This window comes from Duganella sp. BJB1802 (assembly GCF_013369445.1).
GTDB classification, from domain to species: domain Bacteria; phylum Pseudomonadota; class Gammaproteobacteria; order Burkholderiales; family Burkholderiaceae_D; genus Rugamonas; species Rugamonas vulcania_A.
Genome location: NZ_JABWEF010000005.1, coordinates 224,100 through 280,511, shown reverse-complemented (window position 1 = coordinate 280,511; position 56,412 = coordinate 224,100). Strand labels below are relative to the sequence as shown.

General features: G+C 65.1%; 53 protein-coding genes (2 of these 53 running past the window's edge). 21 read left to right on the top strand and 32 right to left on the bottom strand.

Going from position 1 to position 56,412, the window contains the following annotated elements:
• A protein-coding gene (locus tag HUX88_RS10865; RefSeq protein ID WP_176361781.1) for an ATP-binding protein crosses the window boundary here: on the bottom strand, positions 1 to 1,063 show its 5' portion. The gene continues 449 nt to the left of window position 1, outside the view; the window shows 1,063 of its 1,512 coding nt (coding positions 1-1,063); its start codon is at positions 1,061 to 1,063; the stop codon falls past the left edge of the window.
• A gap of 153 nt (positions 1,064 to 1,216) precedes the next feature.
• Between HUX88_RS10865 and HUX88_RS10860 the strand changes: the two genes are divergently transcribed.
• Positions 1,217 to 2,797, top strand: a complete 1,581-nt coding sequence (locus HUX88_RS10860; protein WP_176361780.1) for a cytochrome C — start codon at positions 1,217 to 1,219, stop codon at positions 2,795 to 2,797.
• A 3-nt stretch (positions 2,798 to 2,800) separates the two neighbouring features.
• Here the strand turns inward: HUX88_RS10860 and egtB are convergent, their stop codons facing one another.
• Both egtB and egtD read right to left on the bottom strand, forming a co-directional pair.
• Positions 2,801 to 4,054: an ergothioneine biosynthesis protein EgtB gene (egtB, locus tag HUX88_RS10855; RefSeq protein ID WP_176361779.1), complete on the bottom strand. Its 1,254-nt coding sequence runs from the start codon at positions 4,052 to 4,054 to the stop codon at positions 2,801 to 2,803.
• A 15-nt stretch (positions 4,055 to 4,069) separates the two neighbouring features.
• Positions 4,070 to 5,083, bottom strand: coding sequence for an L-histidine N(alpha)-methyltransferase (gene egtD, locus HUX88_RS10850; protein ID WP_217916287.1), 1,014 nt, complete (start codon positions 5,081 to 5,083; stop codon positions 4,070 to 4,072).
• Between the two features lie 160 nt (positions 5,084 to 5,243).
• On the opposite strand from egtD, the gene HUX88_RS10845 reads away from it, so the two are divergent.
• The 7 genes from HUX88_RS10845 (at position 5,244) to HUX88_RS10815 (ending at position 11,581) form a co-directional block, all read left to right on the top strand.
• Positions 5,244 to 6,119 (top strand): putative selenate ABC transporter substrate-binding protein, encoded by an 876-nt coding sequence (locus tag HUX88_RS10845; RefSeq protein WP_117009795.1) that lies wholly within the window; start codon positions 5,244 to 5,246, stop codon positions 6,117 to 6,119.
• 3 nt (positions 6,120 to 6,122) lie between these two features.
• Positions 6,123 to 6,944: a phosphonate ABC transporter ATP-binding protein gene (locus tag HUX88_RS10840; RefSeq protein ID WP_176361778.1), complete on the top strand. Its 822-nt coding sequence runs from the start codon at positions 6,123 to 6,125 to the stop codon at positions 6,942 to 6,944.
• A complete protein-coding gene (locus tag HUX88_RS10835) occupies positions 6,944 to 7,771 on the top strand; it encodes an ABC transporter permease (RefSeq protein ID WP_176361777.1) in 828 nt (275 codons plus the stop codon). Before HUX88_RS10840 ends, HUX88_RS10835 begins: the two co-directional genes overlap by 1 nt.
• Positions 7,768 to 8,559 carry a phosphonate ABC transporter, permease protein PhnE gene (gene phnE / locus HUX88_RS10830; RefSeq protein WP_176361776.1) on the top strand — a complete coding sequence of 264 codons (792 nt, stop codon included), beginning with the start codon at positions 7,768 to 7,770 and terminating at the stop codon, positions 8,557 to 8,559. Before HUX88_RS10835 ends, phnE begins: the two co-directional genes overlap by 4 nt.
• Before the next feature lie 17 nt (positions 8,560 to 8,576).
• Positions 8,577 to 9,260, top strand: a complete 684-nt coding sequence (locus tag HUX88_RS10825) for an ABC transporter ATP-binding protein (protein ID WP_117009791.1) — start codon at positions 8,577 to 8,579, stop codon at positions 9,258 to 9,260.
• Positions 9,261 to 9,440: 180 nt separating this feature from the next.
• Positions 9,441 to 9,728, top strand: coding sequence for a hypothetical protein (locus HUX88_RS10820; protein ID WP_008447145.1), 288 nt, complete (start codon positions 9,441 to 9,443; stop codon positions 9,726 to 9,728).
• Positions 9,729 to 9,964: 236 nt separating this feature from the next.
• Positions 9,965 to 11,581, top strand: coding sequence for a methyl-accepting chemotaxis protein (locus HUX88_RS10815; RefSeq protein WP_176361775.1), 1,617 nt, complete (start codon positions 9,965 to 9,967; stop codon positions 11,579 to 11,581).
• A gap of 10 nt (positions 11,582 to 11,591) precedes the next feature.
• Here the strand turns inward: HUX88_RS10815 and HUX88_RS10810 are convergent, their stop codons facing one another.
• Positions 11,592 to 12,191, bottom strand: a complete 600-nt coding sequence (locus HUX88_RS10810; protein WP_176361774.1) for a YdeI family protein — start codon at positions 12,189 to 12,191, stop codon at positions 11,592 to 11,594.
• Positions 12,192 to 12,219: 28 nt separating this feature from the next.
• Positions 12,220 to 13,554, bottom strand: a complete 1,335-nt coding sequence (locus HUX88_RS10805) for a hypothetical protein (RefSeq protein ID WP_176361773.1) — start codon at positions 13,552 to 13,554, stop codon at positions 12,220 to 12,222.
• Between the two features lie 112 nt (positions 13,555 to 13,666).
• Between HUX88_RS10805 and HUX88_RS10800 the strand changes: the two genes are divergently transcribed.
• Genes HUX88_RS10800 through HUX88_RS10790 form a run of 3 tightly spaced genes read left to right on the top strand, consistent with a single transcriptional unit; the run spans position 13,667 to position 17,972 of the window.
• On the top strand, positions 13,667 to 15,196 hold the full coding sequence (locus HUX88_RS10800; RefSeq protein ID WP_176361772.1) for a DUF1800 domain-containing protein: 1,530 nt from the start codon (positions 13,667 to 13,669) through the stop codon (positions 15,194 to 15,196).
• 11 nt (positions 15,197 to 15,207) lie between these two features.
• Positions 15,208 to 16,395 (top strand): DUF1501 domain-containing protein, encoded by a 1,188-nt coding sequence (locus HUX88_RS10795; RefSeq protein ID WP_117009786.1) that lies wholly within the window; start codon positions 15,208 to 15,210, stop codon positions 16,393 to 16,395.
• Positions 16,396 to 16,436: 41 nt separating this feature from the next.
• On the top strand, positions 16,437 to 17,972 hold the full coding sequence (locus HUX88_RS10790; protein WP_176361771.1) for a hypothetical protein: 1,536 nt from the start codon (positions 16,437 to 16,439) through the stop codon (positions 17,970 to 17,972).
• Here HUX88_RS10790 and HUX88_RS10785 read toward each other — a convergent pair.
• From HUX88_RS10785 to HUX88_RS10775, 3 genes are all read right to left on the bottom strand, one after another.
• Positions 17,959 to 18,522: a TetR/AcrR family transcriptional regulator gene (locus HUX88_RS10785; protein WP_176361770.1), complete on the bottom strand. Its 564-nt coding sequence runs from the start codon at positions 18,520 to 18,522 to the stop codon at positions 17,959 to 17,961. The two genes, HUX88_RS10790 and HUX88_RS10785, sit on opposite strands and share 14 nt — an antisense overlap.
• Positions 18,523 to 18,536: 14 nt before the next feature.
• Positions 18,537 to 19,004 carry a nuclear transport factor 2 family protein gene (locus HUX88_RS10780; RefSeq protein WP_176361769.1) on the bottom strand — a complete coding sequence of 156 codons (468 nt, stop codon included), beginning with the start codon at positions 19,002 to 19,004 and terminating at the stop codon, positions 18,537 to 18,539.
• 94 nt (positions 19,005 to 19,098) lie between these two features.
• Positions 19,099 to 20,655: a carboxylesterase/lipase family protein gene (locus HUX88_RS10775; protein ID WP_176361768.1), complete on the bottom strand. Its 1,557-nt coding sequence runs from the start codon at positions 20,653 to 20,655 to the stop codon at positions 19,099 to 19,101.
• Positions 20,656 to 20,784: 129 nt separating this feature from the next.
• Between HUX88_RS10775 and HUX88_RS10770 the strand changes: the two genes are divergently transcribed.
• Together HUX88_RS10770 and HUX88_RS10765 are read left to right on the top strand one after the other, a co-directional pair.
• Entirely contained in the window at positions 20,785 to 21,675 is an 891-nt protein-coding gene (locus HUX88_RS10770; RefSeq protein ID WP_176361767.1) for a LytTR family DNA-binding domain-containing protein, read from the top strand.
• A 34-nt stretch (positions 21,676 to 21,709) separates the two neighbouring features.
• Complete coding sequence (locus HUX88_RS10765; RefSeq protein ID WP_176361766.1) at positions 21,710 to 22,684, top strand: PEP-CTERM sorting domain-containing protein; 975 nt, start codon at positions 21,710 to 21,712, stop codon at positions 22,682 to 22,684.
• Here HUX88_RS10765 and HUX88_RS10760 read toward each other — a convergent pair.
• Positions 22,681 to 22,938 carry an ArsR family transcriptional regulator gene (locus tag HUX88_RS10760; protein ID WP_117009780.1) on the bottom strand — a complete coding sequence of 86 codons (258 nt, stop codon included), beginning with the start codon at positions 22,936 to 22,938 and terminating at the stop codon, positions 22,681 to 22,683. The two genes, HUX88_RS10765 and HUX88_RS10760, sit on opposite strands and share 4 nt — an antisense overlap.
• 73 nt (positions 22,939 to 23,011) lie before the next feature.
• Here HUX88_RS10760 and HUX88_RS10755 point away from each other — a divergent pair, with 73 nt between their 5' ends.
• Positions 23,012 to 25,333, top strand: a complete 2,322-nt coding sequence (locus HUX88_RS10755) for an FdhF/YdeP family oxidoreductase (protein WP_176361765.1) — start codon at positions 23,012 to 23,014, stop codon at positions 25,331 to 25,333.
• On the opposite strand, the gene fdhD is transcribed toward HUX88_RS10755, so the two are convergent.
• The 9 genes from fdhD to HUX88_RS10710 all read right to left on the bottom strand — a co-directional run bounded on the left by fdhD (position 25,334) and on the right by HUX88_RS10710 (position 34,567).
• Positions 25,334 to 26,152: a formate dehydrogenase accessory sulfurtransferase FdhD gene (fdhD, locus tag HUX88_RS10750; protein ID WP_176361764.1), complete on the bottom strand. Its 819-nt coding sequence runs from the start codon at positions 26,150 to 26,152 to the stop codon at positions 25,334 to 25,336. It lies immediately after the preceding gene.
• A gap of 53 nt (positions 26,153 to 26,205) precedes the next feature.
• Complete coding sequence (locus tag HUX88_RS10745; protein ID WP_176361763.1) at positions 26,206 to 26,979, bottom strand: GNAT family N-acetyltransferase; 774 nt, start codon at positions 26,977 to 26,979, stop codon at positions 26,206 to 26,208.
• A gap of 107 nt (positions 26,980 to 27,086) precedes the next feature.
• On the bottom strand, positions 27,087 to 27,647 hold the full coding sequence (locus HUX88_RS10740; protein ID WP_176361762.1) for a hypothetical protein: 561 nt from the start codon (positions 27,645 to 27,647) through the stop codon (positions 27,087 to 27,089).
• Between the two features lie 64 nt (positions 27,648 to 27,711).
• The gene (locus tag HUX88_RS10735; RefSeq protein ID WP_117009777.1) at positions 27,712 to 28,089 is read right to left on the bottom strand and encodes a response regulator; all 378 of its coding nucleotides are present in this window, start codon (positions 28,087 to 28,089) and stop codon (positions 27,712 to 27,714) included.
• Positions 28,086 to 30,713 (bottom strand): ATP-binding protein, encoded by a 2,628-nt coding sequence (locus HUX88_RS10730; RefSeq protein WP_229219285.1) that lies wholly within the window; start codon positions 30,711 to 30,713, stop codon positions 28,086 to 28,088. Before HUX88_RS10730 ends, HUX88_RS10735 begins: the two co-directional genes overlap by 4 nt.
• Before the next feature lie 16 nt (positions 30,714 to 30,729).
• On the bottom strand, positions 30,730 to 31,515 hold the full coding sequence (locus HUX88_RS10725) for an ABC transporter substrate-binding protein (RefSeq protein ID WP_117009776.1): 786 nt from the start codon (positions 31,513 to 31,515) through the stop codon (positions 30,730 to 30,732).
• Positions 31,516 to 31,530: 15 nt separating this feature from the next.
• A complete protein-coding gene (locus HUX88_RS10720; RefSeq protein ID WP_117009775.1) occupies positions 31,531 to 32,985 on the bottom strand; it encodes a Ppx/GppA phosphatase family protein in 1,455 nt (484 codons plus the stop codon).
• A 123-nt stretch (positions 32,986 to 33,108) separates the two neighbouring features.
• Positions 33,109 to 34,278 carry a diguanylate cyclase gene (locus tag HUX88_RS10715; protein WP_176361761.1) on the bottom strand — a complete coding sequence of 390 codons (1,170 nt, stop codon included), beginning with the start codon at positions 34,276 to 34,278 and terminating at the stop codon, positions 33,109 to 33,111.
• Positions 34,279 to 34,291: 13 nt separating this feature from the next.
• Positions 34,292 to 34,567 (bottom strand): hypothetical protein, encoded by a 276-nt coding sequence (locus tag HUX88_RS10710; RefSeq protein WP_176361760.1) that lies wholly within the window; start codon positions 34,565 to 34,567, stop codon positions 34,292 to 34,294.
• 216 nt (positions 34,568 to 34,783) lie between these two features.
• On the opposite strand from HUX88_RS10710, the gene HUX88_RS10705 reads away from it, so the two are divergent.
• Both HUX88_RS10705 and HUX88_RS10700 read left to right on the top strand, forming a co-directional pair.
• Complete coding sequence (locus HUX88_RS10705; protein WP_308937122.1) at positions 34,784 to 35,467, top strand: transferase spermidine synthase; 684 nt, start codon at positions 34,784 to 34,786, stop codon at positions 35,465 to 35,467.
• Positions 35,468 to 35,583: 116 nt separating this feature from the next.
• The gene (locus HUX88_RS10700; protein WP_176361759.1) at positions 35,584 to 38,439 is read left to right on the top strand and encodes an EAL domain-containing protein; all 2,856 of its coding nucleotides are present in this window, start codon (positions 35,584 to 35,586) and stop codon (positions 38,437 to 38,439) included.
• A gap of 2 nt (positions 38,440 to 38,441) precedes the next feature.
• On the opposite strand, the gene HUX88_RS10695 is transcribed toward HUX88_RS10700, so the two are convergent.
• The 5 genes from HUX88_RS10695 to HUX88_RS32955 all read right to left on the bottom strand — a co-directional run bounded on the left by HUX88_RS10695 (position 38,442) and on the right by HUX88_RS32955 (position 44,302).
• Entirely contained in the window at positions 38,442 to 38,708 is a 267-nt protein-coding gene (locus tag HUX88_RS10695) for a PAAR domain-containing protein (protein WP_176361758.1), read from the bottom strand.
• A gap of 34 nt (positions 38,709 to 38,742) precedes the next feature.
• Positions 38,743 to 39,822, bottom strand: coding sequence for a T6SS immunity protein Tli4 family protein (locus tag HUX88_RS10690; RefSeq protein ID WP_176361757.1), 1,080 nt, complete (start codon positions 39,820 to 39,822; stop codon positions 38,743 to 38,745).
• Positions 39,819 to 41,537, bottom strand: a complete 1,719-nt coding sequence (locus HUX88_RS10685) for a triacylglycerol lipase (RefSeq protein ID WP_176361756.1) — start codon at positions 41,535 to 41,537, stop codon at positions 39,819 to 39,821. The genes HUX88_RS10690 and HUX88_RS10685 overlap by 4 nt, the downstream gene beginning before the upstream one ends.
• Before the next feature lie 9 nt (positions 41,538 to 41,546).
• Positions 41,547 to 43,838: a type VI secretion system Vgr family protein gene (locus HUX88_RS32960; protein ID WP_373886776.1), complete on the bottom strand. Its 2,292-nt coding sequence runs from the start codon at positions 43,836 to 43,838 to the stop codon at positions 41,547 to 41,549.
• A gap of 83 nt (positions 43,839 to 43,921) precedes the next feature.
• Positions 43,922 to 44,302 (bottom strand): contractile injection system protein, VgrG/Pvc8 family, encoded by a 381-nt coding sequence (locus tag HUX88_RS32955; protein WP_373886775.1) that lies wholly within the window; start codon positions 44,300 to 44,302, stop codon positions 43,922 to 43,924.
• 346 nt (positions 44,303 to 44,648) lie between these two features.
• Between HUX88_RS32955 and HUX88_RS10675 the strand changes: the two genes are divergently transcribed.
• Entirely contained in the window at positions 44,649 to 45,239 is a 591-nt protein-coding gene (locus HUX88_RS10675) for a hypothetical protein (RefSeq protein WP_176361755.1), read from the top strand.
• On the opposite strand, the gene HUX88_RS10670 is transcribed toward HUX88_RS10675, so the two are convergent.
• Genes HUX88_RS10670 through HUX88_RS10660 form a run of 3 tightly spaced genes read right to left on the bottom strand, consistent with a single transcriptional unit; the run spans position 45,236 to position 46,533 of the window.
• Entirely contained in the window at positions 45,236 to 45,757 is a 522-nt protein-coding gene (locus HUX88_RS10670; RefSeq protein WP_176361754.1) for an SET domain-containing protein, read from the bottom strand. The two genes, HUX88_RS10675 and HUX88_RS10670, sit on opposite strands and share 4 nt — an antisense overlap.
• Positions 45,758 to 45,765: 8 nt before the next feature.
• A complete protein-coding gene (locus HUX88_RS10665; RefSeq protein ID WP_176361753.1) occupies positions 45,766 to 46,044 on the bottom strand; it encodes a KTSC domain-containing protein in 279 nt (92 codons plus the stop codon).
• Between the two features lie 9 nt (positions 46,045 to 46,053).
• Entirely contained in the window at positions 46,054 to 46,533 is a 480-nt protein-coding gene (locus tag HUX88_RS10660; protein ID WP_117009770.1) for an acyl-CoA thioesterase, read from the bottom strand.
• 116 nt (positions 46,534 to 46,649) lie between these two features.
• On the opposite strand from HUX88_RS10660, the gene HUX88_RS10655 reads away from it, so the two are divergent.
• Both HUX88_RS10655 and HUX88_RS10650 read left to right on the top strand, forming a co-directional pair.
• The gene (locus tag HUX88_RS10655; RefSeq protein WP_176361752.1) at positions 46,650 to 47,963 is read left to right on the top strand and encodes a pitrilysin family protein; all 1,314 of its coding nucleotides are present in this window, start codon (positions 46,650 to 46,652) and stop codon (positions 47,961 to 47,963) included.
• A 4-nt stretch (positions 47,964 to 47,967) separates the two neighbouring features.
• A complete protein-coding gene (locus HUX88_RS10650; protein WP_176361751.1) occupies positions 47,968 to 49,359 on the top strand; it encodes a pitrilysin family protein in 1,392 nt (463 codons plus the stop codon).
• On the opposite strand, the gene HUX88_RS10645 is transcribed toward HUX88_RS10650, so the two are convergent.
• The 4 genes from HUX88_RS10645 to HUX88_RS10630 form a co-directional block, all read right to left on the bottom strand.
• Positions 49,356 to 52,805, bottom strand: coding sequence for a response regulator (locus HUX88_RS10645; protein ID WP_176361750.1), 3,450 nt, complete (start codon positions 52,803 to 52,805; stop codon positions 49,356 to 49,358). The genes HUX88_RS10650 and HUX88_RS10645 overlap by 4 nt on opposite strands.
• 77 nt (positions 52,806 to 52,882) lie before the next feature.
• Complete coding sequence (locus HUX88_RS10640; RefSeq protein WP_161084375.1) at positions 52,883 to 53,248, bottom strand: hypothetical protein; 366 nt, start codon at positions 53,246 to 53,248, stop codon at positions 52,883 to 52,885.
• A gap of 129 nt (positions 53,249 to 53,377) precedes the next feature.
• Positions 53,378 to 53,515, bottom strand: a complete 138-nt coding sequence (locus HUX88_RS10635; protein ID WP_175001208.1) for a hypothetical protein — start codon at positions 53,513 to 53,515, stop codon at positions 53,378 to 53,380.
• A 135-nt stretch (positions 53,516 to 53,650) separates the two neighbouring features.
• Positions 53,651 to 53,794 carry a hypothetical protein gene (locus tag HUX88_RS10630; RefSeq protein WP_175041629.1) on the bottom strand — a complete coding sequence of 48 codons (144 nt, stop codon included), beginning with the start codon at positions 53,792 to 53,794 and terminating at the stop codon, positions 53,651 to 53,653.
• A gap of 566 nt (positions 53,795 to 54,360) precedes the next feature.
• Here HUX88_RS10630 and HUX88_RS32190 point away from each other — a divergent pair.
• Complete coding sequence (locus tag HUX88_RS32190; protein WP_229219284.1) at positions 54,361 to 54,801, top strand: hypothetical protein; 441 nt, start codon at positions 54,361 to 54,363, stop codon at positions 54,799 to 54,801.
• A 25-nt stretch (positions 54,802 to 54,826) separates the two neighbouring features.
• Positions 54,827 to 55,177, top strand: coding sequence for a transposase (locus HUX88_RS32185; protein ID WP_229219283.1), 351 nt, complete (start codon positions 54,827 to 54,829; stop codon positions 55,175 to 55,177).
• Here the strand turns inward: HUX88_RS32185 and HUX88_RS10620 are convergent.
• Both HUX88_RS10620 and HUX88_RS10615 read right to left on the bottom strand, forming a co-directional pair.
• The gene (locus HUX88_RS10620; protein WP_176361749.1) at positions 55,162 to 56,139 is read right to left on the bottom strand and encodes a phosphotransferase; all 978 of its coding nucleotides are present in this window, start codon (positions 56,137 to 56,139) and stop codon (positions 55,162 to 55,164) included. The genes HUX88_RS32185 and HUX88_RS10620 overlap by 16 nt on opposite strands.
• A gap of 2 nt (positions 56,140 to 56,141) precedes the next feature.
• Positions 56,142 to 56,412, bottom strand: partial view of an SIMPL domain-containing protein gene (locus HUX88_RS10615; RefSeq protein ID WP_117009764.1) — the 3' portion only. It continues 458 nt past the right edge of the window; the window shows 271 of its 729 coding nt (coding positions 459-729); its start codon lies beyond the right edge, outside the window; the stop codon is at positions 56,142 to 56,144.

Below are 56,412 nucleotides of genomic sequence, written 5' to 3'. Positions count from 1 at the left end.
TCAGTTCATGCCAGTGATAGTGCAGGTCTCCCGCGTCGGCCATCGTCAGCTGGTGCAGGTCGTCGACCAGTTTATTCAGGCGCAGCACCTCTGCATGCAGCGATTGCAGCGCGTTGGCGTCCGCCTGGCGAATGCCGTCCAGCAGCGCTTCGATCTCGCCGCGTATCACCGTCAGCGGCGTGCGCAGTTCATGCGAGACGTCGGCCAGCATCTTGCGGCGCTGGCGTTCGCTGTCCTCCAAGGCTTCGGCCATGGCGTTGACGTGCAGCGCCAGTTCAGCCACCTCGTCGCGCGACAGCAGCGGCGCGCGGGCGCTCAATTCGCCCAGCGCCAGCCGCGCCGTCACGTCGCGCAGCGCGGCCACGGGCCGCAGCAAATGGCGGGCAAGCCAGATAGCCGCCAGCACCGCAAGGCCGATCAGCACGACGGACAGCAGCAGGATCGACTGCAGTTGCTCGCGCAGGAAGACGGTGGCGCTGGAGTCCTCGCCGCCGGTCTGCCGCAAGGGCATCAGCCGCATATGGCCGACCACGACGCCATCGACCTTGATCGCCCGCTCCACGCCTGGCGGCAGGTCGGGAGGGCCGATCAACCTACGGCCCTCGGCGTCTGTGATCGAGATGCGCGAGGCGAAGTCCAGTGGATCGTTGCGGCGCGGCGGCGCTTCGCCTGGCGGCGGATCCGCGCGCGGTGGCGGCTCGTCCCTCGCCAGCCCGTAGCCTCGCGGTGGCGGCGCGCCGTCGGGCGGCGGCGGACGGCGGCCGTGACGCGGGCGGTGCGCATCGCCATCCGGCTCGAACACCTGGCTGCGCGGCGTCATCCGCGCCAGCACGTCGCCGAGCGCGCGTGGCTGCCCGCGCAACCATTCGAAATTACCCTCGATGCGATAGCGATCCTCCAACAGCTCGCGCAGCTGGTCGAAGTCCTGGACCTGAAGTTCGTTGAGATAGGCGACGAAGCCGCGCTTGAGGTTACTGCTGGCCACCCACGCCATCGTGCCCACGCACAGGATGACGATAGCGGTCACCGCCAGCGCGATCTTGCGGGCGATGGTCAACCGCATGGCTGGCTCCTTGGCTTCATGCCTCCATCATAACCGCCAAATGTGGAGAAATTATGAGGCACTGGCAAAAACGCGACATCACCACCGGCCTTCATTTTTTCTACACATTTGCACGGCAATCTCGCACCGTCACCACACCAGACGGAGAACACCATGTATCAACGCGCGCTTTACCTGACACCGGCCATCCTCGCAACCCTGCTGGCGGCCTGCGGCGGCAGCGACCCAACGGCGGCCAGCAACACAGTCACCGCCACCGAGGGCGTGCAGCAGAGCGCCGCACCGACCGCCCCCGCCACGCAGTCCGGCGTCTCCGTGCTGGCGGCGGCCGCGCCGGTGGCGCCGCCCGTGGTGCTGGCCCAGGTGACCAACGACGAAGGCACGTCGCTCACCTTCAGCACCGCAGGCGCGGTGGACACGGCCAATCCCTTCTTCAAACCCTTCGGCAACGGCCGCTCCTGCGCCACCTGCCACCAGCCGGACAACGGCTGGAGCATCGGCCCGGACAAATTGGCCGAGCGCTTCACCAACAGCGGCGGCACCGATCCGGTGTTCCGCCTGGTGGACGGCGCCGTCTCGCCGCTGGCCGCCACCGCCACGCTGGACCAGAAGCGCGTCGCCTACAGCATGCTGCTGACCAAGGGCCTGATACGCGTCGGCCTGCCGATGCCCACCGGCGCCGAGTTCACACTGATCAAAACCGATGACCCGTACAACTACGCCAGCGCCAAGGAGCTGTCGCTGTTCCGCCGCCCGCTACCCACCACCAACCTCAAATTCACCAGCAGCGTGATGTGGGACAGCCGCGAAACCGCCAGCGATCCCGCCTCCGCACTGTGCCTGAAGGAGGTGCGGCCAGCGCAATGCTTCGCCACCGCCGATGCAGGCCTGCTGCATCAGTCCAACGACGCCGTGCGCGGCCACGCCGAAGCCGCGCAGGACCTCACCGCCGCCGAACAGAGCGCCATCGTCGATTTCGAGAAGACGCTGTTCACCACCCAGGTCAGCTCCATCGACGCCGGCAGCCTGACCGACGCCGGCGCGCTGGGCGGCCCGGCGCGGCTGGCCTCCGCCGCTTTCTACTTCGGCATCAACGACCTCGAATCCGGCGACTACCAGACCGGCGCACCGTTCAACCGCAACGTGATGGCGATCTTCGGCGCCTGGCGCAACCTGGATCGTCCTGCGCCGCCTCCACCGCCACCCGCACGCGGCCGCCCCGCTCCACCACCGCCCGCCCCGCCTAGCCCGCAGAATCTGGCGCGCGCCTCGATCGCGCGCGGCGAACAAATCTTCAACAACAAGCCGTTCAACATCACCGGCGTGGCCGGCTTCAACGACGAGTTGCGGCGCCCTTTACAGCGTGGCACCTGCGCCAGCTGCCACGACACGCCCGCCTCCGGCACGCATTCGATCGTCCGCATGTTCAACACCGGCGTCTCCGACGGCTCGCGCCGCACGGCCGACATGCCGCTCTACACGCTGCGCAACAACGTCACCGGCGAAACAGTGGCCACCACCGATCCGGGTGCAGCCATGCAGACGGGGAAATGGAAGGACATCGGCCGCGTCAAGGTTCCGGGCCTGCGCGGCATCGAATCGCGCTCACCCTACTTCCACAACGGCTCGGTGCATACGATCGAGGACATCGTGACCTTCTACGACAAGCGCTTCGCCATCGGCTTCACCGCGCAGGAGGCGGCCGACCTGGCGGCCTTCATGAAGGCGCTGTAAGCCTTACGGCGCCAGGCGCGCCAGCCGGATGCCCGTGAACTGCCAGCGGGCGCCGGCAGGGAAGAAATTGCGATAGCTGGCGCGCGCATGGCCGTCCGGCGTGGCGCAGGACGAGCCGCGCAACACGTACTGGTTCAGCATGAACTTGCCGTTGTACTCGCCCAGCGCGCCGGGAGCGCACTGGTAGCCGGGATAGGGAGCGTAGCTGCTGCTGGTCCACTGCCAGCAGTGGCCGAACATCTGCAACAACCCGTCCGCATCGGCGGCGCCGGCAGGATGCAGCGAACCGTTTTCCACCACCGCCCGCGCGGCGGCGAATTCCCATTCCGCCTCGGTAGGCAAACGGGCGCCGGCCCAATGTGCATAAGCATCCGCCTCGTATAGCGACAAATGCGTCGCGGGCCGCGACAGGTCCAGCGCCTGCGCGCCGTGCAGCGTGAATTCCTGCCACTGCCCCTTGTCGTCCTGATGCCAGTACATCGGACAATTCAGGTTCTGGCCGCGCACCCAGTCCCAGCCCTCGGCCAGCCACAAGGCGGCGTTGAAGTAGCCGCCGGCGGCGATGAATTCCAGGTACTCGCCGTTCGTCACCAGCCGCGAGGCCAGCTCGAACGGCGCCACGTACTGCTTGTGGCGCGGCAGCTCGTTGTCGAAGCAGAAGCCCTCGCCCTGGTGGCCGATGTCGGTCAGGCCGCCCTCGAACGGCAGCCACGCCATCGCCGGCGCCGCCTTGGCCCGCGCCAGCGGCACGTCCATGTACTCGGGCAGCAGCGCGCTTTGCGCCAGCAGGTGCTTGACGTCGGTGAGCATCAGCTCCTGGTGTTGCTGTTCGTGCTCCAGTCCCAGCGTGACCAGCATCGTCAACTGGGCGCGCTGTTCGGCATCGAGGTCGGCGGCCAGCAGTCGGGCGATGCGGGCGTCGACATCGGCGCGGTAGGCGCGCACCTGCGCCATCGCGGGCCGCGTCAGCAGGCCGCGCTGCGCGCGCGGATGCTTCTCGCCGATGCCGTTGTAGTAGGAGTTGAACAGCACCCGGAACGCCGGATGGAACGGCGCGAAATCCGCCTCCATGCGTTCAAGGATGAAGGTCTCGAAGAACCAAGTGGTGTGCGCCAGGTGCCACTTGATGGGACTCGCATCCGGCATCGACTGCGCGCCGCAATCCTCGTCGGTGAGCGGCTCGGCCAGCGCCAGCGAACGGCGGCGCACCTTGTCGTAGCGGGCGGTAAGGTCCAGTTGCGGTGGGCGCATGTCCATGGGCGTGATCGGCTTTCAGGATTGAGTGACTTGGGCGTGGATGACGGCGAACCAGTTCGACGGATCGGTCCAGACCTGGGCCGACGAAAAGCCGGCCCGTTCCAGCAGGTCGACAAAGGACTGCCGCGTGTACTTGTAGCTGTCCTCGGTGTGGATGCGGTCACCGCGCGCGAATTCGCGCTCGCCGCCGTTCCAGCGCACGGTCAGCGCGGCGCGCGCCTCCAGGTGCATCTCGATGCGGCTTCCCTCCTCGTTGAAAAAGGCCCGGTGCTGCCACTGGCCGACATCGAAGTCCGCTCCGGCCAGGTGATTCAGGTGGCGCAGCATATTCAGGTTGAAGGCCGCCGTGACGCCCAGCGCATCGTCATAGGCCGCATCCAGCACGGCGCTGTCCTTGATCAAGTCCACGCCGATCAGCAGGCCGCCATCGGCGCCGGCGTTGTCGCGCAGGCCGCGCAGGAAGCCCACCGCCTGCTCCGGCGAGAAATTGCCGATCGACGAACCGGGATAGAAGAACAAGCGGCGGCCATGCCGCACGCTGTCCGGCAGCGCGAAGCCATTGGAAAAGTCCAGCCCCAGCGCGGTCATCTCGATGTCCGGGAAGCGCTGTTGCAGACGGCTGACCGCCTCGGTGAGGAAGTCGCGCGAGATATCGACCGGCACGTACTGCGCCGGCTGCAGCAGCGGGAACAGGCTGGCCGCCTTGGCGCAATTGCCCGCGCCCAGGTCGATCAGCACGGCGCCGGCGCCGATGGCGCGCGCCATGTCCGCGCCATGCTGGGCAAAGATGGCGGCCTCGGTGCGGGTCGGATAATATTCGGGAAGCTCGCAGATGGCCTCGAACAGCTTGGAGCCCAGGCCGTCGTACAGGTACTTGGGCGAGATGTGCGGGCGCGCGGCCAGCAGGCCGGCGCTGATTTCCGCGACCACCTCCGCGCTGCCATGCGCGTGCCGCCGCCGCTGCGGCGCAGGCGTGTTGCTGTCGTCGGGCGAAACAACACGGATCGCCGAGGAGCGGGACATCTGCATATATGCTCTGCCTTTAAAAGGTGGTCATCCCTGCTGCGGATAACATTTTTGTTATGATAGCCGAATATCCATTTTGCAGTGCCGGACCGATAAAACCGTGCGGTCTTTCACATTCGTCGAAATAGACATATAAATCTTACAAAAAAAAGGGCTCCCGACCATGAAATTTTCCGCCATGCGCGCCATCAAATCCCTGTTCGCCGCCGGCCTGATGCTGGCAGCAGCGCATTCCCAGGCCCAGTCGGCCGACCACGTGTTCCGCGTGTCCGCCATCCCGGACGAGGCGCCGACCGAATTGCAGCGCAAGTTCAAGCCGCTGGGCGAGTACCTGGAAAAGAAAATCGGCATGAAGGTCGAGTTCACCCCGGTCACCGACTACGCCGCCTCGGTCGAGGCGCTGATCAACAAGAAGGTCGACATGGTCTGGTTCGGCGGCTTCACCTTCGTGCAGGCCAAGGACCGCAGCAAGAACCAGATCACGCCACTGGTGCAGCGCGCCGAGGACGAGAAATTCAAGTCCGTCTTCATCACCACCAACAAGGACATCCACAAGCTGGAAGACCTGAAGGGCCACACGCTGAGCTTTGGTTCGGAATCGTCGACCTCGGGCCACCTGATGCCGCGCTCCTACCTGCTGGCCGCGAAGATCAACCCGGACACCGACCTGAAACGCATCGCCTTCTCCGGCGCGCATGACGCCACCGTGGCCGCTGTCGCAGGCGGCAAGGTCGACGCCGGCGCGCTGAACATCTCGGTGTGGGAAAAAATGGTCGCCGAGAAGAAGGTCGATCCGGCCGTGGTCCGCGTGTTCTACACCACGCCCGGCTACTACGACTACAACTGGAGCGTGCGTACCGACATGAACGCCGACCTGAAGAAAAAGCTGACCGACGCCTTCCTGGCGCTGGACGCCAAGAACCCACAGGACAAGGCCATCATGGACCTGCAGCGCGCCTCCAAGTTCATTCCGACCAAGGCCGAGAACTACACCGCGATCGAAGCCGCCGCACAAAACGCGGGCCTGCTGAAGAAGTAATCGATGTCCACTTACGACCTGCGGAACCTGACGGTGCGCCACATTGGCGCATCCCAGGCGTCCGCACTGCATGCGATCTCCTTGACGATAGAACAGGGCGAGCAACTGGCCCTGATCGGCCCCTCCGGCGCCGGCAAGACCACCTTGCTGGCGACGCTGGCCTGCGCCCACCAACCGGCTGAAGGCAGTTTCCAGGCCTTCGGCGTCGATCCGTGGGCGCTGGGCCACGCGGAGCGCCACCGTCTGCGCGCGCAGTTGTTCCTGGCGCCGCAAACGCCGCCGCTGCCACCGCGCCAGCGCGTGGTGACGGCGGTGCTGGCCGCGCGCCTGCCGCAATGGAGCTTGTGGCGCGCGCTGGTCTCGCTGTTCAAGCCTGCCGACCCGGAAGCGGCCTGGCAGGCGCTGTCGCGCTTTAACCTGGGCGACAAGCTGTATTCCCGTGTCGACCGCCTGTCCGGCGGCGAACGCCAGCGCTGCGGCCTGGCGCGACTGCTGCTGTCGCCGGCCAAGGCGCTGCTGGTGGACGAGCCGCTGTCCGCGCTCGACCCGATGCTATCCGAGCTGACGCTGGCCACCCTGCGCGACGAGGCCAGGGCCCGCAACGCCACCCTGATCTGCAGCCTGCACCAGGTCGACCTGGCGCTGAGCCACTTCCCGCGCATCGTCGGCCTGCGCGACGGCCGCATCGAATTCGACCTGCCGCGCGCCCAGGTCACGCCCGACATGATCGCCGCGCTGTATCAGGGCGAACAGCCCGCCGCCAGCGCCAAGCCGCTGGACCACGAGGCGATGGCGATCAAACTCGGCGTCGGCGCCTGCCTGTGATGGCGACGTTGTCCTCGCATCCGGATCCGGCCTGGCGCAGGCGCGTGACCGCCACCGTGGTCTGCCTGCTGATCCTGTGGCCGGCGCTGGTGGTCACAGAATTCAAGCCGTGGATCCTGTTCGACTGGCAAAGCATCAGCGCGACCGGGCGCTTCCTGGCCGACTTCCTGGTGCCAGCGCACAGTGCCGAATTCCTCGCCATGCTGCTGGAGCAGACCTGGCTGACCGTCGCCATCGCCACCTCCGGCCTGGCCCTGGCGCTGCTGGGGGCCATCCCCGCCACGCTGATCGTCAACGAACAGCTATCGATCTCGCGCCTGGGCACGGGCCGCATGCGGCCCCTGGCGATGCTGGCGCGCCAGTCGGTGCGCTGGACGCTGGTGCTGCTGCGCAGCGTGCCGGAGCTGGTGTGGGCGCTGCTGTTCGTGCGTATCATCGGCCTGGGGCCGACCGCCGGCGTGCTGGCCATCGCGCTCACCTACTGCGGCATGCTGGGCAAGGTGTACGCCGAGATCCTCGAATCGTCCGACTCCCACGCCAGCGACACGCTGCTGGTCAACGGCAGCGGGCGACTGGCCGCGTTGATGTATGGCGCGCTGCCGGAGGCGGCTTCGGAACTGATGTCGTACACTTTCTACCGCTGGGAATGCGCGGTGCGCGGCTCGGTGGTGATGGGCTTTGTCGGCGCCGGCGGCCTCGGTCAGCGCATGGACGAATCGATGAAGATGCTGGCCGGCGCCCAAGTATCGTCCATGCTGCTGGTGTTCGTGCTGCTGGTGGCGCTGGCCGACCAGTTCTCCAAAGTCCTGCGGAGGCGCCTCGGATGAACCACACCATCCCCAAGCCGCCGCGCCGCGACTGGACCGTGCTGGCCATGATGGCCATGCTGGCGGCGCTGGTCGTGGCCAGCTTCGCCTCGCTGCCATTGAAGTGGCGCGAATTCTTCACGCTGGAAGCGGTCAACAGCGCGCTGGAGCTGCTGGCCGGCTTCGCGCCACCCGACCTGTCCGCGCCCTTCCTGACCAAGACCGGCTGGGCCGCGCTGGAGACGATGGCCATGTCCGCACTCGGCACGCTGCTGGCGGTGATAGCCGGCCTGGCGTTCTCGCTGTCCGCGTCCGGCCGCTTCGGCCGCGTGGCGCGCTCGCTGATGCGCGGCCTGCTCAATGTGCTGCGCTCCATTCCGGAACTGGTGTGGGCCTCGATCCTGCTGATCGCCTGCGGCCTGGGGCCGTTCGGCGGCACGCTGGCGCTGGGCGCGCACACCGCCGGCGTGCTGGGACGCCTGTTCGCCGACTCGCTGGAGAACGCCGCGCCGCTGCCGGAACAAAGCCTGCGCACCAACGGCGCCTCCGCCGCCACGGCCTTCTTCTACGCCACGCTGCCGCAAACGCTGCCGCAGATGCTGTCCTACACGCTGTACCGCTGGGAGAACAACATCCGCGCCGCCGCCATCCTGGGCGTGGTCGGCGCCGGCGGGCTTGGGCAGATGCTCAAGTACCACCTGTCGCTGTTCCAGATGCAGAAGGCCGCCACCGTCATCATCGCCATGCTGCTGCTGGTCGCGATGGTCGATGGCATCAGCTTCGCGCTGCGCCGCGTCCTCACCCGCTAATCTTCGCCAAGGCCTTCATGCTCGAACTGCGCAACCTGTCCAAATCCTATGCCAGCGGCCGTCCGGTGCTGTCCAACCTGTCGTGGAACTTCAAGGCCGGCGAATTCGTCTCCATCATGGGCGATTCGGGCGTCGGCAAATCGACGCTGCTCAACCTCATCGCCGGCCTCGATACGCCGGACGCGGCGCCGGGCGACTCGCCCATCGTCGTCGACGGCGTGCCGATGTCCGGCCTGGACGACGATGCCGCCACCAAGCTGCGGCGCGCGCGCATGGGCTTCATCTTCCAGGCCTTCCACGTGCTGCCGCATTTGACGCTGCTGCAAAACGTGGCCCTGCCGCTGCTGCTGAACGGCCTGCCGACGGAACGCGCGGCGGAGATGCTGGAGGCCGTGGGCCTGGGCGGCCGTGGCGGCGACTTCCCGCATCAACTGTCCGGCGGCGAGATGCAGCGGGTGGCCATCGCCCGCGCGCTGGTGCACCGCCCCGCCCTGGTGCTGGCCGATGAACCGACCGGCAACCTCGATCCGGATACCGCCCACAGCATCCTCACTTTGCTGCGGCGGGAGATCAAAGCCACCGGCGCGTGCGCGATCATGGTCACGCATTCGCAGCACGCGGCCGAAATGACAGACAAAATCCTACAACTTTCAAAAACAGGGATACAAGAAACAACAAACGTCAACACGTTTAAGCAATAAACAAGATAATTTTTTTATCAAACCTTCGAATTCATGCTCCCGCGTAGTATTATTGAACTCAACTTGCATGGTTATCAAGAATGTTGAGTTGCGTACCACATTCAGACCAAAAAAGTGTGGACGCTAGCCTTGCCAGGAAACGTAATTTCTTTTCACGTTTTGAGCAAAGGAGGAGCAATCATGAACGTACGGCAAAAAAAGCTGGAACTGATCGAAGCCATGAATCGCGCTCGGGCGCTGGAACCTTCCAGTTTTGTTCCGAACAAGCTTCTTGATACTTTGATCGAAAAGATGAACCTCAAAAACGATGCGGAACTTTGCAGAGTCCTAGAGGTACAACCGCCCATCATCAGCAAAATCCGGCACCGGAAGTTGGCAGTTGGCGCCACCATTTTGCTGCGTATGCATGAGAAGTCAGATATCAGCATACGGGAATTGAAGGATCTGTCGACCGCGTCCATGCACTGAACAGCCTAGCTGCTCGTGCCATGCCAGGCGCCGGCATGCGGTATCCGGCGCCCTAAATGCGCCCTGCGTACAGCCCAAACCCCGCTGAACGCCGCATTACCCCCCATCTGTCTCGCCCCTTCCACACCTTGCAATTCGATACCCACCGACAATAAATCAGGCCTATACTGATTTGCGGCATCGCTATTCCCGCGCCTCTGGTTCCTGCGTCACGTTGTTCCCGAAAGGAAAACATCATGAGATGGTTCTACGATCTGAATATCGCCACCAAGCTGGTCGCCTCGTTCCTGGTGGTGCTGGGCCTGATGCTCGCCAATGGCGTCATCTCGATAGTCAACATGGGGACCATCAACGGCTCCACCCTGGACCTGTACACCAACTGGCTGCCCAGCGTGCGCGCGGTCATGACAGTCAAGTCCGACCTGCTTCAGGTACGCCGCTGGGAGCTGTCGTCCTTCCTCTACAGCGACGGGCCGGACCGCACCCGGATCACGACCAACCTGACCGCCGCCCTCTCCGCGCTCAGCAAGGATGCCGCGGTCTACGCGGCGCAGGTGTCGGAGCCGGAGGAAAAGCGCGTCTACGCCGAGATGACCAAGTCCATGGCCGGCTATCTGTCGTCGCATGAAAAAATCATGGCCCTGCTGGCGGCCGGTCCGGACAAGACCGACGACGCCAAGGCGCTGCTGGCCGGCGACTCGGCGCGGCAGCTGGGAGAACTGAGCACGCAGATCGACCAGCTGGTCAAGATCAATCTCGACGGCGCCGACCGATCGGGAGCCACGGCGGCCAGCATCTTCGCCAGCTCGCGCCTGTGGACCGTCGCACTACTGGTGGCCGCCATCCTGCTTGGACTGGTGCTGGCGGTCTGGGTGGCGCGCATCATCGCGCGGCCGCTGCGCACCGCGCTGGACGTGGCGCAGCAAGTGGCCAAGGGCGACCTGACGTCGTCGATCGAAGTCGAATCGGCCGACGAAACGGGGCAGCTGATGCAGGCGCTGCGCGACATGAACGACAACCTGCTGCGCATCGTCGGGCAGGTGCGCCACAGCACCGACGAAATCGCGACCGCTTGCGGCGAGATCGCCACCGGTAACCTGGACCTGTCCGCGCGCACCGAGCAGCAAGCCAGTTCGCTCGAAGAGACGGCCAGTTCGATGGAGGAGCTCACGTCCACCGTCAAGCACAACGCCGACAACGCGCGCCAGGCCAACCAGCTGGCGGCCAGCGCCACCAGCGTAGCGGCCAAGGGCGGCGACGTGGTGTCTCAGGTGGTCGACACCATGAACTCGATCAACGACTCGTCGCGCAAGATCGTCGACATCATCGCCGTCATCGACGGCATCGCGTTCCAGACCAATATCCTCGCGCTGAACGCGGCGGTGGAGGCTGCGCGCGCCGGCGAACAGGGACGCGGCTTCGCGGTGGTGGCCAGCGAGGTGCGCAACCTCGCGCAGCGCTCGGCCAGCGCGGCCAAGGAGATCAAGGCGCTGATCGACAATTCGGTCGGCCAGGTCACCATCGGCAACCGCCTGGTGGGTGAAGCCGGCACCACGATGACGGAGATCGTCGAAAGCGTGCGGCGCGTCAGCGACATCATGGGCGAGATCAGTTCCGCCACGCGTGAGCAGACCGAGGGGATAGAGCAGATCAACCAGGCGGTGTCGCAGATGGACGCGGTGACGCAGCAGAACGCCGCGCTGGTGGAGGAAGCGGCAGCGGCGGCGGGCAGCCTGCAGCAACAAGCCGAACACCTGACCGCCGCCGTGCAGGTGTTCAAGCTGCACGCGGAACCGGCTGTGCGGACTAGCCTCCCGCGCGAGGGCCGCAAGCCGGCGCTGCTGGCCGGCTAGGCCGCGCCGGCTAGCACTTCTCGTACTTCCAGTTGCGCGCCTTGCCTTCGGCGATCCACTCGACGGCCTGCTCGCGCCTGCGGGTGCGGGTCGCCTCGGTCTTGGCCTCGGCGATCCATTCCGCGTAGTCGCGCTTCTTGCTCGGGCTGAAGGCTTCGAAGTGCCGGTATGCCGCCGGCACTTCCTTCAGCGCGGCGGTCAGGTCGTCGGGGATGACCAGCGGGCGCGGCTCGGCGGGCTTGACGCGCGCCGGCGCGGCGATGCCGTCGTCGTTCAGCTTCATCGCCTTCTTGATGTAGCTGGTCAGGATTTTCTTGGACGGCAGGTCCTTGACGGACTCGATGCGGCCGAACTGGCCCATCGCCTCGCGGTTGGCCTCATCGGCCATCAGCAGCTCGCCCTTCCAGAAGCCCAGCGCACAGTGGGCCTTGAAGGCCGACATCCCGCACATCATGCCCTTGTACATAAAGTGCGGGAAGCTCCACTTCATCGTCTCATCCACTTCCGGGCAGGCCTCGTGGACGATGGCGCGCAGGTGCTTGAGGATGGGCTGCGCAAATTCGGCGGACTTGGCGATGTAGGCGTCAACGCGCGGGTCGATGGTGGGCATGACGATGCTCGGCTGGTTGTTGTTTTCCTCAATATACCAAATACTCGGGATGGCGCTTGGCCATTTCGCTTTCCAGCTGGTTGACGTAGGCAAAATTCGGCAGCGTCGGCGCGATGCGGCGGCCGATGTCCCAACTACGCCACGCCGCCGGCATGTCGAAGCGCATGATCATCAAGTCGCCCATGTCCTTCCAGGCGCCGCCCAGCACCGGATTGGCCTCCAGCACATCGGCGAACAACTGGCTGGATTCATTGAACTCCCGCAGCCTGGCGCGGTTGTTCGCTTCGAACAGCTTCAAAATGTAAGCCTTGCGCGGCGCCTGGCTGCGCAGGCCGGACAAGGTCTTCACCGCCGCTACAACCTCCTCCTGCTTGGTGACTTTGGTGGCGCTGAAGGCCAGGCTGACCGGAACGCTGGCGCGTACCTGCTCCAGCTGCGCCGGCGTGAAGGACAGCATCGGCGCGCCGGTGGACAGCGTGCACTCAATTCGGCCGAGCATCGTATCGAGCAGCTGGTCTTCGCGGTAGGCGGCCTCGGTGTCGCAGGGATGGGCTGCGCGCAAGGCGTCCAGCTGCTGCGGCGTCTGTGCCGCCATGCGGTCGACCAGCGCTTCCAGCGCGCCTTGCGTCGGCGTGGCCTGGCGGGGCGTGTAGCCTTGCAGCGTAAAGGCCGGCGGCGATGCGCCCTGCACCTTTTCCACATCCATGCGGACCGTCACGGGGGCCAGCGAGGTGTTGGTGGTGAAGGTCAGACTGTCGGGAATCACACCGCCCTCGGCCAGCTTGGCCAGCACTTGCGGATGGATCGATTGCACGTAGCGCAGCAGCTGCGCGAAGTGGGCCACATCGCGCGCGCCGGCTTGGGCGCCATGCTTGCTCCATGTCGCCAACGGGATGCCTTCGCTGGTGAAGCGCAGCGTGTCGCCGCTGGTGGCGGCGTCGATGACGGTGGCGCTGTCCTCGGCCAGCGTCAGCTCCTGCTCAAGGTCCACCTTGCGGACCGGCTTGAGATCGGGGTTGATCTTGGCCATCGCGGCATTCAGGCCGATGCGGTTGCGCATCTCGAAGACACGGAAGCCGAGGGTGTCGTACAGCGAGTAGTCGACATAGGTTTTGTTCGCGTCGTCCAGCACCACGCGGCGGCGGTTCTTAAAATCGTAGATCGTCGTCGCGTTGCCCGATTTGGCCGCGATGTAATCGTCGGCCAGCGTGACGAAGGCCGTGGTCTTGCTGTCCGGCGGCAGATTGGATGCGGACTTGGTCGGCTCGAAATGAACGGACGTGGTGACTTGCAGCGTGACCGCCGCGTGACAGCTTGCGCTGGCGGCCAAGGCCAACGCGGCCAACAACTGATTGCGATTCATGGATGTCCGTTCAGGGTTGCAAAAAGATCATGCTAACGTCTTTGGATTACATAGTTTGTAACATTTTGTTATGCGCGCCGTCCGGCGTAATTCGCGAACTATACTCAGCTTCATGAGACCTCTATCATTTTCCCTGGCCGCCTGCGGCGCCCTGCTCGCCGGCTGCGCCGCGACCGGCGGCGGCACCGGTCCGTCCGCCGTCAAGCCCGAGCAGCTCAGTGGGGCGCTGAACCGCGTCAGCTGGGGCGTCAACCTGGGCACCTACCAGCAGGCCGAAAAAGTCGGCTACGACGCCTGGCTGGAACAGCAGCTGCATCCCGGCGCCGCGCGCCTGCCCGCCGCCGCGCAGGCGCAGATCGACGCCATGACCATCACCCGCAAGCCGCTGCCGCAGCTGAACCAGGACCTGGAGCAGCAACGCAAGGACGCCGACAAGATCACCGACGACGACCAGAAGAAAGCCGCGCAGCAGGCCTACCAGCAGGAGTTGAACCGCATCGCCAAGGAAGCGGCCACGCGCTCGCTGCTGCGCGACCTGTACTCGCCCAACCAGCTGCAGGAGCAGATGACGTGGTTCTGGATGAACCACTTCAACGTCCATCAAGGCAAGAGCAACCTGCGCGTGCTGGTCGGCGACTACGAGGACAACGCGGTGCGCGCGCACGCGCTGGGCAAGTTCCGCGACCTGCTGTCCGCCACGCTGCGCCATCCGGCCATGATCCGCTACCTGGACAACGAGCAGAACGCCGCCGGCCATATCAACGAAAACTACGCGCGCGAGCTGATGGAACTGCACACCCTGGGCGTGGACGGCGGCTACAGCCAGCGCGACGTGCAGGAGCTGGCGCGCATCCTGACCGGCGTCGGCGTCAACATGGGCACGGCCACGCCGAACGTGAAGAAGGAACTGCAAGCGCAGTATGTGCGGCAAGGGCTGTTTGAATTCAACCCGAACCGCCACGACTACGGCAACAAGGAATTCCTCGGCCAGACCGTCAAGGGCCGCGGCCTGGCCGAAGTGGACGAAGCGCTGGACCGCCTGTGCCGCCACCCGGCCACCGCGCATTTCGTCAGCCGCAAGCTGGCGCTCTACTTCGTCGCCGACGAGGCGCCGCCGGCGCTGGTGGAACGCATGGCGGCCACCTTCCAGTCCACCGACGGCGACATCGCCGCCGTGCTGCGCACCATGTTCACGTCGGCCGAATTCGCGCAGTCGCTGGGCCGCAAGTTCAAGGACCCCGCGCACTACGTGGTGTCCGCCGTGCGCCTGGCCTACGACGACAAGGTGGTCCTCAACACCGGCCCGATGCTGTACTGGCTTAACCGCATGGCCGAACCGCTGTACGGCCGCCAGACGCCGGACGGCTACCAGCTCACGCAATCCGGCTGGGCCAGCCCGGGCCAGATGACCACCCGCTTCGAGATCGCCAAGGCCATCGGCTCCGGCAACGCGGGCCTGTTCAAGACCGACGGCCCGCAGGCGCAGGAGCGCGCCGCCTTCCCGCAACTGGCCAACGCCCTGTACTACCAGTCGCTGCAAAAGACCATCAGCCCCGCCACCCGTCAGGTGCTGGACCAGGCCACTTCGCCGCAGGAATGGAACACCTTCCTGCTGTCGTCGCCCGAACTGATGCACCGCTAAGGAATCGCACGATGAAACGCCGCACCCTGCTCAAGTCCCTGTCCGCGCTGGCGCTGCCCGCGATGGCGGGCAACCTGTGGGCCGCACCGGCCGGTAAATCCCGGCTGCTGTTCGTCTTCATGCGCGGCGGCTACGACGCCGCCAGCCTGCTGGTACCGATCTCCAGCCAGTTCTACTACCAGTCGCGCCCCAACATCGCCGTGCCCAAGCCCAGCGCCGAACTCAATTCCGCCCTGCCCATCGACAGCGACTGGGGCCTGCATCCCGCCCTGCGCGACAGCATCTACCCGCTGTTCACGTCCGGGCAGGCGGCGTTCGTGCCGTTCGCCGGCACCGAGGACATCTCGCGCAGCCACTTCGAAACCCAGGACAGCATCGAGCTCGGACAAGCGCTGGACCGCACGCGCGACTACCGCTCCGGCTTCCTCAACCGGCTGGCGCAGACGCTGAGCGCCGACCGGGCCAGCGCCATCTCCTTCACCGACCAGCTGCCGCTGATCATGCAGGGCGGCGTGCAGCTGCCGAACATGGCGCTGCGTTCCATCGCCAAGCCCTCGGTCGACGCGCGCCAGGCCAAGCTGATCGCCGCCATGTACGACGGCACGCCGCTGTCGCAGCCGGTGCGCGACGGCTTCGCGGTGCGCGAGGACGTGATGAAGGAAATGATCGGCGAGATGGACGCGGCCAACCGCAACGCCATCACCGCCAAGGGCTTCGAACTGGAGGCGCGCCGCATCGCCAAACTGATGAAGGACAAATACAACATCGGCTTCGTCGACGTCGGCGGCTGGGACACCCACGTCGGCCAGGGCGGCGCCACCGGCTACCTGGCCGGCCGGCTGGACGAACTGGGACGCGGCCTGGCCGGCTTCGCGCAGGAGATGGGGCCGGACTGGAAGGACACGGTGGTGATCGTGGTCAGCGAATTCGGACGCACCTTCCGCGAGAACGGCAACCGCGGCACCGACCACGGACACGGCTCGGTGTACTGGGTGCTGGGCGGCGGCGTCCAGGGCGGCAAGGTGCGCGGCGAGCAGATACGCGTGGAGCAGGCCACGCTGTTCCAGAACCGCGACTACCCGGTGCTCAACGAATACCGCGCCATGTTCGGCGGCCTGCTGGCGCGCATGTACGGCCTCAATGCCGGACAGGTCGAACATATCTTCGGCACCAGGGGGCGCGACATCGGGCTGGTATGATGGAGGCTTCACGCAGGACGCTGCCATCACGAAGGTAAAAATTGAACGACCAAGCCGCACCGTCACAAGCCAACTACTTCCTCCGGCACTGGCGGGGCGAACTCACCCTCCCCGTCTCTTATTGGCTCAACGGCTCGCTGCTCCTCACCGGCGCCACGCTGCTTTCCTCGGCCATCCTCGCGGCCATGGGCAATGCGTCGCTGCAGTCCATCGCGATCGCCAGCATTGTCCAGCATCTGTTTGCGCTGTCGCTATGGGTGTGGTCCTCGGTCGGGATCTGGCGCTCCGCCGGCAGGCACGCCACGCGCGGGGGCTCCCGGGGCTGGGCGATCGCGGCGCGCATCGTGGTCGTACTCGGCACCATCGCCACCGTCTCAAGGCTGTTCGGCTCCATCGCCCCGCAGCTGCACGAACTCGGGCTGATCGCGACAGGCCAGGACCCGCTTGGCGTCATCCAGGTCAGTGCTTCGCCCGACGGCAAGGCGATCATCCTGCAGGGCACCTTGGGAGAAGGCTCCGCCGCCGTCGCGATCAAGGCCATGGACGCCGCGCCGAACGCCAAAATCCTCGTGCTTAATTCGAACGGCGGCAGGTTGCGCGAAGCGCGATTGTTGATGGAAGCGGTCGGCGAACGGCACCTGAACACCTACGTCGAGAACCGCTGCGTCAGCGCCTGCACCTATATTTTCCTGGCCGGCCAGGACCGCGCGGCGACACCGAACGCGCAGATCGGCTTTCACCAGCCCAGCTTTGCGGGCGGAGATCCGCAGACACAGACGCTCGCCACCGAAGCGATGACCGCGGTCTACCGCAAGGCGGGGCTGCCCGAGGACTTCCTGCGCCACATCGCGCGCACGCCGGCCGAAAGCATGTGGTATCCGAGCCGCGACGAAATGATCGCCGCCAACGTCCTGACCCGCGTGTCGCTGGGCGGCGAAGGCGGCTACGCGCTGGCCGGCCTGAAGACCAGGGCCGAGCTGCTGCTGACATTGAAGGAGATGCCGCTGCTGCAGGCATACGACCGTCGTTTCCCGGGCATCCTCAACGAGATGGCCGACAAAGCCTGGGCCGTCAAGACAGCCGGCGGCACCGACAAGGATATACAAAACGCCACGCGGGCGGTGGCGTCGCAAACCATCCCGCGCCTGCTGCAAAGCGCGGACGACACCACCCTGCTCGATTTCGGGAAGCTGATGTTCGATGAATTGAACGCCGCGCGCGACGTCAGCGATGAGGCCTGCGCGCGTCTGCTAAACGGCAAGCTCGATATCACGGCGACGCTGCCGGCCGCTGTGATCGCGCACGAAAAATCGTTCCTGATGAATGCTTTGTCCGCGCCGCCCGGCGCGCAGGCCGGCAAGCCGGTTTCCGCAGAGGCGCGCCAGGTGCTGGCCGGCGTCGCGTCCCGATTGACGCCGGAACAGCTCAAGGTCATGTCGGATATCGAGGCCCACAAAGACCAGGCCACGGTCTACTGCGACGCGGTGCAGTCGCTGAACCGCGGCGTGATGTCGCTGCCGCCGGCGCAGCGCGCGATGGCGCTGCAAGCCATGTATCAGGACACTACGCCGCGCTGACGAGGCGCCGCTGCAAACGCTCCAACGCGCGCATGAACAGCGCCGGATCGCCGGCGGCGCGCGCCAGCACCAGCGCACCCTGGATGGCGCCGACCGTGTCCTCGGCCAGCGCCTGCGCGGTGTCGGCGTCGCGGCCGGCGCGCTCCAGCGCATCGGCCAGCGCCGCCACCCACTCGGCGAAGTAGCCCTGCACCTTGAGCGTGAAACGGTCGCGCTCATGCCCCAGCGCGAACACGCCCACCAGGCACACCTTGCGGCCCGACTCGAAGTAACGGCCGACCGCGACGAACATCCGCTCTATCCCCTGCGCCGCGTCGTCGGCGGTGCGCAGCGGCTGGAACACCTGCTCGCGGAACCAGCCGTCGATCTCGGCCAGCACGGCGTCCGCCATCTCGTCTTTACCGCCGGGGAAAAAGTTATAGATGCTGCCCTTGCCAAGCCTGGTGCCCTCGGAGATACGGGTCAGGCTCGCGCCCTCGAAGCCGTAGGTCCGGAACACTTCCGCCAGCAGCGGGATCACATCGCCGCGTTCAACCGTCGTTCTTGCCATGTCTGCTTTCTTTTTTAGAATCCGAATTCGCTCAAGCCCGGATGATCGGCCGGACGCGGGCCGTTCAGGTCCCAGTGGAACTTGCGGTCGGCCGCCGCGATCGGCGCTTCGTTGATGCTGGCCAGGCGGTGGCGCATCAACCCGTCTTCGGCGAATTCCCAGTTCTCGTTGCCGTAGGCGCGATACCACTGGCCGGAGTCGTCATGGTATTCGTACGCGAAGCGAACCGCAATGCGGTTGCCCTCATACGCCCACAATTCCTTGATCAGGCGGTATTCGAGTTCGCGCGTCCATTTGCGTGTCAGCAGGCCGACGATGGCGGCGCGGCCGGTGACGAATTCGGCGCGGTTGCGCCAGCGGCAGTCCTCGGTGTAGGCCAGCGAGACCTTTTCCGGATTGCGGGTGTTCCAGCCGTCTTCGGCCAGGCGGACTTTCAGGATCGCGGTTTCAAGGGTGAACGGAGGGAGGGGTGGACGTGTCATTTCGATTACCTTTTCATGTAGTTTGTACCGAACGGTACAAACGAAGTTTAGTCCCGACCCTCAGCGATTGCAAGCGGTTTTTTTCGCGGCATTTCTACGGCAAACCGAACGCCTTGCCGCGCACCTCGGAATACACGGCGTCGAACACCCGCAGATGATCGAGCGCCGGCACCGGGCCGGAAGCGATCGGATCGCCCAGCCGCTGGACCTGGCCCGCCGCGCCGCGATACGCCGGCCAGCGTGGCAGACCGCGCCCGTTCGGATCGCCGGTGGCGGCGAAATTGACCCAGTAGCCCGACATCGCCGCCGCCAGCTTGCGGTCGGCGGCGCGCCACTTCCAGGGGGCCTGGCCCAGATGGTCGAACATGTACCAGAGTTCCGCGTAGTGGCTGGCACCCCAGCCGGCATGGACCGAATCGGCCGGGAACGGCGGGCGATGGACGAAGCTGTAGTAGTACACCGGGCCGCGCCCCGCCTGCGCCAGCCTCGCCCACGCCCACATGTCCCAGCCAAAGCGCAGGTCGCGCTCCAGCCCCAGGCGGCCCTCGCGCGCCTCGGCGTCGGTGGCGTGCGGATAGGCCGCCAGCAGCGCCGGCGGCAAGGCGCCGACACTGGCGGCGATGCCAGCCTCGAAAGTGTCGGCGCGCACCGCCGCCAGATCGACCAGCGCCCGCGCCTCCTCGGCGTTTGAGCCCAGCAGCAAAGGCACATCGCGATAGCGTCCCTGCACATAAGCCTCGTACGGCGACAGCGGCAGCACATGCGGTTCGATCACGGGATGGGTGACGGCGCCCGCCCCCGCGCCCTTCAGGCGCCCGGCCGGCAGCCTGCGCATCGCCTCGACGGTGTCGGCGCCGAGCGACGCCATGTAGCTGGCGCCATCGCGCTCGGCGTTGGCCAGCAGGTAGCCGGGCGCCAGCTGCAACGGCTCGAAGATGCCGCCGCTCTGCGCGATGGCGCGCTGGAACAGGCCCTGCGCGCGCGGAGAGACCAGCAGCGCGCTGACGGCCATCGCGCCGGCCGACTGTCCGGCGATGGTCACGCGGCGCGGGTCGCCGCCGAAGGCCGCGATGTTACGCCGCACCCATTCGAGCGCCGCGATCTGGTCCATCAGGCCGTAGTTGCCCGATGTGTGCTGGGGCGACTCGGCGCTCAGCGCCGGATGGGCCAGGAAGCCCAGCGCACCAAGGCGGTAGGCGATCGTCACCACCAGCACGCCCTTGCGGGCCAGGCGGTCGCCGTGATACAGCGGCATCGACGCCGAACCGTTGGCGTAGCCGCCGCCGTGGATCCAGACGATCACCGGCAGGCGCCGGCCGGCACGGCGCGGCGGCGCCCACAGATTGAGGTACAGGCAATCCTCGCTGACCTCCGGCGGAGTCTCGCCCGGCATCGACACGCCCTGCTGCATGCACGCCGGGGCGAAGCTGCCGGCATCGCGCACGCCCCGCCATGCCGGCACCGGCTGCGGCGGGCGCCAGCGCCACTGCCCCACCGGCGGCAGCGCGAACGGAACGCCGCGATACAGGTCCAGGCCACCTTCCCTGCGCCCCGCCAGCGCGCCGTCCGCGGTGATCACCGGCGCCGCATGCACGCAGCACCAAGCCGGCAACAGCAACGCCAGACACCATCTCAAAACGATTATCATCATGTCCGCTCCCAGGCGATTAGTCAGCGGCCAGTGTGGCTTGCCGACGCCGCCCGGGCCAGACCGGCTGGTCACTTTTCCTCACGGCCCATCCCATTTTCGCCGGCGGTGAACGCTGCTAGAATCGTCCGCATGACGATCTCCGCCCATCCCGCCCCGTCCCCGGCCCGCTGGTCCGCCTGGCTGCTGCCACACGCCTGGGTGGCGCTGTACTGGCTGGCCTTCCTGCTGGTGCTCGAACCCGGCAACATCCAGCGCGCCAGCCAGGCCGGCCAGGTCCTCAGCCTGCCGCATGAGACGATCCGCATCCTGGTGGCGTCCCTGCTGGGTGCGACGGTCACCTCGGCGGTGCAGGTGCTGACCGGGCGCTTCCCGCTGCATGGTCCGGGACGCGGGCGCCATCTGCTGATCCACGCGGCCGGCGCCGCCGGCCTGGCGCTGGCGCTGGTGCTGGCCTCCTGCCTGCTGGCGGCGTGGGTATTCGCGGGCCGCTGGCTGCCGTCCTGGGACGAAATCCGGGACCAACTGGTGGGCAATTTCACGCTGCTGATGTTTGCGCTGGCCGCGCTGATCGCGCTGGTCCACGCGAACCTGCAGCGCAAGGCGCCGGCCGCGACGCCGGCCCGGCCCGATGCGCCGGCGCCCGTTCGCGGCCCGCTGCCCGCGCTGACCCACGTGGAAGTCAAACGGCGCGGCCAACTCATCTCGCTGCCGCTGTCCGAGGTGGACTGGATCGAATCGCAGGGCAATTACGTGGCGCTGCACGTCGGCCAGGAACAGCACCTGCTGCGCGACACCGTGTCGCGCTTCGCGGAACGACTCGACAGCCGCCGGTTCCTGCGCATCCATCGTGGCGTGATCGTGGCGGTGGACCGCGTCCGCGCGGTCGAGCCGCTGACCAACAGCGACACCCTGCTGCACCTGACACGCGGCGGCCCGCTGCGCGCCAGCCGCAGCTACGCCGCCGCCGTCCGGGAGCTCGCCGCCCAACTTTGTCGCGAGCCGGTCATAAAACGGAGTTAGCATAACTGCATTCCAATTTAACAACGGAGCAGTCATGCACATTCCCACCCTGCTGGCCGTGGCGCTGAGCGCCGCCGCGTTGGTCCCGGCCCACGCCGCCGATGGCTGGACGCTCGCCGGCGTCGACAACTTCTACATGCACACGCCGACGCCCGATTCCTTCACCGGCCTGTATCGCAGCCAGGGCATGGCCACCGACGGCAAGCAATGGTTCTTCTCGTGGCAGTACGGCCTGGAACGCGCCAACGACAACTTCGACTCCCTGCAGCGCAACTCCTCGCTCACGCTGGCCGGCGGCCTCAAACCCGGCATCCCGACGGCGCTGCTGGCGCAGGGCCTGAACCACATCGGCGACATCGATTATCACAACGGCGTGATCTACGCGTCGCTCGACTCCACGGCCGGCTACACCAAGCCGCACGTGGCGCTGTTCAACGCCTCGGACCTGAGCTACACCGGCCAGACCTATGCGCTGGGCGGCACGCCGGCCAATCCGGACAAGGACCTGGCCAGCTGGGTCGCGGTGGACGCCAAGCGCGGCGTCGGCTACGGCAAGGAATGGCAGAACGGGAACACCATCAACGTCTACAACCTGGACGACTGGAGCTTCAGCCACACGATCACGCTGGCCGCGCCGCTGTCGCGCATCCAGGGCGCGAAGGTGATCGGCGACTGGCTGTATATGGCCTCGGACAACGACACGCAATCGATCTACCGCAGCAACCTGCTGACCGGCGCGGTGGAGGAAGTGCTACGGCTGCCGCAGCCTTCGGGCGACTTCGAGATGGAAGGCCTGGCGCTGCGCGAAGGCACCAACGGCGCGCTGGACATGTACATCGAACAGGTGGTCGATCCGGACCGCAGCAATCAGTCGCTGACCAATCCCAACCTGCACCTGGCGCTGTACCACTATCAACTGGCGCCGGTGCCGGAACCGGCCACGTACGCGATGCTGCTGGCCGGCGCCGGCCTGCTGGCCATGCGCCGCCGGCGCGCGGGCAAGGCTTAGGCGAACAACTCCCGGCCCAGCTGCCGGCCGCTGTCGGTCAGCAGCACGGTGCCGGCGACGCCGCCCTCCTCCAGCCTCACCTCGACCCAGCCGGCATCGGCCAGCAGCGTCAGTTGGCGCCGCAGCACCGACATCGGACGCTCCGATTGCTTGCTCAATTTGGCGAGCGTGCATGGCTTGTCCGGCCACTCCGCGTTGATGCGCCACAGCGCTTCCAGCACGCCCACCAGCGCGGCCATCACCTCTTCATCCATACGACACACCCTTCAAGCGCAACCGCGCAATTCTGCACTATACTCCGCTCAACAAGATTGACTGGACCAAGGCATGCAGAAGACAAAACCCGAAGGACGCATCGAACCCTATCACCACGCGGCCGCCGGCTGGGGCGCGGTGAAGCAGGTGGCGATCAACCTGGTGCGCGAGAAGGTCGCCGGCGGCAATTACAAGACGCTGCTCAAACAAAACCAGCCGGACGGTTTCGATTGTCCCGGCTGCGCCTGGCCGGACCGCGAACACGCCTCCACCTTCGAATTCTGCGAGAACGGCGTCAAGGCCGTGGCGGCCGAAGCCACCAGCAAGCGCGTACGCCCCGACTTCTTCGCCGCCCACACCGTCACCGAACTGCTGGCGCAATCGGACTACCAGCTCGAACAGCACGGCCGCCTGACCGACCCGATGGTCTACGACAGCGCCAGCGACAAATACCTGCCCATCGCCTGGGACGATGCCTTCGCACTGATCGCCCGCCACCTGAAGGCGCTGCCCGATCCGAACCAGGCCACGTTCTACGTCTCCGGCCGCACCGGCAACGAGGCGGCCTTCCTGTTCCAGCTGTTCGTGCGGATGTACGGCACCAACAACTTCCCCGACTGCTCGAACATGTGCCACGAGCCGACCAGCCGCGGCCTGCCGGGCACCGTCGGTGTCGGCAAGGGCACGGTGACGCTGGAGGACTTCGAGCACGCCGACACGCTGCTGATCTTCGGCCAGAACCCGGCCACCAACCATCCGCGCATGCTGGGCGAGCTGCGCGACTGCGCCAGGCGCGGCGCCACGATCGTCTCCATCAACCCGCTGCGCGAGCGCGGGCTTGAGCGCTTCACCAGCCCCTCGCACCCGATGGAGATGCTGACCAACGCCAGCACGGAAATCAGCAGCATGTTCGTGCAGCCCAAGCTGGGCGGCGACTTCGCGCTGATCAAGGCGATCGCCAAGCGCCTGGTGGAACGCGACGACGCGGCGTTGGCCGCCGGCCAGGCCAGCATGCTGGACCGCGACTTCATCGCCGCCCACACCACCGGCTACGAGGCCTTCGAGCAGGACCTGCGCGCCCAGGATTGGGACCAGCTGCTGGCCGAATCGGGCGTGCCGCGCGTGCAGGTCGAGGCGCTGGCGGAGGTCTACATCAAGGGCAAGCGGGTCATCAGCACCTGGGGCATGGGCCTGACCCAGCACAAGGGCGCGGTGGCGACGATCCAGATGCTGTCCAACCTGATGATGATGCGCGGGAATATCGGCCGCCTCGGCGCCGGCCTGTGCCCGGTGCGCGGCCACTCCAACGTGCAGGGCGACCGCACCATGGGCATCGAGGAGAAGCCCACCAAGGCCTTCCTCGACCGCTTGCAGAAGGTGTTCGCGTTCGAGCCGCCGCGCGCGCACGGCTACGACACGGTGGAAAGCATCCAGGCCATGTTGGACGGGAAGGTGAAAGTCTTCTTCGGCATGGGCGGCAACTTCGCCATGGCCACGCCGGACACGCCGCTGACCTTGGCCGCGCTGCGCGCCTGCGACCTGACGGTGCACGTGGCCACCAAACTGAATCGCAGCCATCTGGTGCACGGCAAGGACGCGCTGATCCTGCCGACACTGGGCCGCACCGAGATCGACATGCAGGCCGGCGTGCCGCAGGGCGTGACGGTGGAGGATTCCATGAGCATGGTCCACCTGTCCTACGGCATGAACACGCCGGCCTCGGACAAACTGCTGTCCGAGACCATGATCACCGCCCGCATGGCGCACGCCACGCTGGGCAGCGGCAAGGTGAACTGGCTGGCGTTGGGCGGCGACTACGCCCGCATCCGCGACGCCATCGAACAGGTCTTCGACGACTTCCACGACTTCAACGCGCGCGTGGCCAAGCCGGGCGGCTTCCACCTGCGGGTGGCCTCGCGCGAGCGCGAATGGCGCACCGCCAGCGGCAAGGCGCAGTTCGTGCCGCACGCGGTCGACACCGACACGCCCATCCACCGCGCCCGCGCCCTGCACGGCGAGCGCTTGATGACGCTGATGACGGCCCGTTCGCACGACCAGTACAACACCACCATCTACGGCATGGACGACCGCTATCGCGGCGTGTTCGGCCTGCGCCGCGTGGTGTTCATCCACCGCGCCGACCTGGAGCTGCTGGGCATGCGCAACGGCCAGTGGGTGGACATCGTCAGCGTGTGGGACGACGGCGTCGAGCGCCGCGCCGAGCGCTTCCTGCTGGTGGAATACGACATCCCGCGCGGCTGCCTGGGCTCCTACTTCCCGGAGACGAACGGCCTGGTCCCGCTGCACAGCACCGCCGACGGCGCCGGCACGCCGACCTCGAAATCGATCCCGGTGCTGCTGCAGCTGTCGGCCGAACAGGCGTCGGCGGAATAGCTAGGTATATTCGACACAGCCGTCCTGGCGGCAGAAGCTCACCAGCTTGACGCCCGCTTCGACGGCGACATCGATCGCCAGCGTGCTGGGGGCGGAGATGGTCGCCAGCATCGGGATGTGCATGCGCGCCGCCTTGCGCACCAGCTCATAACTGGCGCGGCTGGACATGAAGACAAAGCCGCGCCGCATGTCCACGCCGTCGCGCGCCAGGTGGCCGATCAGCTTATCGAGCGCGTTGTGGCGGCCCACGTCCTCGCACACGCGCAGCACCGCGCCGGCGGCGTCGCACCATGCGGCGGCGTGCACCCCGCCGGTGGCCTGCATCAGCTCCTGGTGCTTGCCCAGTTCCGCCGCCGCGCGGGCGATGGCCGGCGGCAGCGTGTCCGCATCGTGCAGCGCCGCCGCGCCGATGGGCGCGGGCCGCAGATCGAGCTGCTCCAGGCTCTCGACGCCGCACACGCCGCAACCGCTGCGGCCCGCCATCGAGCGCCGCTGCTGCTTGAGCTGCATGAATTCTTCCTGGGCGATGGTGAGGGCAACCTCGAAGCTGCGCGCATGTTCGCGCAGTTCGATATCGAATACGTCGGCGGCCTTGCCGACCAGGCCCTCGGTAAGCGCGAAGCCGAGCGCGAACGCTTCCAGCTCGCGCGGGGTGACCATCATGACGGCATGCGAGATGCCATTGAAGACCAGCGCCACCGGCATTTCCTCGGCAACGCGGTCGGTGCCGCGAGCGGCGTCCTGCGGCGCGGTGCCGCGCCGGCGCAGCACGGAGCGCTCCTGCAATCCAGATCGTTCCGTCTCTGTCTCAAACTTCATCCCTGCCCCGCTGAATAAGCACAACGGCTTATTCTACACGGGGAGGGAACATATCACGCGGCGAGTGGTTCGCCGGCCACGCCGTAGTGGCGTGCGTAGCGGCCGTCCAGGTTCGCCAGCGGCAGCAGCAGGAACAGGTCGGCGCTTTCGAAATCAGGATCCCATGCCGGTTCGCCGCAGATCCAGGCGCCCGAACGCACGTAGCCCTTCAACAGCGGCGGCACTTGCGGCTTCTGCGCGGCTTCCAGTTTCGAGAACGGGAACGGCAGGTGCGGGGTAACGCGGTATTCGGACGGCGCCAGATGGGCGCCGACCAGCGACTGGTAGACGGCGACCGCATTGTGGCCGCCATCGGCCAGGCTAATGCTGGCGCAGCCGGCCAGGTAGTCGCAGTTCTCGCGGCGCATGTATTCGGCCAGGCCGGACCACAGCAGCATGATGACGCTGCCGCCACGGTAGTCCGGATGGATGCAGGCGCGGCCCGCTTCCACCATGCGGCCACGCAGGTTGTTCAGGCGGCCCAGGTCGAACTCGCCCTCGGAGTAGACGCGACCCAGCTTGCGGGCGCGCGCGGCGCTCAGCAGGCGGTAGGTGCCCACCACCTTGAGCGTGCTCGAATCGCGCACGATCAGGTGATCGCAGTGTTCGTCGAATTCGTCGCTGTCCAGGCCATCCTCGCGGACCAGCGAACTCAATCCCATCGTTTCGATGAACACCTTGTAGCGCAAGCGCTGCACTTCGCGCAGCTCTTCCGGTGTGCTTGCCATACTGAGTACCAGCTTACCGGACGCTGCTCGGACGTCGGCTTGTATGATCGAAGTTTGCATGCTTCATCCTTTCTGTGGGAGACGAAGCAAGCGTAACGGTCGAATACTTCAGGAAAATGACAAGGTGGTGTCAGTTCCGTGACATGGGCCGAAGTGTTGTTTTTTATTTAGTCTTTTTTTGGACGGCCGGTCTTCAGTTGCGGCAGGCCGGACAACACATTTTGCAGCGTGGCAAGGTCGATCTGGCTGATCAGGGCGACGCCGATGCGCAGCAGTTCGCTCTTTTTGATCTCGAAACCGGCTTTCAGGCAGGCTTTCTTGACCTGGCCGAGGACCGCGTATTCCGCTTCCGGCATGGTGAAGCTGTCGCGCACCAGCTTTTCCTTGCGGGTTTTTTCCTTGACGGCGTCCACCGGGGCCGGCTTGGCCACCACTGCCTTCGGCGCGGCCTTGACGGCTGCCTTAGGCGCTGGCTTGGCGGCGGCCTTGGGTGCTGCCTTGGCGGCGGCTTTAGGCGCGGCCTTAGGGGCTGCTTTAGGCGCGGCCTTGACGGCTGGCTTGGCGGCGGCCTTGGGGGCGGCTTTCGCGGCGGCCGGCTTGGCTGCCACGGGCTTCACGGCGGCCTTGGCCACCGGCTTGGCGGCAGCCTTGGCGGCTGGTTTCACGGCCGGTTTCTTCGGCAGCGCGGGGGCTTTCCCATTCAGGAGGCCATTGACGGTTTTATTCATACCAACTCCATTTTTTATTCAACAATATAAACAATATATATCATTTATGATGTTTTTGCTTGTTTTACCGCAAATGCAAGGCGACGCGGGCAAACAAAACATCGGGGTTTACGGGCTTGCGCAGGAAATCCACGGCCCCGAGGCTGAGCCCCATGGCCTCGTCCTCGGCCAGGCTCTTGGCGGTCAGGAACAGCACCGGTATGCCGCTGCTGTGGGGATCGGCCTTCAGGCGGCGACAGGTCTCGAAGCCGTCCATGTCCGGCATCATGATGTCGAGCAGGATCAGGTTCACCGGCGATGCGGCGACGATCTGCAGCGCCGTCGCGCCGCTGGTGGCGACCTTGGTGTTGTACTTGTCCTTCAGCAGATTGGCCAGCAGCGTGATGTTGTCCGGCGTATCGTCGACGATCAGTATCGTGGGACGGTTGGCTTTGACGTTCATGAATCCTCCTGTTCCTGTGCGACCGCCGCCAGCAGCTTGCCAGCGGCCTCGAATTCGTAATGCGCCATGTGATTGGCCAGGCGGGTCATCGCCGCCGCCGGCAGCAGCGTCGCCAGCGAGGCGCGCACGCTGCCGAAATAATCCACGCTGTCGCCGCTGAACTCCGCCAGCAGCGCGCGCAGCTCGGCCAGCGCCTGGCGCGCGTCGACGGTGCCCGGTTCGGCGCGCGGCGGCACCGGCGGCAGCGCCTTCATCGACAATCCCAGCCAGCGCGACAGCGCGCCATACAGGCGCTGCGGATCGACCGGCTTGGTGATGTAGTCCTGCATGCCCTCGTCCATGCACTGCGCCTGCACGCCGGCCAGCGCGTGCGAGGTCACGGCGATCACCGGCAGCTCGTTGAAGCGGCTGTCCTGGCGCAGCAGGCGCGTGGCCTCGTGGCCGTCCATCAGCGGCATGCCCAGGTCCATCAGCACCAGGTCGTACACGTCCGGGCCGGCGGCCATCAGCAGGTCCAGCGCCTCGCGGCCGTTGCCCGCCACGTCGACCACGATGCCTTGCAGCTCCAGCAGCTCCACCATCACATCCTGGTTGTCGGCGCTGTCCTCCGCCAGCAGCACGCGCGCGGCGCGGCGCGGCGACGCCAGCAAGGTCAGGTCGCCCACCGGCCCCTGATGCACGGCCGCCTGCACCGACACCGCCGCCGCGTCGGACAGCGCGAACCGCAGCTCGAAATGGAAGGTCGATCCAAAGTCCGGTTCACTCTCGACATCGATGCGACCGCCCATCAGCCGCACCAGCTGCTGCGAGATCGACAGCCCCAGGCCGGTGCCGCCGTAGTGGCGCGTGGTCGAGCCGTTGGCCTGGCTGAAGGCGCGGAACAACTTGGCCTTCTGCTGCTGCGTCATGCCGATGCCGGTGTCGCGCACCGAGAAGCGCAGCGTGGCCTGGCCGTCCGGCGCACTGTCCGGGCCCGGCTCGCAGCGCAATTCCAGCTCGCCCTCGGCGGTGAACTTGACCGCGTTGTTGACCAGGTTGACCAGCACCTGCCCCAATCGCAGCGGATCGCCCACCAGGTAGCGCGGCACGCCGGGCGCGGTCGTGACCAGGTAGCGCAGGCGCTTGTCCTCGGCGCGCTGCGCGGTCACGCTGGAGACGTGGGCCAGCACGTCCTCCAGCGCGAACGGGATGGCCTCCACGTCCAGCCGCCCCGCCTCGATCTTGGAGAAATCCAGGATGTCGTTGATGATCCCCAGCAGCGACAAGGCGGCGCGGTGGATCTTGCTGATGTAGTCGAACTGCTTGGGCGTCATCTCGGTGCGCAGCGCCAGGTAGGCCATGCCGATCACGGCGCTCATCGGCGTGCGGATCTCGTGGCTCATATTGGCCAGGAACTCGGACTTGGCGACGTTGGCCGCCTCCGCCGCGATGTTGGCGTTGACCAGTTTCTGTTCGCGCTCGCGGCGGTCGCTGATGTCGCGGATGAAGGCGCAGAACTCGACGTTGTCCGGCCCTTCCGACCTGACGTGGGTGATCGCCAGCTCGATCGGGAACTCGCTGCCGTCGCGGCGCAGCGCCGCCACTTCGATGCGCGTGTCGAGCACCTTTGCCGGGCCGTTGCCGGCCATGTAGCGCTGGATGCCGCGCCGGTGGTCGTAGCGGTAGCGCGGCGGGATGATGGTCTGGTCCAGCGCCAGTCCCAGCGCCTCCTCGCGGCTCCAGCCGAAGATGCGCTCGGCCTGCGCGTTCCAGCCGACGATGCGGCCGGCCAGGTCCATGCGAACCACCGCGTCGAGCGCCGTGTCCAGGATGGTCTGCAGCTTGGCTTGGCTGTCGCCCAGCTGCCGCAGGGAGGTCGTCACTTCCCGGGTGCGGGCGGCGATGCGCAGTTCGAGGTCGCTGTTCAATTCGCGCAGCTCGGATTCGGCGTCGCGCAGGCGGGTCAGCGTATCGCGGAAGCGCAGCACGGCGCCGGACAGCCGGCCCACCTGGTCTTCGCGATCGATGCCGGACAGTTTGATGTCGGTCTCGCCGCGCGTCAGTTTCTCAAGGCCGGCCTGGATATCGGCGAACGGCCGCGCGGCGCGCCGGCCCACCACGAAGATCGACAGCACGATGCCCAGCGCCAGCAGCAGGTTGGCCGCCACCGTGTTGTAAAGCTGGCGCCGCAGGTCCTGGTCGATCTGCTGGCGCGAGAAGGCCAGCTCGATCGAGCCGACCGCATAGCTGCGCCGCACGTCGGTGAAGCGGATGTCGCGCCGCACCTTGATCGCGGCCACCGGCTCGCGCAGCGGCGAGACGTAGCTGGCCAGTTCCGCGCCGTTGGGCGCCAGCACCCGCAGCACCAGCACTTCCGGCGTCGCGCCGGAGGCGTCGACCACGCTGGAGACGGCCGCGCTGTTGATGTCGAACAGCGGTCGCGCCAGCGCCTGCGACAGCACCGCCGCCAGCCGCTCGGCGCGTTCGCGCAGGTTCTGTTCGGCCTCGCTCTTGAGCGTCTGCAGCACGTAGGTGGTGTAGATGGCGGTCGACAGCGTCACGGAGACGAAGATGCCGAACCCCAGCCGCAGCAGGATGTTGCGGCGCCATGCGCTGCGCAGCCGCGCCAGCGGGCCGCCGCTCAATGCAGGGCCCCGCGTATCAATGGCGCACTCCCTCGGCCGCTTCCAGCTTGCGGTAGGCCGCGCTGTTGCGGGCTTCCTCGATGGCGCGCCAGATGCGCTCCGCCAGCTGCGGGCGCGCCGCCACCATGCCGTGCGAGAGGATCAGGAAGTACGGCTTTTCGATGATGGGGATCGGCAGCTCCTCCAGTTGCGGCGCCAGCGGGCCGTGCATCAAGCCGTTGGCGTCGCTGCCGCCGATGGCCGCCGCCGCCACGCGACCGGCGATCAGCTTGCGCGCCAACTCGTCGGCGCGCTGGCTGCCCTCGTCCACCTCGACGTTCTGCGCGCGCAGCACGTCGCCCACCGAGTATCCGAGCTGGAAGCCGATGGCGCCATCGAGGTTGTGGAAGCTCTTGCCGTCCCATTCCACCTTGCTGCCTTTTCTACGCACCACCATGTAGCTATCAATGTGCATGCGTTTGCTGGCGTCGATCTGCTGGCCGCCGGGGTACTCGCCCAGCTCGCGCCGGTCCGGCTTGTAGCTGACGGCGAAGGCGCCGTCGACGGCGTTGGCTTTGAGCTCGGCCAGGCAGCGCTTCCACGGGACGGACTGGTAATCGAAGCGGATGTCGAGCTGCTGCTCGACCATCTTCAGCAGCGCGAAATTGAGGCCGCCGCCCTGCCTGGTGCGCCACGGCAGAACGTCCTGCTGCTCGAAGCACAGGGCGACCGTCTCCTTGCCGGCGGCGCCAGCGGCCGGAGACAGCAACGACAGCGCCAACAGCGCGCCGGCGCAGCTGCGATGTATGCCGTGCTTCCTCATAGACCTCCCTGGCGATCAGCCGATAGTGCGTATGCTGAAGTCTACCCCAACTTCATCCCACTGCTCCTGCTCCTTCTCCAGCCAGTACGACAGGGTCGGATGGTCGCCTATCCATTCGCGGCGGATTTCCAGCTCGATGCGGTTCTTCATGCGCAGCTTGATCAGGGTGAAGTCGATATCCAGCCGCGAGTGCATGAACAGCACCGCCAGCCGCAGCGCCACCACCGCCCTGGTGAAATCCGGCTCCGTCAGCGCGTCGACCACCTTGCGCAGGTTGCCCTTGTGGGCGGCGATCAGGCGCGCCATGGTCTTCTGCTCGCGCGAGGTGAAGCCCGGCAGGTCGGCGTTCTCGATCATGTAGGCGGCGTGCTTGTGGTAACCGGTGTGCGACACCACCATGCCCATCTCGTGCAGCAGCGCGCTCCAGTACAGATGGCGGGTGTACTGGTCGCTGGACGGCTTGGTCTGCGCGTACAGGGCCAGCGCGTCGTCGGCCACACGGTTGGCGCGCCGTTCATCGCAATGGAACTTGAGCAGACAGGCCTTCACCGATTGCTCGCGGCGGTCACGCTTGGTCGAACGCAGGTGCAGGTCCCACATCACGCCCATGCGCAGGCCGGCCTCGATCGGCTGCACCACCGGGATATCGAGCTCGCGCACCAGGCCGATCAAAATCGCCAGGCCGCCGATGATGGTGGCGGCGCGGTCGGGACGCAGGCCCGCCATCTCGATCCGGCTGACGTGGCCGAATTCGATGAAGCGCTGTTTGAGGGCGCTGAGGGTTTCGGCGTTGACTTCGCGGCCGATGCCGTTCTTGACGATGATGTCGGCGATGGTGCGGGCGGTGCCGGACGAGCCGTAGCACTGCTTCCAGAACTGCGGATGGTAAGGCGGCGCGGCGTCCTCGAAATGGCTGCGCGCCGACAGGATGGCCGCCTCGAACGACGGCGCGTCGACCCGGCCGCCGATGAAGAACGACAGGCTTTGCTTGACCGTGCCGACGCTGAACGATTCGACCTGCTCGATTTCCTGGCCGCGCCCCAGTATCAGTTCGGTGGAGCCGCCGCCGATGTCGATCACCAGCCGCCGTTCGCCCGGCAGCGCCAGCGCGTTGGCCACGCCCATGTAGATCAGGCGCCCCTCCTCCTCGCCGGAGATGATCTCGATCGGGTAGCCGATGGCCAGTTCGGCCTCGGGCAGGAAGGCGGCGGAATTGCGCGCCACGCGCATGGCCGATGTGGCGACCACGCGCACGCCGTCGAGGCGGTAGGCGGCCAGCACGGCGCGGAAGTTCTTCAGGCAGGCCAGCGCGGTCTGCATGGCGGCGGGGGTCAGGTTGCCTTGTTCGTCCAGGCCGGCGGCCAGGCGGATCGGCTCGCGCACGGACTTCAGGACGCGGATCGCCTCCCCGTCATGCTTGCCGATGTGGAGGCGAAAACTGTTGGAACCCAGATCTACTGCTGCGTACATATTTGGAAGCCTCTCTCGGCACACGGCAACGAAGGCTCGCGGGTGAATCAAACTAAACGATTTACATGATTATAATCACGATAAGCGCAGTTTGTTACCGGCTGATGACAGCGGTGTGGCTATTCACGCAGGCAGCGTGCCCGCCTGCGCCTCGGCCACGCGGTTGCGGCCCGCCTGCTTGGCCGCCTGCAGCGCCTCGTCGGCGCGCTTGAACAGGCTGACGGTGGTGTCGTCGGCGCGGATGGTGGTCACGCCCAGGCTGGCGGTCATGTTGATGACGGCCTTCCCGGCCTTGACCGGCAGCGCGGCGACCGCGTTGCGGATACGCTCGGCCACCATCAGCGCGTCCTCCTGCGAGGTGCGCGGCAGCTGGATGGCGAATTCGGCGCCGCCCAGGCGGCCCATCAAATCGCTGTCGCGCAGCTGCTTCTTGCAGACGTCGACCATGGCCTTGAGCACCTGGTCGCCCACCGGATGGCCGTAGCTGTCGTTGACGCGCTTGAAGTGGTCGAGGTTGAGGATGATCAGCGCGGTCGGCAGGCCGGGCCGGCGCGCCAGCGCGATCCACGGCGTCAGCGTCTGGTAGAAGCCGCGCCGGTTGGGCACATCGGTCAGCGCGTCGACCACCTCCAGCCGCGCCAGCTCGGCCAGCTGTTGTTCGCGGCCCAGCAGCAGCCAGGCGAAGGCGCTGTTGATCATCATCAGGTACAGCGCACCGATGCCCACGCCTTGGACGATGGCCGGGCTGACCCAGCCCCAGCCCTCCGGCACCAGCAGCGTCAGCAGGCCGCGCGCCATCACGGCCAGCGCCAGCAGCAGCGAGGACAGCACCAGGTAGCGCCGCAGCAGCGTGCCGGCGCTCCAGCTGCGGCCCAGCGCGGCGGCGCCGGCGATGGCAAACAGGCCGATCGCCAGCGAGCCGACGGCGATGCGGTCGGCGGGCGGCAGTTCCAGCAGCCAGGCGCCGGTGAACACGCCGCACGCCGCGCCCAGCGCCGGCAGCAGGTAGCGCCGCCACACGCGGCGGCCGGCCTGCTCCCACAACGCGGAGGCGTCCAGCGCGAAGCCGGCGAACAGCAGGCCGTTGGCGATCGGGATGGTCAGGAAGTCCGGCAGCGTGCCGCGCAGGTACAGCAGGGCCCAGGCCACGGCCTGGCACTGCTTGGCCATGCCCCAGGTGGAACTGGCCGGCGCCAGGCCGGCGCGGCGCCGCTCCTGCTCATAAAAGAACAGCGCCGCGCACAGGCTCAGATTGCCCAGCGCCAGCGCCAGTACCAGGGTTTTTATATCCATGACCTGCGGCGGGTCAGACCTCGTGCTCGACGTTGGTGCTGCCGTCGCCCATCTTGCTGGCCCAGGCCTGGGCGAAGTAGGCTTTTTCGTCCTCGGTCGGGGTGTCGTGCCAGAACACGATCAGCGTGCCCTTGTGGTCGTGCAGCTGGCTGACTTTCTCGATGAAGGCCTGCTTGCCGGCCATGTCGGCCAGCGCCACCACATAGCCGTAGACGCGGGTCAGGCGCTCCAGGCGGTCTGGCTCGGTGAAACTGTTGGTGGCGGTCAGCGTAGGGTGGTCTAAAAACATCGTCTCGTTCTCCATGGGGGCCGCCGGAAGGGGCTGGCCTGTGCTATCGCCAATGTACCTACAATTGTTGCTTCTGTAAATGCAATGTGGCTTACTGGCCGGCATGCTACTATAAAACGCCCCCGTAAATCCACAATACGCCCCTTGACCCAGTCCTCCCACCGGCCGCAAGTCCATACGCGCGGCGACAAACGTTCGCTGGAATTCCAGCCCGGCATGATCCAGAGCGAGATGCGGCTGTCGCGGCCGGACGACCTGGTGCTCAGCTACGCGCGCGCCATGATGTGCTTCGTGCTGTTCCATCCCAAACCCGAGCACATCGTCATGGTCGGGCTGGGCGGCGGTTCGCTGGCCAAGTTCTGTTACCGCTACCTGCCGCACAGCCGCATCACCGTGCTGGAGCTGCGCGCCGACGTGATCGCGCTGCGCGATCAGTTCGCCATCCCGCGCGACAACGCCCGCTTCCGCATCATCCAGGCCGACGCGGCCGCCTACATGGCCACGCTCGGCGGCGCGGCCGACGTGCTGCTGGTGGACGGCTTCGACGCCGACGGCCTGCCGCCGGCGCTGGGCAGCGCCAGCTTCTACGCCGACTGCCGGCGCGCGCTGCGGCCCGGCGGCGTGATGGTGGCCAACATCTTCAGCTACGATCCGCAGTACGGGCCCATGCTGCGGCGCCTGCGCGAGACCTTCCAGGGCCGCATCTGCTGGTTCCGTGGCATCGCCGGCAACAACCGCATCCTGTTCGCGGTCAAGGGCGGCAAGCCGTCGCCGGCGCTGGCCATGCAGCGGAAAGTGGCGCGCAGCCACGGCCTGGGCTTTGCCTTGCTCAACCGCCTGCTGGCGCACTGGATCGTGCTGCGGCTGCGCTGGAACCATGGGCGCTCCGGGGCGGGCTAGGCTGAAAACGTGGCTTGTATAAGACAATCCAGGGGCCAATGACTGTCCCGGGGGCATGAGTTATGCCACACTAGGCTCATCCGCCAGCCCCGCCGTCTCCACCCCGAAAGCGCCGCATGTCGCTGTTTTCCAAGTCGCCGCCGATCTCGCTGGCCGCCATGCTGACGCTGGTGACCGGACTGGCCGTGACGGGCATGCTGTTCGTGGCCGTCAGCGCGCTGGAATACGGCAAGATGGAGCTCGCTTTCCAGCAGCGCGCCCAGGCGCGCGCGGTCGCCATCCGCAGCGGCCTGGACGACACGCTGGAGCTGGTCACCATCCTCAACGATCTATTCAAGTCGGTGGGTCCGGTCAGCCGCGAGCAGTTCGGCGACTTCACCCGGCCGCTGCTGGCGCGCTATCCTTTCGTGCAAGCTTTCAATTTCCACCGCGTGCTGACCGACGACGAGGCGCGCCGCCACGAGGCCGCGCTGCGGGAACGCTATCCCGGCTACACCATGTTCGACGGCGGCCGCGTGCCGCTGTCGTCGCGTCCGCTGCACGCCATCGTCGATTATCTGGAACCGATGCGGGGCAACGAGGCGGCGTTCGGACTGGACGTGATGTCGCTGGGGCCGATGTCCAACACCATCAACCAGGCGGTGGCGGCCGGCACCACGCTGGCCACGCCACTGCTGAGGCTGGTGCAGGAACGGGGCAACCAGAAAGGCTTCGTGCTGCTGATGCCGGTCTACCGGCCGGGCGCGCAGACCGCCACCGCCGAACAGCGGCGCGCGGCGTGGATAGGCAACACCGGCGCCGTCATCCGCTCCACCGACTTGATCCACAAAATATTGCACGCCGCCGGCCTGCTGGACGACAGCTCGCTGGTGGTGCGGGTGTACGTGGGCGACGATGTCCGGCCGGACAACTTGATCTACAGCCTGGGCCAGCCGGTCGGACAGACGGTGGCGGCCAAGCCGCTGCAGCGCTGGCTGGCGTTCGACTACCACGACGTCTACACCCGCACCTTCAGCGCGGCCGGCAAGGCCTGGCACGTGCAGGTGACGCCGCTGCCGCGTCCTTTCCTGGCCAGTCACCTGGGTTCGCTGTCCACGCTGCTGGGCGGCCTGCTGTTCTCGCTGCTGACGGCGGCCTTCGTCAACTCGCTGGCGCGGCGCTCGGCGCGGGTGCAGCGGCTGGTGGACGAGCGCACCCGCGCGCTCCAGCTCAGCAACGAGCGCCTGAACGACGACGTCGCCGCCCGCAAGCGCACCGAGCAGGCGCTGCAGGAAAGCGAGCTGCGCTTCCGCCGCCTGCTGGCGCTGTCGTCCGACTGGTACTGGGAGCAGGACGAGCAGTTCCGCTTCACCAGCATCACCGGCGGCTTCTTCGACAAGGGCAAGCAGGACCCGGACCATTTCATGGGCAAGACGCGCTGGGAACACCATCCCGAGATGCGGCAGGCGCGCTGGGGCCAGGACCACATCGCGCTGCTGCAGGCCCACCTGCCCTTCCTCAATTTCGAATACGCGCTGGCCGGCACCGACGGCCAGCTGCACTGGTTCAGCATCAGCGGCGAACCCTTGTTCGACCCGGACGGCGTGTTCAAGGGCTATCGCGGCACCGGCACCGAAATCACCGAGCGCAAGCAGTCCGAGCAGCGCATCCACCACATCGCCCACCACGACGTGCTGACCGGCCTGCCCAACCGCGTGCTGCTGCAGGACCGGCTGACGCAGGCGGCCGCCTTCGCCAACCGCAGCGGCAACCCGCTGTGGGTCATGCTGATCGACCTGGACCGCTTCAAGTTCGTCAACGACAGCCTGGGGCACAAGGCCGGCGACCAGCTGCTCAAGACCGTGGCCCAGCGCCTGCGGGACAGCGTGCGCGAGAGCGACACCGTGGCGCGGCTGTCGGGCGACGAGTTCGTCGCCATCTTGACCGAATACCCGGACGAGGCGCTGTCGGTGGACGTCACGCAGCGCATCATGCGGGCGGTGGCGCAGCCGGTGCTGCTGGAGGGGAAGGAATTCTTCGTCACCTGCTCGATCGGCGTGGCGGTGTACGATTCGGACGGCACGCCGGCGCAGCGCCTGATCGAGCACGCGGACATCGCCATGTACCGCGCCAAGAAGCTGGGCCGCAACAACACGCAGTTCTACCAGCCGGCCATGAACGAGGAGGCGCTGGAGCGGATACGCATCGAGACGGCGCTGCGCAGCGCGCTGGAGCGCGACGAGTTCGTGCTGCACTACCAGCCGCAGGTGGACCTGGGCAGCGGCCGCATCGTCGGCATGGAGGCGCTGATACGCTGGCGGCATCCCGAGCTGGGCATGGTGGCGCCCGACCGCTTCATCGGACTGGCCGAGGAGACCGGCCTGATCGTGCCGATCGGCGCGTGGGTGCTGCGGACCGCGTGTACGCAGGCCAAGGCGTGGCAGGACGCGGGGTTCGGGGCGCTGCGGATCGCGGTCAATTTGTCGCCGCGCCAGTTCGGCGAGCCCAACCTGCTGGCCTCGATCGCGGAGGTGCTGGAGCGGACCGGCCTGCCGCCGTCCTGCCTGGACATCGAGCTGACCGAGGGGCTGTTCATGCACGACGTGGCGCTGGCGGTGGAGCTGCTGCACAAGTTGAAGGGGCTGGGACTGGCGTTGTCGATCGACGATTTCGGCACCGGGTATTCGAGCTTTTCCTATCTGCGCAGGTTCCCGATCGACGTGCTGAAGATAGACCGCTCCTTCGTCAGCGACATCGGCGATGGTGACGAGGCGGCCATCGTGGTGTCGATCATCGCGCTGGCGCACAACCTCAAGCTGCGCGTGATCGCCGAGGGCGTGGAGACCGCCGCGCAGCTGGACTACCTGAGGCTGCACGGCTGCGACGAGATCCAGGGCTACTACTTCAGCCAGCCGGTGCCGGCGGCGGCGTTTGAGGGGATGCTGGCCGAGGGCAGAAATTTGCTGCCGGTAAGCCATGGAAATTCCGGCTAATTTTATCCCGATGAAAAGTTATCAACTGTGGAGATCAGCGTTGCGCCGCAACTCGTCTTGTCGCCATCATAAGCAACTGCTTTACCATTGATTAGATGCTTGGGATTTCCACTAGCGATGGTGCAATTTTGGTGTCCGCTGATCGGGCAAACGCATTTATCTCCAACTAGAGCGACGGCCTTTCCGCTGACTGTAAAATAAGGAACAGTACTCGCAACAACCTTACCACCGTGCGATGTAGGATCGCCCACTCGAATTACATTCGGCATTTTCAACCTCCTCGACTTGGATAGGAGTTAGATTTCACTGATAAGGACGCACTCGGATAGACGATGTGAGCTTATCCCAGATGGCCACCGCTTCCTCATCTGTGACGCTGGGCTTGGCACCGCCAATCTGATTACCTCGAATTCCCGAGTGCAGTTCCAGATCAAGCACTGGCAGATATGGATTGTTCGGCTCGCCCTGGCTAACAAATGCAAATTCGTGAGACTCTCCTGCCGCCGCTTGCGCAGGCATTCTAACCAATACTTCATAGCCAACCCATCGGCCAATCTCGCGTTTCCCCTGTCTCAAATTTTTGATCCGCTTATACCAAGCCCCCTCGCCTCGATCCTTAGCGATCTGTTCAGCCTGCTTGAGCCTCGGCTCCAGAGCGTCGGAGGGCACAAGAATATCTTTGTTGGTTGTTGAAAGAGAAAAGTGCACGTCGGGAAAGTTCGTCAATCTCACACCCACCCCCACCATCTCGAAGATCGGTTTCCCAGCATCTTTGATAAACCCATCTTCAATACAAACGCCGCTCTCAGCGGGAATCGCCATGTTGCGGCGGCTGCGAAACAGAGGGGCCATCGAATTAAGTTCTGTAAGAACCTTGCCGTACTTCTCTGGAGCTCCCATGGCTTCGGCCTCCTGCATAAGGACATCCTCTTCTGACTTTACATAAGATTCGATGCTATAAAACGCAAAACTCCCTGCGCTGGCTCCAAATAAGATCTTTTGTCCAGGCATAACGCCATTGATCATCTTGCCAAACATCGAATCCTTAGCGGCGAGTGCGCCATATACGTCGGGCTTTGCCTTCTGTATCTCAACCAACCTATCCGCGACAAGTTTCTCCATCTCATTTGCTTTACCGGGATACACCCTAACCGGATATGGCACCTCAGAAGGACCGTAGACTATCTCCGCATCAATGGGAACATCGATAAGGAACCTACCTATGCAAACAGTGCGAGTGTTCTCAAATAATTTAGCGATACGCGACGTTTCAGGCATATTTCCTCCTAGCGCACCTTGGTTAGAAATTTTAAAACATAAAAATATCGACCCGGCACATAAAAATGTACAAGCCAAATAAAATCGCAAGCGTCCGCCGATCATGGATGCCCCCATTTCATTGTCGCAGCAATGCGAAGAAGGCTGTAGATTGTTGAATATATAGCCGGCCAGCTTTTGTAGCTATTTTGATGTTCGTAGCCTACTTGACGAAAAACTCCACTAAATTTTCCGCTCAAAAGTTGTTGCTCAGAGGAGCGTAGCGGGACAGTTTGATCGCCGGGGCCGCCATTGACCCCAACGGTCACCGTGAACGACACCGCCTTCGCCGGTGGTTTACGGGGAGTTGATCCATCGGTATTAATGGTATCTGCATCGGCCTCGAAGAGTTCGAACTCTCCCTTCTCCTTGTCTGCCAGAATATGTAATGACTCCCATTGAACGCTGCGGTACTTCTTATCCAGATCCCAGCTTACTTTTGCCCAAGAAGGTCGAGCTACCTCTGCACTGTAATGCGCATAGCTGACAGGGTGGTACGTTGCGGCAATACTGTCATGAAATGATCCAGCGAGACCGATTAGCTCGCAAGTGCGATCGAAGTCCGGGCCACTTCGACGTGCCGGATTAATCCATTCCTCACGGATAAGACGATACCATTCGCTCCGTAAAGAATATATCTCGCCGTATGGATCGTTATTTATCGGCAAGCTCTGGAGCAGTTGGTCATTTTGAAAAATTTCAAGCCAACCGTTCCCGTATGCGCGGCTTGGGAGAAGCTCAAGTCCCCCCTGAGCATTTGCCAATACAGCAGTCACTTCAGAGCCATAGTTACCAAGTATTCGCGCGGCAACGCTCATTCCCAACGTTCCCTCGTCAGTCCCAGCACGCATACGCTTATAGGCCGCAGCAGCACCCGCAGCGGGCATGACGCCGTGAACTACCCCAAGTACCTCAGACTGAAGATTCCCCATTTCTGGGTGTATCAACGCTCGTGCTAGAAGCCCGCCCATCGAATGCGTCACGAGAATTACTTTTTCACATTGATACTTCTCACGATATTTTTCCATTAAAGTTCTAATCCGTGCACTGACAAGCCGCGCTGAATCCCGATTAGACATCAGCCAGTTGTAGCCCATCGCATGTACCGGATACCAGCAGTTAGCTGTGATTTTTTTGAACTCATCATCCGTTATAGCCTTCATCTGCGTTTGCGACGATGCCCCCCATTTAGCAGGATCAGTATTCAATACTTCGCCGAGTAACCAGGGATGGCTACTATTCAGCATTGCTTCGCATTGTTGCAAAATTAGCCCATAGCTACTAAATAGCACTTCTCCCCAGCCCCGTTCCATTGCTTTCATTTCTTTTGTTTTGAAATTTTTAGTTCCAACTGGGTCATCAACAAGAAGTGGGGTTTCATTGCCTCCTTCCAAATTCATATAAAAAAAAGGAATTTCGTGACGCTTAGCTGCGGTCTCCTTGGGGGTTCCGGTAAGATTCTTTTGTGGGTCATAAATATCGACCTCTGTCGCTCTCGGATCCAACTGGAGCTGTCGTCTTGCTGGGCTAGCATTTATCAACGGCAACATCGCATCAGCCCTGTCCGGTCGCCATGCGATATTGTCAGATTTTCCTAATTCTTGCTGCCGATTCGCTGTGTTACGCAGGTTTGATCCCATAATCCCCGGCAGAAAAATTACTGGAATAACTCGCTTAGGCGGCACAGACATCTTTTGAGGACTCTTGTCCTCTGTCGGCGTACAGCATCCCTTGGCAATAAGGCCGCCGCTCGCGATATTGACTCCCAGTTGAGTTGCCATATCACACCCTTAATCCAACAATTCTATTTGGTACGAAGAAAATGCCAATTTGGTACTAAATTTTTCGGTAAGCCCCGAATTATTCGTTACCCCCTCGAACACCTGACCGTCTTCCAACATGATTCGATATTTCCGACTTGCGATTGGCTCGTCAGTGCGTAGATCAGTCACTAAAACTTGCTGGTCGTGTGTGACTTCAGTACTGGGAAGATTCAGATTTTCTGGTGAACCATCGCCCCCGGCCTCATGAACGAACTTGGAAGACTTGATCGTATAAACACCGCTGCTTTGCTGGGTTATCGCTCCGCCGCCGTAGTTGATCTGGCATCCTTGGGCGACGAACTTTACGGCAGGCGCCTGAAGCTCAATGCCTTCGTTAGCAATTAACTTGATGCGTTTCAATGAAGTGATCTCAACGTCTCCGCCTTGTGACTGAATCCGAATATTTCCGCTGGCGGCGATTAATTTGATACCGAGTTTGAAAGCGAACATGCTTATGCCGCGAGTTGCTCTTAGCATCAAGTCGCGGCCGGCACCGATATGCGTATCGGTAACGCTAACCATGTCTACAGTGGACCTCGCTCCTAGCGCGAGCGATTGCTGGCTCCCAATGAACGCACCCGCCGGTGCGCTCACGGCGACAATCGGTTCGCCATCTCCATCCATCTTCTTTATTCGCCCCACCAGTTCGCCGAGTTCGGGGCCGTCCACAGAATCTTCCGCATGTTTTTCCGCCAACGTGGAAAGCTGCTGCGCTACCTGCTGAGACAGCTCCGCAGTGCTCGACAGTTCTTCTCGACTTAGTAGCGATCCGCTGGCATTGGGCTGGCCGCTCGCGGTGATCAAAACGCCTTTGGCGCCGCGAACCGAGACCACCTTATCGCTCCTGAGTTCGGCCCCCTCGCCTCGCGACTTAGCAGCGCCCTGCGCTCTCGGCTGGGTCAGAAAACCAAGGTTCAGTGCGCTATGACCATGATCGCTGGCGAGTTGCGCACTAATCTCCCCCTCGGTGTCGTCCAGCCGAAGCTGATTGCCACGCGTGCCCTTGATCTCACGGCTCTTGATACCGGAGAGGTAGCGGTTCCCCGGCAACTCGCCAACGTTGCTGAGTGCTGGCGGCTGCGCCTGCTGGTTGTAGAGCTGCCCGACGATCACCGGCTTGTCCGGATCGCCGCCGAGGAAGTTGACCAGTACCTCCGTCCCTACGCGGGGCAAGGCGACGGTGCCGCATTGCTGCAGGCTGCCCGGGCCGTTGCCGGCCCAGTTCGACGCCACGCGCACCCAGGCCGAATCCCGGTCGGAATCGGATGCGCCGATGCCGGCGGCTTCCTCGTGGTCAGCCGCGCGCGTGCCGGGGAAGCGGATTTTGACTCGTCCCATTTGGTCGCAATGCACCTCCTCCCCTTTCGGGCCGACAACGATCGCGCTTTGCATCAGCGCCTGCGGCAGGTCGGTGCGCGGATCGTAGGCCGGCACGATGATCACGCCGCGCCGCACGGCCGTGAACTGGATGTGCATGCGCAGCGGCCCAGACGCCACCTTGTCCGCCACATACCTTTGCATCTGCAGCTCCTGGCCGCCCGGCATCCACCGGCTGCGGGCGAACAGCTTCTCCACGCGCGCCGCCAGCGCCTTGGGCAGGTTGTTCTGTGCATTCACCTGCAAGGCCGTGACGACAAAGTCCCGCTCCTCGGCCGGATGCCTGTCCACCTCGGGATGTTCGGCCAGCGTGAAGTACTCCCCCGCGCACAGGTCGCGCACACTGCCTTCGCCATGAAAGCATTTCGACTCGAAATCGTGCCGGCTCATGCGCAGCTTGCCGAGGCGGCACAAGTCCTCGTTGTCGCCGCCCGCATGGGGCGCCAGGATTTGATAGTCGTCCAGGCTGGCGGCCAGTTCGTTGCCGTGGACGCCTTGGTCCACGCCGCTGCCCACATCCGCCATCATGAAGTCGCGCCCCAGCGGGTTGCGATAGTCCCAGCTGTGCCGCGTCACCTTGCCGGCTTGCAGGCTGCGCACCGCGCTCCAGGAGGTGATCGTGTCGCGCTCCTCCGTGGCGGCGTCGCGGTGGTAGCTGATGGTGCCGGCGGCGTTGCGGCGCAGGCTGTCGGCGTTGTTGAACAGCACCAGCGTGTGCACCGGATATTCGCCGCCGACGGCGCGCACATACCAGCCGATGCCGCGCCGCTTCAGCAGGCGCCGGATGAAGGCCGCGTCCGATTCGTTGTGCTGCATCGTGAATTCGCGTTGCGGGTATTCGCGGATGGTGAAGAATTCATCCAGCTCGTGCTTGAAGCACACGCCCAGGATAACTGTTCTGCCGCCATTCGTTCAGATGCGCTGCACGATCTCCACTTCAATCCATGTTGCGGAACACGCGGGCGTTAAGCGCAGGCTTTTCCAGCAGCGCCAGCGTTGCCGCGCAGCACCAGCTGGTAGCTCGCCAGGCCGCCGTCGCTGTCGCCCGAGCAGGCCTCGGTGACGATGCCGCACACGCTGCGCAGGTCGCCCTGGTCGGTGACGAAGTCCAGCGCGGCCGGCACGGCGATCATCTGCTTGAGCGGCAGTTGCGCGTTGGACGACACGCACAGCACGCGGTACTCGATGCCGCCGCACAGCGTTTCGGAGCCGTACACCCGCTGCGGCAGCAGCATGTCATCGTTGACGCCTCCCGGCAGGTCCAGCCGCAGGCGCAATGGCCGGTTGCTGGTCACGAGTTCCTTGGCCAGGCCCATGAAGCTGAAGAAGTCATTGTCGCGGTCCACGTTCAGCGCTCCTTTCATCGCGGCTGTCACCACAGATGTGCAGCACAAGTGGCCGATGATGTCACTGCCGAGATTTTCTCTTTTGAGATGCAGCAATCAACAACCGCTTTGCGTCAGGTATGGCCGCTCCCGATTGCACCGGGCGTGACAAACGGAGAGTATTGAGCCGCCCAGGCAATGTATAGTGCCACTGTATTAATGGCACTATTGAGAAAATTTTATAATCTCCGCAAGCCCGCCCCATTCGCCAGCCCGATCGATACAGCCGACAGCGCAAGACCATGCGGACGGCGCGCGCAAGGCGACCGATGCCGCGCCGGCCGGCGCGGCATCGGCGGAGCCGGAAGTGGCCATATCCAGCCTGGCAGGCCGGTTGTCGCGCGCGGCGGGAGTGTCCGGGAGCACCAACAGCGGCCTGAGCCGGAATGCGCTGGCCGCCAAGGTCCAGGCCAACATCGACGTCATCCTCTACCCTCTGGACGACGAGCACAAGGCCGCCGCGGCGCGTGAAGTCCCGAATCCAAACGACGCCCTGAGCGCCGCCTCGGCCAGCGCGGCCACCGCCTTTGTCGACGACAGCAGCAAGCCGAATCCGTTCGCCGGCCTGTCGCGGGAACAGCTGTCCACCATCTCCAACGACGAGAGCGGAACCTTCACCATCAACGAAAAGCGCGCCGCGTTCACGCAGGCCTATGACGAGCAGCAGGCCTGGCGCAGCAAGGTCGTGGAGCAGGCCATGCGCGAATGGAACGAAACCGGAAAGCAGACCGAGTTTTTCAAGCAGGTGCGCGCCCACTTCCTGGAGCTGCCGCAACTGGAGCAGGTGCTGTACCCCGCCAACCATGCGAACGACCTGGCCGCCAAGATCGGCATGGACGCGAGCATCCTGGGGCCACTGGCCGCCTCGGGCCTGCGCGCGGCGGCGTTTCCGGCCTAGGCGGGATCTTCGGCCTGCGACTTGCGGCGGCGCTTCTTGGGCGCCAGCATGGTGCCGGTGCAGCCGGCCGCGCCGCAGTGGCAGGCGAACGAGCGCTTGATCGCCGGCGTGTGGCGGCCTTCGTAGATCAGCGGATAAGAGTAGCTCAGCTCCTCGCCACATTTGATGTCGTGCAGCGCGTAGATGTAGATCCGCCCCTCGTCCTCGATGGCCTGGCAATTCGGCTCGCACGAGTGGTTGATGAAACGCGCCTCGTTGCCCTGGTCGCCGCCGTCGACGACGTTGCCGTTGGCCAGGCTGAAGAAGAAGGTGTGGTTGTGCGGCATGTCCTGCGCGGCCGCGCGCTCCAGCGCCTCGGGCCAGGTGATCTCGCGGCCCGTGTATTCGATCACGCATTCGCTGACCGCGATGTCGCGGGCGGCGAACACGCCCCGCCCGTGCACCGGCGAGGTCTTGACAACGTACGCCGGCTGATCGGACAGCACCGCCGGAGATTCCATCACATTTTCAGTCAACATAGGTCGGCTCAGTTGGCGTCGCCGCCGGGCGGCTTGAACAGGTCTTCCAGCTCGGCGCGGCTGGTGGGCTTGCGCACCACGTCGCGCCGGCCGGCGAATTCGTCTTCGATATTGTCGCGGTAGTAGCTCCACGCGGCGGCCGAGGTCGACAGCTTGCGCCACACCTCGTTGCCCACACCCGAATAGTCGATGGCGCTGCCGTCGTCGAACTCCACCCGCAGCACGCGCTCGCGCGCATCGTACCCGATGGCGCGCAGCTTGCCGGCGTTGATGCGTTTCATTTCCATACAGCCTCCTCAGGCCTTGCGCGCTCCGTGCACCATCTGGCGGGCCTGCTTGCGCAGCAGGGCCTGGTCCCAGCGCTGTTTCTGCTCTTCGGTTTCCGGCACCAGCGTCGGCACCTCGACCGGCTTGCGGTGTTCGTCCACCGCCACCATCGTAAAGTAGCAGCTATTCGCGTGGCGCACCAGACGTTGCTGAATGTTTTCCGTCACCACGCGGATGCCCACCTCCATCGACGTGCGGCCGGTGTAGTTGATCGACGCCAGGAAGGTCACCAGCTCGCCCACGTGGATGGGCTGAAGGAACATCACCTGGTCCACCGACAGCGTCACCACGTAGCTGCCCGAGTAGCGGCTGGCGCAGGCGTAGGCCACGCTGTCGAGATATTTAAGGATGGTGCCGCCGTGGACGTTGCCGGAGAAATTGGCCATGTCCGGCGTCATCAGGACGGTCATGCTCAGTTCGTGGGCGGTCCAGCTCATCGGTTTTTGCATTGCATACTCCATGGTTGTTTTCTCCATGCTATCCGCTAAGCTTGTCATTCGCAAATAGTTATCAAAAACCACTAGGTTTATCGTATGCTTTGCGCTTCACGAAAAAAGGAGCAACCATGAAATGGAAAGTCCTGGCCGCCAGTCTCATGCTCGGCATGGCCGCCACCGCCCACGCCGTGACGGCGGACGAGGTCCACACCTTCACGCTGGCCAACGGCATGAAGTTCATCGTGCTCGAATCGCACACCATCCCCAACGCCAATATGTACACGTTCTGGAAGGTCGGCTCGCGCAACGAGGCGCCCGGCATCACCGGCCTGTCGCACTTCTTCGAACACATGATGTTCAACGGCTCCAGGCACTTCGGCCCGAAAATGTTCGACCGCACCATGGAGGCCAAGGGCGGCTCCAACAACGCCTACACCAGCAACGACCTGACCGTGTACCAGGACTGGTTCCCGGCGGCGTCGCTGGAAACCATCTTCACGTTGGAGAGCGACCGCATCGCCCACCTGACGATCGATCCAAAAATGGTCGCCAGCGAGCGCGGCGTGGTGCTGTCCGAGCGCAGCACCGGGCTGGAGAACTCCAACATCCGCGCGCTGCACGAGGAAGTCAACGGCGTCGCTTTCCAGGCCCATCCGTATTCGTGGCCGGTGATCGGCCACGAGTCCGACATCAAGGCCTGGACCCAGGACGACCTGCAGCGCTACTTCAACACCTACTACGCGCCCAACAACGCGGTGTCGGTGATCGTCGGCGACGTCAAGGCCGACGAGGTGAAGAAGCTGGCCACCAAATACTTCGGCGGCATTCCGAAACGCGCGCTGCCGCCGGCCGTACGCACCGTGGAGCCTGAACAGAAAGGCGAACGCCGCGTGTTCGTCGCCAAGGAATCGGCCACCTCGGCCAACCTGGCGATCGCCTACAAGGTCCCGGCCGCCAACAGCCCGGACTTCTACGCGCTGGAAGTACTGCAGAGCATACTGGGCGAAGGCAAGACCTCGCGCCTGTACAAGGCGCTGGTCGAGCAGCAGCTGGCCACGCAGGTCAGCGCCAGCAGCATGGACGGCTTCGATCCGGGCCTGTTGTACCTGTCGGCCGTGGCCACCGCCAAGACTCCGCCGGCCCAGCTGGAACAGGCGCTGCTGGCCGAGGTCGACAACCTGGTCAAGAACGGCGTGACGCCCGACGAGCTGCAAAAGGTGAAGAACCAGAAGCTGCTGAACCTGTACCGCGAGCAGGAAACCATCAACGGCCGCGCCCAGCAGCTGGGCAACTACGAGGTGTTCTTCGGCGACTACAAGAAGATGTTCGACGCCCCGGCCGCCTACGAAAAACTGACGCCGGCCGATATCCAGGCCGTCGCCGCCAAATACCTGAAGAAATCGCAGCGCACCGTCGGCGTGCTGGCTGCGAAGGAGGATTGATCCGATGAGCATCAAAGCAACCGTAATGGCCGCCGCCGTGCTGGCGGCCGCGCCACTGGCCGGCGCCGCCGATTTCCGCCTACCGGCATTCGACACCGTCACCCTGCCCAACGGCCTGACCGTGTACCTGATGGAGCGCCACGAGGTGCCGCTGATCTCGGTGCGCGCCGTGGTCAAGGCCGGCGCCATCAACGATGAAAAACAGCCGGGCCTGTCCAACCTGACCGGCGACGCCCTGCTGCTGGGCAGCAAAGCCCACAACAAGACCGCCATCGACCAGGCCTTCGACTTCCGCGGCGCCCGCCTGGCCGGCGGCGCCGGCACCGAGGCGAGCACGGTGCAGGCCAACTTCGCCCGCGCCGACAGCGCCACGCTGCTGCCGCTGTTTGCCGAGATCGTCCAGCAGCCGAGCTTCGACGAGGCCGAGCTGGCCAAGCTGCGCGACCGCAAGGTCAACGGCCTGAAGCAGGCCAAGGAGGCGCCGCGCAACGTGGTCAACAACTACTATCGCGCCATGCTGTTCGGCGAGGCGCCGTATGCGAATCCGCCCGGCGGCACGGTCAGCAGCGTCGGCGCGCTCAAGCAGAGCGACGTGCAGGGCTATTATCAGCACTACTATCGTCCGGACAACGCGGCCATCATCGTGGTGGGCGATTTCCAGACGGCCGAGATGCGCAAGCAGATCGAGTCGCTGTTCGGCGCGTGGAAGGCCAGCGGCCCGGCGCTGCCGCAGCAGGACAACGGCAAGGTGCAGGCCGACAAGGCGCGCGTGTGGCTGGTCAACAAGCCCGATGCGATCGAGACCACCTTCCTGATCGGCGGCGTCGGCATCGCCCGCAACGATCCGGATTATGTGCCCATGCAGGTGCTCAACACCATCGTCGGCGGCCGCTTCACCTCCTGGCTAAACGACGAGCTGCGCGTGAACTCCGGCCTGACCTACGGCGCCCGCAGCGAGTTCGCCACGCTGGCGCAGACCGGCACCTTCGCCATCTCCAGCTTCACCGCGCTGCCCAAAACCGAGGCGGCACTGGCGCTGGCGCACAAGACCTATCAGCGTCTGTGGGACAAGGGCATCGACCAGGCGACGCTGGAATCGGCCAAGGCTTACGTCAAGGGCCAGTTCCCGCCGCGCTATGAAACCGGCGAGCAGCTGGCCGGCTTGTTGGGCGATATGTACGCGTCCAAGGTCGGCCGCGAGCAGATCGACAACTTCATGAAGGATGTCGACAGCCTGACGCCGGAGCGCGCCAAGGCATTGGTGGACAAGCACTTCCCGCGCACCAAGCTGCAAACCGTGCTGGTGGGGAAAGCCGACGCCATCCGCGACATCGCCAAGACCTACGGCGAGGTGACCGAGCTGCAAATCAGCGCGGACGGTTTCCAGCCGCGCTAAAGCTGGGACAGCGCGCCGGCCGGGTCCAGCTGGCGCGCCAGGCGTTCGATCTCGTCCACCACGCCGGGGATGGCGTCGATCACCGGCGCTAGCTGCGCGCAGCCTGCCGCGCCGGGGTCCGCCTTCAGCGCCTGCTCGGCGCGGTGCGCCAGGCCGGCCAGGCGGTCGGCGCCCACGGTGCCGGCCAATCCCTTGAGCGTATGCAGCAGCGGCAGCGCCGCGCCGCCGTCCTGCCCGTCGCCTGCCGCCTGCAACTGGGCCGACAGCTTGCCCGCCTCCACCGCAAAACTGCGCAACGCCACCAGGTACACCGAATGCAGTCCGCCCAGGCGCTTCAACGCCGCCGCGCTGTTGATGCCGGTCTCCGCCAGCGGCGCCACGTTCGCCGCGTCGGCCACGCCGGCCGCAGCGGCCTCCACCGCCGGCGCCGCCATCCCCAGCGGCATGCCAGCGCGCCGTGCATGCCGCAGGATCACCGCGATCAACTGGACCAGGTCGAAGGGCTTGCCGATGTGGTCGACCATGCCCGCGTCCAGCGCGGCGACGCGGTCGGCCGGCATGGCGTTGGCCGTCATCGCGACGATGGGCGGGGCATGCGCACCCAGCAGGCGCTGGATCGCGTGCGTCGCCTCGTAACCGTCCATCTCCGGCATCTGGATGTCCATCAGGATCAGGTGCGGCGGCGGGCCGGGGCGTGACGCGGCGTCGATCGCCATCCGCCCGGAGCTGGCCACCTCGACCTGCGCACCCTCGTTGCCCAGCAGCTCGCTGGCCACCTGCTGGTTGGCCGGATTGTCGTCCACCAGCAGCAGGCGCAAGCCGGCCAGGCGCCGCAGCGACGGCAGCGCCACCGCCGCCAGCGGCGCCCGCTTTTCCATGCGGGCGTCGGCCACCGCGTCGAACAGCATCGACGCCGTCACCGGCTTGACCACGAAGCCGTCGAGCACCGGTTCCATTTCCATGTGGCGCTGCGCCAGCAGCTCGCGGTCGTGCGCGGTCACCATCACGATCAGCGGCAGCTTGCCGTGCGGCGCCAGCTTGCGGATCTCGCAGCTGGTTTCCCAGCCGTCGAAGGCCGGCATGCGCCAGTCGATCAGCACCACGTCGTAGGGGTGTTGCGCGGCCATGTGTCCGGTCACGGCGGCCAGCGCCTCGCGCCCGCCGACGGCCACGTCCACCCGCCAGCCGAACGACTGCGCCATTTCGCTCAGCACCATGCGCGCCATCGGGTTGTCGTCCACCACCAGGCAGCTCAGGCCCTTGAGCAGCCCGCGCTCCGGCGCGGCCGGCGCGATGTCGGGCGCCCCGGGCGATGCCGGCGCCACACCGCATTCGACCGCGAATTCGAACACGCTGCCCTGCCCCAGCGTGCTGGTCACGCCCAGTTCGCCGCCCATCAGGCGCACCAGGCGCTGGCTGATCGCCAGGCCCAGGCCGGTGCCGCCGTAGCGGCGCGCGGTCGAGGCCTCGGCCTGCGAGAAACCGTCGAAGATGCGCAGCCGCTGTTCTTCCGAAATGCCGATGCCGCTGTCGCGGATGGCGAAGGCTATCGTCAGCGTGCCGGCGCCGCGCGCCTGCAGCCGGGCCGACAGCACCACCTCGCCCTGCTCGGTGAACTTGATGGCGTTGCCCGCCAGGTTGAGCAGGATCTGCTGCAGGCGCAGCGCGTCGCCCACCACCAGCGCCGGCAGCTGCGGGTCGATGCGGAACAGCACTTCGATGTTCTTGCTGCCGACGTTGGCCGACAGGATCACGGCCAGGTCGCGCCACAGCTTGTCGAGCCGGAACGGATGGGGATCGAGCGCCAGCTTGCCGGCCTCCACCTTGGAGAAGTCCAGGATGTCGTTGAGCAGGCCCAGCAAGGCGCTGGCGGCGGCGTGGGCCTTGGCCGCATAGTCCTGCTGGCGTTCGCTCATCTCGGTCTGCTGCAGCAGTTGCAGCATGCCCAGCACGGCGTTCATCGGCGAGCGGATCTCGTGGCTCATGTTGGCGACGAACTCGGACTTGGCGCGGCCGGCCTGGTCGGCCGCCTCCTTGGCCAGCCGCAGCGCGTCGTGCGCGGCGCGGGCCTCGGTGGCGTCGGTGCTGCTGCCCACCCAGCCCAGGACGCGGCCGTCGCCGTCCTTCTGCGGCAGCGCGTGGTTGTCGAAGATGCGCCAGGCGCCGTCCAGGCGGCGCAGCCGGCAATCGCAGCGGAAGGCGTCGCCGGTGGCGGCGGCGCGCCGCCATTCGGCCAGCAGCGCGGCGCGGTCGTCCGGATGCAGCACCGGCGACCAGTCGCCCGCCTCGATCAGCAGCGCCGACGGCATGCCGCTGAAGCGCTCCCATTGATGGCTGATGAAATCGAGGCGCAGCGCCGGGGTGACGGTCCAGACCATCTGCGGCAAGCCCTCGGTCAGCGAGCGCCAGCGCGACTCGGAGGCGGTCAGCCGCGCCAGCGAGGCTTGCAGCGCGCGGTCGGCCTCCAGCAACTGGTGCACCGCCTGCGACTGCTTGCGCATGGCGTACCACACGCCCGCCAGCAGCGCCGCCGCGAAGGCCATCAGCACGCCGAGGAAGATCAGCGCGTTGCGCACTTCCTTGCGCCACGGCGCCAGGAAATCCTCGCTGGCCAGCGCCACCGCCACGTACAGCGGATAGCGGCCGACGCGCTGCAGGCTCAGCGTGCGCTCCAGCCCATCGCGGTCGCTGAGGATGTTGTAGGTGCCGCCTTTTTGCCGGCCCTCGAGGATGGCCTGGGTTTGCGGCGAGACCTTGATGGTGTCGCCGAAGGCCATGGTGTCGACGAAGGGATAGCGGTGCAGCACGCGGCGGCGGTCGTCGAGCAGCACGATGGAGCCGTGGGGGCCGATATTGAGCGACGAGAACAACTCGGTCAGCCGCGAGCTGTTCATCAGCGTGTAGGCGGTGCCGCCGAAGCTGCCGTCCGGCATGGCCAGCGGGTAGACCAGCGGCAGCACCCACTCGCCGCTGATGCGCGACTTGACCGGCAGGCCGATGATCAGCTCGTGCTCGACTTTGGCGCGCGGGAAGAATTCGCGGACGGTCAGGTCCTGCGGATGGGCGAGGTCGACCTGTTCGCCATAGACCACGCGGCCGGCCGCGTCCGAGCCGCGCACGGCCTGGGCGTTCGGGATGCGTTCGCGCAGCGTGCGCAGGTAGGCGCTGAACTTGTCCGGCTCGAAGCGGCCCGCCGTCTGCATGTCGCGGAACTCCACGCCGGCGCGGCGCATGGCCAGGTCGACTTCTTCGAAATGCGAATGGAGGAAGTTTTCCAGCGAGACGGCCAGGTTGTGCGCGGTCTCGGCCGCGTTGGCGTAGTAGCGGGCCTGGCTGGCCTGCAGCACATGGGCCACGAACAGCGACACCAGCAGCAGCACCGCGGCCACCGCCGCGACCAGCACGCCGAACAGTTTACGGAACTTCTGCAAGGTATCCGGTTTCATGGCGGCCGGCGGTCTCTTCTTGTTATGTTATGCCTCTACATTACCGCAAAAAAAACGCCCCGGAGGAGCGTTTTTTCTTACAAGCCTTGGTTGGCGATATCGGCCAACGATTCCCGGCCCTTGTCGCTGAGTTCGAAGCCGCCTTCGGCGCGCGGCACGATGTGGGACTTCTTGCCGAGGAACAGGGCGACGTCGGCGTCGAGCGGGCTGGCCGGATCGGCCTCGATGGCGCGCATGCCCAGCACGCAGCGGCGCAGGAACAACACTTCCTCGCCCTTGTCGGTGAGCGAGATGCGGCCGTTCCTGGCGATGCTGAACAGCTTGATGCCGGCCAGACGCTTGGTGTTGCGGCCCACGCAGGCGCTGACACGCTCACCCTGGGTGCCGCGCTTGACCTCATCGAGTGCGTTGTATTCGTCTTGCGTTAATTTCTCGTTCTTCATTGCCATTTTATCCATAAGAGACTGCTGCGGCCCTCATGGTACGCGCCCGACGGGGCGGCGGCAAGGTATACGCCCTTCCGGCGCCTGCGGCGGCGGCACGGGCGTATCAAAACGAAAATAAAGTGTGGCTCAAAACGCTCGGATCGCCAGCCAGATCAGGCCGATGGTGGCAAACGCCGCTACACAAATCAAGGCTTGGACACGCTTCGCACTGAAGGCGACGCTACGACGGCCGAGGTAGATTTTGTTGTGTAAGGAATTGCCCATGATGCTCTCCGTGAGAGGAAAATCGATGACATGACTAAATTATAGAAACACTTTCATTACCTCAGTGTGACGGCCAACACAAAGTTTAAAATATGTATCCATTGAGCAACAACTATCACACTTTCTCACAGGACATCAGGTTTTGACCGGCGGCTGTTTGGGTTGCGGCTCCTCGATGGGGGCGTGGTCCGGCAGCGGCATATTGTCGGGCGGCGGATCTTTTTCCGGCTGTGGCGGCGGCATATCGGGCTCGGGCGTGGTGTGGGCGCGGATGTTCATGGGACGGTCCTCCTTGAAATAGTCGATCTACTTCAAAGATTAGGGGCCGGCCGCCGATAAACAAGCGCCGGATCGCCGCCCAGCGTGCGCCAGCGCACCCCCGTTGGGGTCAAGTCTGACATTCGGACACGGCCTGCCGTAGCGGCCCGCTAGGGCAGAGGCCGTGTCCGAATGTCAGACTTCGTATATTGAGCGTACCGCATCTCCATCGGATAATAACGAAGTAAGTGCGGCCGGGCGGAGTGACGCTGATCAGACTTAGTGCCATGGAGCACGTGGGTCAGATAGGTGCCTCTGCCTGTTTCATTTGATAAGTCCGAACGGTATCTTGGGCCATCGCGTCAATGCGTAAGCCTGCATACGAGGAAGGTCAAAAATGGATGCGATATACGCAGCAGTAGGTATTGATGTCAGTAAGAGAAAATTAGATATTGCACTGCTGGTCAACGGAAAACCAAGACCAAGGTGCTGGAAAACTCCATCGAAGGTCACCGAGCGCTGCTCGATTGGCTGGGCAAATCCAAGGTGCCGTTATCGGTCCTGCATCGTTGCATGGAGGCGACCGGGTGTATTCCCGAGCCGGTGGCGCTTGCGTTGCACCAGGCCGGCCTGATGGTGAGCGTGGAGAATCCGGCCTGCATCAAAGGCTTTGGCCACGCGAGAATATTCGCAACAAGAACGATGCCATCGATGCCGGCCTGATCGCTCGTTACTGCGCGCAGCAATGCGGCCTGCGCCCTGAGTCCGCCGCCGCTGGAACAGCGCCAGTTGCGCGCTGGACACAGCGCGTTCAAGCCTTGAAGGATATCCGCCAGCAGGAAGAGAACCGGCTGGAGGCGTTAGCCATCGGTGGAATGGACGAGGTGGTGCAGCACGTGCGGCAGCATATCACCTGGCTCAGCGCAGAAATTGAGAAGCTTGAAAGCGACATCGACGATCATATCGATCGCCATCCTGGCCTGAAGCACGATGCGGAGTTGCTCACCACAATCCCCGGCGCGGGATGACCACGGCGGCCAAAGTATTGGGAGTTTGGGCGATATCCGCCGCTTGGTCAGTGCGAAAGCCTTCGCCGCCTTCCTTGGCGTAACGCCCAAGCAACGCAGCTCCGGAAGCTCAGTGAGGGGACGAACGACCATCAGTCGAACAGGCAATACATCATTGCGCGCTGCGCTGTATATGCCTAGCCTGGTGGCGCGCCGTCATAACCCCATCCTGCGCCAATTCGCTGAGCGGCTTGCCGCGACTGGCATGGCACAGAAAGCCGTGATCGGTGCAGTCATGCACAAACTGGCTCACTTGATCTATGGGGTGATACACAATGACAAGCCTTTCGATCCTAATTACTTATCGAAAGGGCTTGCCATTCAAGACGGTATCTGACCCCAAAAAAGCTGGGCGGCAATTTGGTCCCAGCTGTCTCTGGGACCGCTGGCCGGGACTTGCCGCACGCAGAACATGACGTCGGAATCGGGCCGGATCAGCATGCACGCCGTCAGTTGACGCCGCAACTCGGTCGGGCTGGCATCGGCCGCCCCGCCGTAAGATTCCAGCAACGCATCGAGCAGTATGGGATTCCCTTGCGCCATGAATATCAGCGGCGTCAGCAATTCGAAGCGGTCGCTATGGCCCACGATCGCATCGCCGAAATCGAGCAAGCCATCCAGCTTCCACCGGCCCGCTTCCTGCCTCGCCATCAGGTTCCACGGGTGGATGTCCATGTGAATCAATCGCGCCTCGCCCGCTTTGGCAAACTCACCCGCCGCCTCGATATACGGCAGCACCTGGCCGAGCAGGCCCGCAGGCATCTTCCTGCGCTGGTGGCGCGCCAGGCATCCGACGGTCAACTCCCGCAGATACGACGGCCAATCCACTTTGATCGCGATGTTCTCGCCGAAAGCCACGGCGCGCAATTCGCGCAGGACCCGACCGGTCTGGACCATGATCGCGCGCTTCTGCCCAACATCCAGCGACGGCCACACGTCGGCCAGCAAGACACCGGTCAGGCGGCTGGTGATGACGAACACCCAGTTGTCGATCTCCCCGCTGCCGATCAGGCGCGGCGTTTGCAGCGACAGCCTGCCCTCCAGTAGCGGGGCCACCAGAATTTCCTTGTCGCCCTGCCGGCGCCAATTGGGCGGCACCAGTTTGACGATCACCTCGCCGCCCAGTCCGAACAAGGCGTTGGAACCTTGCGGGATCTTCTCCCACACACCATCGGGCAGGCCGAACTCGCGTTGCAGATGGCTCAGCACCGGCATCCAGGCCGTCAACGGCGCGCTTTGGATAAACTCGTTGCACGCGGAGTTGTCCAGCCCCTGCGGCAGGCAGTCGATAAAGGTCACGCTCACTTGATACGGAAGATCACATCCACCGTCTGCGACCATTGCAGCGACTGGATCGACAGGAAGTCCTTTTCCGCCGACGTGGCATTGGTGCCGCGCCGGTTGTTGTAGAAGTCCACCGGCAGCAGGCCGACGGCGTTGGTCAGGTTGCGCAGCTGGCCCGACGAGATCGCCGTGACCGCCCCCACCTTCTTGCCGAAGCCGGCCGCCATGCCCTCGGCGCGGCGCTGCGCGTCTTTGATCGCCACGGCGGTCAGTTCCTGCTCGGTCTGC

Bases quoted from the DNA above. Each gene is read 5' to 3' on its own strand.
- HUX88_RS10700 (WP_176361759.1), top strand. From the start codon at position 35,584: ATGTCGCTGTTTTCCAAGTCGCCGCCGATCTCGCTGGCCGCCATGCTG.
- HUX88_RS10660 (WP_117009770.1), bottom strand. From the start codon at position 46,533: ATGCAAAAACCGATGAGCTGGACCGCCCACGAACTGAGCATGACCGTC.
- HUX88_RS10845 (WP_117009795.1), top strand. From the start codon at position 5,244: ATGAAATTTTCCGCCATGCGCGCCATCAAATCCCTGTTCGCCGCCGGC.
- HUX88_RS10735 (WP_117009777.1), bottom strand. From the start codon at position 28,089: ATGAACGTCAAAGCCAACCGTCCCACGATACTGATCGTCGACGATACG.
- HUX88_RS10645 (WP_176361750.1), bottom strand. From the start codon at position 52,805: ATGAAACCGGATACCTTGCAGAAGTTCCGTAAACTGTTCGGCGTGCTG.
- HUX88_RS10775 (WP_176361768.1), bottom strand. From the start codon at position 20,655: ATGATGATAATCGTTTTGAGATGGTGTCTGGCGTTGCTGTTGCCGGCT.
- HUX88_RS10860 (WP_176361780.1), top strand. From the start codon at position 1,217: ATGTATCAACGCGCGCTTTACCTGACACCGGCCATCCTCGCAACCCTG.
- egtD (WP_217916287.1), bottom strand. From the start codon at position 5,083: ATGCAGATGTCCCGCTCCTCGGCGATCCGTGTTGTTTCGCCCGACGAC.
- HUX88_RS10815 (WP_176361775.1), top strand. From the start codon at position 9,965: ATGAGATGGTTCTACGATCTGAATATCGCCACCAAGCTGGTCGCCTCG.
- HUX88_RS10685 (WP_176361756.1), bottom strand. From the start codon at position 41,537: ATGGCAACTCAACTGGGAGTCAATATCGCGAGCGGCGGCCTTATTGCC.
- HUX88_RS10715 (WP_176361761.1), bottom strand. From the start codon at position 34,278: ATGGATATAAAAACCCTGGTACTGGCGCTGGCGCTGGGCAATCTGAGC.
- HUX88_RS10840 (WP_176361778.1), top strand. From the start codon at position 6,123: ATGTCCACTTACGACCTGCGGAACCTGACGGTGCGCCACATTGGCGCA.
- HUX88_RS10765 (WP_176361766.1), top strand. From the start codon at position 21,710: ATGCACATTCCCACCCTGCTGGCCGTGGCGCTGAGCGCCGCCGCGTTG.
- HUX88_RS10745 (WP_176361763.1), bottom strand. From the start codon at position 26,979: ATGCAAACTTCGATCATACAAGCCGACGTCCGAGCAGCGTCCGGTAAG.
- HUX88_RS10695 (WP_176361758.1), bottom strand. From the start codon at position 38,708: ATGCCGAATGTAATTCGAGTGGGCGATCCTACATCGCACGGTGGTAAG.
- HUX88_RS10740 (WP_176361762.1), bottom strand. From the start codon at position 27,647: ATGAATAAAACCGTCAATGGCCTCCTGAATGGGAAAGCCCCCGCGCTG.
- HUX88_RS10630 (WP_175041629.1), bottom strand. From the start codon at position 53,794: ATGAACATCCGCGCCCACACCACGCCCGAGCCCGATATGCCGCCGCCA.
- HUX88_RS10690 (WP_176361757.1), bottom strand. From the start codon at position 39,822: ATGATCGGCGGACGCTTGCGATTTTATTTGGCTTGTACATTTTTATGT.
- HUX88_RS10635 (WP_175001208.1), bottom strand. From the start codon at position 53,515: ATGGGCAATTCCTTACACAACAAAATCTACCTCGGCCGTCGTAGCGTC.
- HUX88_RS10670 (WP_176361754.1), bottom strand. From the start codon at position 45,757: ATGTTGACTGAAAATGTGATGGAATCTCCGGCGGTGCTGTCCGATCAG.
- HUX88_RS10760 (WP_117009780.1), bottom strand. From the start codon at position 22,938: ATGGATGAAGAGGTGATGGCCGCGCTGGTGGGCGTGCTGGAAGCGCTG.
- fdhD (WP_176361764.1), bottom strand. From the start codon at position 26,152: ATGAAGTTTGAGACAGAGACGGAACGATCTGGATTGCAGGAGCGCTCC.
- HUX88_RS10755 (WP_176361765.1), top strand. From the start codon at position 23,012: ATGCAGAAGACAAAACCCGAAGGACGCATCGAACCCTATCACCACGCG.
- HUX88_RS10705 (WP_308937122.1), top strand. From the start codon at position 34,784: ATGATCCAGAGCGAGATGCGGCTGTCGCGGCCGGACGACCTGGTGCTC.
- HUX88_RS10805 (WP_176361773.1), bottom strand. From the start codon at position 13,554: ATGAATCGCAATCAGTTGTTGGCCGCGTTGGCCTTGGCCGCCAGCGCA.
- HUX88_RS10725 (WP_117009776.1), bottom strand. From the start codon at position 31,515: ATGAGGAAGCACGGCATACATCGCAGCTGCGCCGGCGCGCTGTTGGCG.
- HUX88_RS10785 (WP_176361770.1), bottom strand. From the start codon at position 18,522: ATGGCAAGAACGACGGTTGAACGCGGCGATGTGATCCCGCTGCTGGCG.
- HUX88_RS10825 (WP_117009791.1), top strand. From the start codon at position 8,577: ATGCTCGAACTGCGCAACCTGTCCAAATCCTATGCCAGCGGCCGTCCG.
- HUX88_RS10780 (WP_176361769.1), bottom strand. From the start codon at position 19,004: ATGACACGTCCACCCCTCCCTCCGTTCACCCTTGAAACCGCGATCCTG.
- HUX88_RS10835 (WP_176361777.1), top strand. From the start codon at position 6,944: ATGGCGACGTTGTCCTCGCATCCGGATCCGGCCTGGCGCAGGCGCGTG.
- HUX88_RS10650 (WP_176361751.1), top strand. From the start codon at position 47,968: ATGAGCATCAAAGCAACCGTAATGGCCGCCGCCGTGCTGGCGGCCGCG.
- HUX88_RS10655 (WP_176361752.1), top strand. From the start codon at position 46,650: ATGAAATGGAAAGTCCTGGCCGCCAGTCTCATGCTCGGCATGGCCGCC.
- HUX88_RS10770 (WP_176361767.1), top strand. From the start codon at position 20,785: ATGACGATCTCCGCCCATCCCGCCCCGTCCCCGGCCCGCTGGTCCGCC.
- HUX88_RS10795 (WP_117009786.1), top strand. From the start codon at position 15,208: ATGAAACGCCGCACCCTGCTCAAGTCCCTGTCCGCGCTGGCGCTGCCC.
- HUX88_RS10710 (WP_176361760.1), bottom strand. From the start codon at position 34,567: ATGTTTTTAGACCACCCTACGCTGACCGCCACCAACAGTTTCACCGAG.
- HUX88_RS10665 (WP_176361753.1), bottom strand. From the start codon at position 46,044: ATGGAAATGAAACGCATCAACGCCGGCAAGCTGCGCGCCATCGGGTAC.
- egtB (WP_176361779.1), bottom strand. From the start codon at position 4,054: ATGGACATGCGCCCACCGCAACTGGACCTTACCGCCCGCTACGACAAG.
- HUX88_RS10640 (WP_161084375.1), bottom strand. From the start codon at position 53,248: ATGAAGAACGAGAAATTAACGCAAGACGAATACAACGCACTCGATGAG.
- HUX88_RS10720 (WP_117009775.1), bottom strand. From the start codon at position 32,985: ATGTACGCAGCAGTAGATCTGGGTTCCAACAGTTTTCGCCTCCACATC.
- phnE (WP_176361776.1), top strand. From the start codon at position 7,768: ATGAACCACACCATCCCCAAGCCGCCGCGCCGCGACTGGACCGTGCTG.
- HUX88_RS10810 (WP_176361774.1), bottom strand. From the start codon at position 12,191: ATGCCCACCATCGACCCGCGCGTTGACGCCTACATCGCCAAGTCCGCC.
- HUX88_RS10800 (WP_176361772.1), top strand. From the start codon at position 13,667: ATGAGACCTCTATCATTTTCCCTGGCCGCCTGCGGCGCCCTGCTCGCC.
- HUX88_RS10820 (WP_008447145.1), top strand. From the start codon at position 9,441: ATGAACGTACGGCAAAAAAAGCTGGAACTGATCGAAGCCATGAATCGC.